The organism is Coleofasciculus sp. (assembly GCF_046539235.1).
In the GTDB taxonomy this organism is placed as follows: domain Bacteria; phylum Cyanobacteriota; class Cyanobacteriia; order Cyanobacteriales; family Coleofasciculaceae; genus Coleofasciculus.
Map to the genome: position 1 here is coordinate 1 of NZ_JBKHHI010000004.1, position 57,671 is coordinate 57,671.

Genomic DNA, 57,671 nt, shown 5'->3' on the forward strand with positions numbered 1-57,671 from the left:
AATTTCCCTTGGGCGATAAAATCATGATTGCCATTGGTGCTAATGACTTTGATTTTAATGAAATAGCTGACGTACACAATCCCTATCTAGAAAGTAGCGGCACAGGAGCCTTGAATCGCTTTTATCGCCGCAATCCTTTTGTCTTTCGGAATAATGCTGAACAAGGCGTGGGCGCTAATATTATGTTCAGTGATTCCCTGAGTTTAGATGTGGCGTATGTGACGGGTGAAAGTGAGAGTCCAGCCGATAAGGATGGGGTATTCAATGGTGATTTTACTGCCATTTCTCAGTTAAATCTAGCCTTAGCAGACACGTTAGATTTAGGCTTTGCTTTTGGCTATTCATACTATCCCGGTGAAGATGTTAACCTTTCTGGTAGCACAGGAAGTCCACGGGCAAAAGAACCCTTTGGCGAAATTGCGACTTCCGCTTTGCGCTTTGGCATCCAAGGAAGCTGGCGAGTTACGCCGAGGATTAACTTAGCGGGTTGGGGCGGTTACATTGATGCAGAAGCGGAAGCGGGTGCCAGAGAAGGAGATAATGCAGATTTATGGACTTGGATGGCAAGTGTATCTTTCCTTGACTTAGGGAAAGAGGGTGCTATTTTTTCAGTGGCTGGAGGAATGCCACCCAAGTTAACGGATGTTGATGGCGGTGATGAGGATGATGATACCTCTTTCTTAATCGAGGCACAGTACAAATATCCAATTACCGATAATATCCTAATTACACCGGGAGCTTATGTGATTTTGAATCCCAATCACGATGATGGAAATGATGACATTTGGGTAGGTACAATCCGGACGACGTTTAGTTTCTAATCACCTTTAATGAGATCCCCGACTTCTAATGAGATCCTCAACTTCTTGAAGCAGTCGGGGATCTGGTAGAGGTTGCTTAGGACGAATGACGAATGACAAATGACAAATGACAAATGACCTACCTGACCGCCATATCTTTAATAAACCATTGACCCTCTTGGCGCACCAACTCATACTGAACCCGCAAGTTCTCATCGTATGAGAGTCCCTGATTAATTTCACCATTTTGATAGAAACGGGCTTGTTCTTTAACCGCTGCTTCTACCTTCGCTTGGTCAGAATTAGCCGGATTCGTTTGCACAGATGTTACTTTAACCTGGTGATCATACTGGGCATAAATGTTCCGTTGCTGATTAGCTTGCGCCCGCCGCTGCCAAACCGACAAAGCTGGATCAACTAGAATTTGATCCAATCGATCAATTTGATAATCGGGTCCGAACACTTGCGATTTGGTCGAAAGCCAGGTTTGAATCACTTGCTGGGCTGTATCTTGGGTCAGCGGACCTCCGGGTGCGATTAACTGACTATCGGCTTCGGGAATCGGAATCGGAGGTTGAGCCAGTTCCACCATTGGTTGTTCACCTTCTAAGGCTGGCGCAGAGAGACTTTGTTGGATTTTTTGTATCCAAGCGATTAACAACCACCCGATTAATCCGATACCCACGACTCCAGCAATAACCAGCAAGATAGAGCGTCGGTTTTTAGCGATCTTGTGGCGTTCCGGTAGTCGTTGCAGGCGTCCTGGAGCTGAGTGATCCAGATGTCCGGGTTCAGCAGACGGAGTGGATACCCCAGACGCCGGACGAACTCGACTGGCTTCTGCTTCTGATCGGACTTTAGTGGAACGTCCTGGTGGCGCTGATTTAACCGCCATATTTGTTGGTGAATCCCCAGAAGAATTAATGGCTTGAGTTGTAGGTTCTGCCACCCGACTCGTTGCTGAAGCAACCCGTTGGCTTACGGGTAACGTCGAGACACCGGATACCGAGGCGCGATCGCTCCCCCCTGCCAAACTCGCCGTCTGAGCTGCCCGATCGCGCTTTGTGCTGCTATATGAACCCACAACTGCTGGTTCGCGATCGCCAGAATGACCGTTACTCCGACCTGCGGATGCGCCTGTTGTCGTATAGGCTTTCTTCTGAGCCGTCACTGACCATTGATTATTAGCCGTTGGCGTCGATTCCGGAAGCTGCTCTAAATAGGCTTGTACCTGCTCATCGGCAAAATAATCTTTCAACGAGGCGGTTTGTTCTGCCAAGTCTCGGAAATGGGGAAATACAGAATTTTGCAGCCAGCGTTCTCCATACAAACATAATCCCGGTAACAAATCCGGAGCGCCTTGAGACTGTTCCCGAATAAAGGCTAGCGGTTCGTATTCATGACTCAGTTCCAAAGCATGACTGGCTTCTTCCGTTTGACCCAACAGCAGCGCACAGACGGCTTGTTCTAAATGCACATCCTGACGCCGCCCCAACCGCATCAACATTTGTTTCGCCCGGGCAATTAAAGCCGGTTGACGCTGGGCAAACCCTCTCGCAATCAAGGCATAAACCGCCAGATAGGTGGCGACGGCTGAAGGGCGGCGGGCTTCTGCTTCAAACAGGGTTTGTTGTTGAGCCGCGGTTAAGTAACCCCGTAGCTGCTGAATAAAGCGCAAAAAGTCATCAATACTTAGCCCCGACTGGTCATCCCCACTGCCATCAATTCCTTGCCGCTCCTGTAGCATATCTTGCAACAGTTGTAAACCCTTACGCCGTTCGGCAATATTTTCATCGGGTAATGCCAGCAATTCCAGAATCCGGTAAGGACGCAGCTTATAGAGATCGGCTTGAATTTCGCCCCGCACCGTCGGAAATAAACCTTCACTCAGGAGTAATTCTTGACCCGTTTCCAGGGACAAGGCGGCATTTTCGTACCGACCTTGCTGCCATTGTTCCCGCCCCAGTTCCAAACACGCCAGCGCTAGGGTCAGGAAAATATCGGGTCGCACCAGTTGCGGGTCACCCAAGTGACCTTTATCCAAACTGATGCTGTCACGACTGTGCAAATAGGGCTGTCCCAACTGCAAGACGAGTTCATATTCCCCAAGTTCTTGCAGAATCAGCAAAGCGCCCACAAATTGTTCCTTGCTGATGTCTAGGCTGGGATTATTGGGATCAATCGTCTCCGTAGCTGTTGTTTCAGCCCCAGAGACAATTGATTCCAGGGGTAAAGAGGGGCTAGATTCTGGGTTGTAGGTTTTCTCCAGAAAGCTCTGATCATAACTTGATCGCTGTTCCGGGTCAGAGAGAACCGCATAGGCCTGATCCAGCAACTCCTTGCGAGAGGCAATCGCCACTTCCGAATATTCCCGACGCGGAAGTTGGAGAGTGCGATCGCGATAGGCGACTTGAAGCTGTTCTGGTGTTGCCTGGATCGGCAATCCTAATATTCGGTAGTAATCGAGCGGAATTCGCACGGTTCACTTCCCCAGCGCTGCAACAACTGAATTCATGTATGGTAACCTATAGCATCCCCAACATAGTAGTCATTCTAGCAATACTGCCTATCCTAACTGAAAAATAGCTTTGAGTTTTGATCACAAAATAACAGTATAGTAATTGCTGCAAGGATACTCGATTCGCCATGGTTCAGGAACGGACGTTACCTAAGTTTCAAGTTCAAGACGGTCAAATCACCAGAGACGAAGGATTACTGCTTTACGAAGATATGATTTTAGGGCGCTTGTTCGAGGACAAGTGTGCTGAGATGTATTACCGGGGCAAAATGTTTGGCTTTGTCCACCTCTACAACGGTCAAGAAGCCGTGTCTACGGGAGTAATTCGGGCAATGCGCCGGGATTATGATTATGTATGTAGCACCTATCGCGATCATGTCCATGCTTTGAGTGCAGGGGTTCCCCCACGGGAGGTGATGGCGGAGTTATTTGGCAAAGCCACGGGATGCTCTAAAGGACGCGGGGGTTCGATGCATATATTTTCACAACCCCATCATCTTTTGGGGGGGTTTGCCTTTGTCGCGGAGGGAATTCCCGTTGCTACAGGAGCAGCATTTACGTCAAAATATCACCGTGACGCCTTGGGTGATCCGAATGCTGATCAGGTTACGGCTTGCTTTTTTGGCGATGGTGCCTGCAATAACGGTCAGTTTTTTGAATGCTTAAATATGGCAGCCTTGTGGAAATTGCCGATTATTTATGTTGTGGAAAATAACAAATGGGCAATAGGTATGGCGCACGAACGGGCAACATCCCAGCCAGAAATCTATAAGAAAGCTAGTGTTTTTGGTATGCCGGGAATTGAAGTGGATGGGATGGATGTTCTGGCGGTACACTCCGTCGCCCAAGAAGCCGTCGCCCGGGCTCGGGCGGGTGAAGGTCCGACCTTAATTGAAGCCCTGACTTATCGCTTCCGAGGTCATTCCCTGGCTGATCCGGATGAACTTCGCACCTCCGAAGAGAAGGATTTTTGGCTAATTCGCGATCCGATTAAAAAGCTAGTTACTTACCTAACAGAGCAAAATCTCGCCGACACTGAAGAACTTAAGGCGATCGACCAACGCATTCAGGACGTTATCAATGATGCGGTACAATTTGCTCAAACCAGTCCGGAACCGGATAAAAGCGAGTTACATCGCTACATTTTTGCCGAAGATTAAGGTATAATACCCCAACCTGGCATCGGTAAACGCTAGAGGCAAGAGGGCGTTAAATTGCACCATCTCATTGAACCTCTCGCCTCGCGTTACCTGAAGTCTTACCTTAAGACAAGGAAACGGTGATGTTCCAAACAATCTGACTTTTAACCAATCACTTCAATGGATTCGCGCTCAGAGTTAATTGGCGATCGCGCTGAAGTATAACTAACCTCAGCAGACGGTTGAATTTGGTATTTGACCAGATCCGCTAAGTCCTGAAGTTGGCTAATCGCTTCAGCCCCTTCTAGCTTCATCAGTTCGCGATCGTCGCGCATTTCCGTCCAAGTGATCCCGTAATCGGAGACCAAAAAACGAATTAGGTGACTATCGCCCAGACTAACCATGAATGAGGCACTATTCATTTGATTGCCGCAGGTATAGCATGATGCCAAATAGCCTCGGTTTTCTAGCACGATCGCCAAAGCCTGAAGATTCATGACTAAATCTCGTACAAATTGACGATGTTGCTCTGCAAGTCTTATGAACACGTTAATCCTCCAAACACGTTTCCTACGAATATTAGATTTTATACTTTATTAAGGATTTAAGACTCTGTTTTGGGAGGGGTCAGTGCAAAACATGAACAAGCCTTGTCTTCGGCTGATTCCTCAAATTGACTAACAGAGTTAGGGATTTGAGCAATTCTAGCTTGATGATCTGGCTCCACGATTCTAGCCCACTTCAGGCGAGTTGCTCTCTAGGTAGCTCAAGTTATTGGGGACAATCCTCAAGTTATCTGATACAAATTCCTAATCAGTTGTATCAGACGTGACAATGGTGATCCTGAATCTGATACCATTGCCGCCTAGTCCATCGGTGGGAATTGGCTAATTGATTTGCCACCAACCGAATGTTGGTCCAACAAAGCGCACGGTTAGCCACCAGGCGACGAGAAAGCCGATGCCAATCCAAGCGCCCTTAGTCGTTAGTTTGACGAACTGCTCACCCTGACTTTTAGTAATTGGGAGCCAGGGGAAGAGTCTCGCCTCTTGACCGTACTTGTCTCCAAGTGCAGTTTTACGACGTTTTGCTTCACCCATTCCTTGCATTCCTCAACTAAATGAATTCGATCTTAGCGCTATTCCTGAGATTTGGTTGGCATAAGTTTACGAAATGACAAGTAATTCTGACAATTCTCCGGGGATCAGGGATCTTAGATTAGAAATCCTGAGCCAATCGGCAACTTGTCTTACCCTTACAGATAGTCCTGCTCCTCTAGAAAGACTATCGCCAGTCAAGTTATCGGACATCAACCGAACGCGATCGGTAAAACCTGTCCTTAATTAGGGGCGGCTGAATAAGTCTTATGGTGGGGTAGAGAGCAGGGGAAGCTTGTAGAGACGTGCCATGGCACGTCTGGAAGATGGGGAAGATGGGGAAGATGCTGCTTTTAGTTGTATCGCCAGATTTTTGACCGTCTAGACACCAAAACGAAAGCACTTGCTGGGTCAAAAAATGGCTGGGAACCCTTGTGTGGCATACCATCTACACCCATGCAGCAAGCCCTAATTACCTGAACATAAATTTTGTTAACTAGGTTAAGAATTGTCAAGTCCTCAATTCCTTTCCTTGTTCCTGTTTCCTGTTTCCTATTCCCCGTTCCTTTTCTTTTTCTCCAAAAGGAAACTTAGCTTTGATTAAGGAATAAAAGCGAATTGACAATTCTCTCTGATTTCTGGCTACAATCGAGGGCGAGTGTGGTTTTTGTGAGGAGTTATAAAACCATGACAATTTATAGAAGTTGGGGAAAAACGGCGTCATCAGCGTTAATGTTTGCCACATTAGGTTGCTGGATCACCAGCTTTTCGGCGGCGCAAGCGACCTCTGTGGAATCCTCAGCGTCGCAGCCGACCGATTTGGCGCTGACCCAAACTTCAGGGGTAGACCCAGGACTACCTTTACCCCTGGAAACAGAACAAGTGACTGCTGCGGTTGACATAGCATTCCCCGTAACAGAAGCAGACATCACGACTGAACCAGCCGCATCCGATATCGATGAAGTCGAAATGATGACGCCAAGGAATTCCCTGATTGAATCCGAGGAAGCCTTTGAGGACATCAAAGTTCAAGACTTAGCCCAAGCCTTACCAGAAGTGGAAGAGGCGAGTGATCCCACTGTTCCTGATCCGCTGTTCGTTGATCCTCTAGAGGCGGTAGAGGAATCTGACTCAATGGGTCAAGTGACCAATGTGTCTCAGTTAAGAGATGTTTCTCCCGGAGACTGGGCGTATGAGGCACTGCGGAGTCTGGTAGAACGCTATGGTTGTATTGCCGGATATCCAGATGGCACATTCCGTGGTAATCGGGCGATGACCCGGTATGAATTTGCCGCCGGGTTGAATGCTTGTATGCAGCAAATTGAGCGGTTGATTGCGGGTCGTTCCGAGTTTCCCACTGGGGAATTAGAGACCTTGCGGCGGTTGGTGCTGGAGTTTGAGGCAGAAATTGCCACCCTAGGGGCGCGGGTGGATAACTTGGAAGGTCGAACTGCCTTTTTGGAGGATAATCAGTTCTCGACGACGACTAAACTGTTTGGGCAGGCGATTTTTGGGGTTCAGGGACGTAGCGACGATAACGACTTTGAATTCCTTTTCAACACATTTGCTGAGAACGATGCCCTAGAAGACCCAGACACTAATGTCAATGTCATTAATAATGTGCAATTGAGTCTGTTTACTCAGTTGAGTCCTCGCAGTCTGCTGTTAACCAGTTTCCAAGCAGGCAATGGTAGCACGACTACGACTCCTTCTGGTGCAGAACCTTTCTTCTTAGATAACTATGTCGCCTTGGGATATGAAAATGACAACGATAACGATTTAGAATTGACTGACCTCAACTATCGTCAACTCATTGGCAGCAATTTTGCGGTAATCGTCGGACCAGAAGGCGTTAACCCAGTTAATGTCTTTCGGGGAGTCAACCGGATTGAAAGTGCGGGTTCTGGACCTCTGTCTCGCTTTGCCCAACGTAATCCGATTATTAATACTGGCAATGGTAGTGGTGGGATCGGCTTTGATTGGCAAATTGCCACCCGCATTAGTTTACAAGGTGTCTACTCCGCTAGTACGCCAGCAGATACAGATAATGGGGGTATCTTTGGCGGAGACAATGGGGAAACTTCTGTTGGGGCACAGCTAGTGGTCTCTCCCATAGATACACTTGATGTCTCTGTACAATACATCAATGCCTATTCTCCTTTTGGGCGATTAGGAACTGGAGTTGGCGATGACTTATTAGCGCTACCTGGTATCTCAGACAGAGCGCCCATAAACACGGATGCTTTTGGGGCTGGTTTGGAATGGCGAGTTACACCCCGGATAACCGTTGGCGGTTGGGCTGGTTACACCACCTCTGAGTTAAAGGGTGGGGGTTCAGGAGAGGTTGAGACGTTTAACTGGATGGCTTTTCTCAATCTCCCAGATTTATTTGGCGAAGGGAACATGTTTGGTTTGTATGTGGGACAACCGCCTCGAATTACGGACAGTGACCTAACTACAGGCAGGAATGTCCCTGACTTTACCAACTATGGCGGAACTTTGGCAGATTTCTTGAATCAGATAGACCAAGTTGGTGAACCGGGAGATCAACCGGATACGACAACTCATTTGGAGGCGTTCTATCGCTGGCAAGTGGCAGACAATATCAGCATTACGCCTGGGGTGATTGTGATTTTCAATCCCCTGCACAACGATGACAACGATACGATCACGATTGGTGCTATCCGCACGACCTTTACGTTCTAGATTCAGGGAAAGCCGGATAATCTTGGTTAGGATAGTCTGCTGGAATGTCGAAATAATCCCTCTTCACTTTGCCAAGGAGAGGGATAAAGCTGCCCTAATTTTATTGGTGGTTACGGAGCAATCCTAAGCAGCGTCTGCACTTGAGGTTTTTGATGAAGTTTGTGTAAAGATGCCCCCCTAGAGGAACTGCACTAAGTCGCAGGCGTCATAGTTGAGTAAGAGCTGGAGAAATTACCAATAACCTGTGTTGTCTCATCTGTGCATACACCAACTTGGCAAGCAGCTTTAGGGCATTTTATCCCCCTCTTCTTGATTAATACTTTGCGATCTGACTCTGTTCAGGATTAAATCAGGACATATCAATAGTGGCAGTTGGGTCTCGAAGTCAGTTAAAAATACCTCAGTTCTTTTAGTTCATTCACGGATGGAGTCTTAAAGATGATTATCAAATCACTACGCTACATTGTCGGTTTAGGTGTCGCTGGTGGCTTAGCCGTTTTACTCGCACCAGGAGCCAATGCTCAAATTGAAGTTACAGGTGGAGAAATAGCGGGTGAAGCCGCTTTCTTTGTGCCAGGAATGGATGCGGCGGGAAATGTAACGTTATTTGACGCGGCTGTGCAGAGGCTGGAAATAGAAACCCCCAATGGTATAACTACCACATCTGTATTTGTTCCCAGTGCTGCCAGCTTTACTGACAATGGGGATGGTATGCCCAGCAATGGTGATACAGGCGTATTAAAGGGACAACTGACGGGACTAGCTGCTATCGGCGGTAGCGCTTTTGCCTTTTCTGGTCGAGATACAGTCCTTGAGTTTACACTGAGTTCTTTTAGTCAAAATTTGGGTTTTGACGGAACCCTGATTAGTCCTGACGAAGTGGGTAGTGCGCCACTAATTTTCTTGCCAGTTCTCGGTGCTTCTGTGGAAACTGAAGGTTTTTCCGCCGCAGATGGTGAATTGCAGGTGGGTGACTTTGAGGCTGATCTCGATAGTGGTCTGATTGATTTACCTGCGAGTGTAAGTTTGGGAGACTTTGGCAGCGTAACGGTATCTCAAGAGGGTTCTTTGGCGCAAACTCTCAAGTTCAAGTTTGAGGGAGAAGACTTAGCTTTTGATGAGTATGGGTTGGCAATAAATGGTAGCCAAGTCAGTTTTGTTGGTGAAGCCAATAAAAAATTTGAGATTGAAACCGTTGGTGATGATGAAGCGAGTCAGTTCAAAATTAAGGGCGAACTTGGTGTTGTAGATATTGCGATCAGTGATGCTGAGTATGATGAACGTGATCAGTTGGAATTCACCGATGATCTAAAAAAATTCAAGATTGAAGGTGAAAGCCAGGGCTTTGCGACACTGTATGGTTTTAATACCGCCGCTTTTAGTAGCACGGGTGAAAGCGAGACGAAGTTCGAGTTTGAGCAAGAGGGCGGTGCGAAAATCAAAGGTGAAAGTACTGGCGATGTAGCCTTCAGGGCTATAGCAGGGTTCGGCGCTACCAATACAGGTGAAGTGGTGCAAGAAGATGGTAGCTTCACCATTGAATACACGAACAGTAACAACTTTGAATATGACTTCGATGATGACGATAACCTAATCGCCGTCTGTAACGTTTGTGCAAGTCCAAGACTAGTCTTCGATACCGACATTGATTTCGGTAACAACACGATCACTCTAGTCAGGAACACCGCCTCCAGCAGCACGTCCATCAACTTTGTTAACGCCAACAGTGGTAACACATTCGTCTTCACGGGTGACGGTTCCGGAGCAGCAGCCGTCTCAGAAACGTCGGGAGTTGCAGTTACTACAGGAACTTCAACAAGTGCTGGATCAGTAACCCGTACTACAGCCGCATCAGGTGCTAGCTCAGCGAATACTAACCTGATTGCTTTCTCTGGCACTTCCAGCAACGCTGAAAGCCAATATGAAATTTCTAACTCTATCCGTTTCACCAGCGCCAGTGCTGCTCAAGGACGGGTACGGGTTAACTATACAGAGCGTGGCGGTAATCGCTATCTTGTCGCCACTCGCACCAGTCGCGGTCGAGCGTTAGGTCGCCAAGGCTACAAGATGGTTGGTGCTAGCAGTCGCGTCTTCCCCGGTTTGGTGGGTTTGCGCCAGATTTCCGATGAGGAACTCGATACCGTTGTCGAAGATGATACCGCGATCGATACGGGTGACACCACGACTGTTGATGATGAAACCAATATCGATACGGGTGACACCAATACTGTCGATGATGAAACCAATATCGATACTGGAGACCAAACCGACATCGGTGACGATGATGACGATGATGACGATGACGATGACGATGACGATGATGACGATGACGATGATGACGATGACGATGACGATGACGATGACGATGACGATGACGATGATGATGATGACTAAGTTTGGAGTCAGATAAATCGTCACTACGGGGTTGGCAAGGATTCAGAAGGGTGAATCCCAGTAACTTCCAACCCCATGGAGATAACCATCTAGTCATCCAGTTAATCGTTCAGGGCGGTTAAAGAATAAGTGTCTTCTGAGATAGGTTTAGGGGTAGCAATACCCCTACCTATGTCGTTCAAATTCATCGCAAAGTCAAAAGTCATAAGTTATCGCAAAAAGCAGAAGACTCCAGGGTAGAAGGCAGAAGGGTTCTTACTGATATAGCAATAGACACATCGATTAGGACGTTCGGCACCATTGTAGAGACGCGCCGTGGCGCGTCTGGAACATAAATGATGTGTCCCAACAGCCATGGCGGTTGCTATACCTTCTCGTTTCAGCCGTTAAAGAAAGTTCTAACCTTTATGGCTACAGCTATAAAACCTAACGCTGATAGGTATTTCAGCCATGAACAGTACCTAATCAAGCCCTAATTATATTGTGGGAAGGAAGTAGTCCATTTTAATGGACTTAAGCTATTAGCCCGGAGTTTGAACTCCGGGCTCCGGGCGGCTGTCGGCGCTAAAAATGATGCCAACTATCAGTTTTAACCGACGCGGATCATATCTCTATGACTGCGCCCATTCGGTATGGAAAACCCCTTCCTTGTCGGTTCGCTCATAAGTATGAGCGCCAAAGTAGTCGCGCTGTGCCTGGGTCAAGTTTTGCGGTAAGCGATCGCGCCGATAGCTGTCGAAGTAATCCAATGACGCACTAAACGCTGGAACCGGGATTCCTAACTGATTAGAAGCCACCAGCACCTCCCGCCATGCATCTTGGCGATCCAGAATCGTTTGCTTAAACTCTGGCGCTAACAATAAATTCGGCAGTTTAGGATTCTCATTGAAAGCATTTTTAATCTTATCCAAAAATCCCGCCCGAATAATACAACCGCCTTTCCAAATCCGAGCCGTTTCTGCCAAATTCAGGTTGTAATTAAACTCCTCCGAAGCCTTACCCAACAATGCCATGCCTTGAGCATAGGAACACATTTTTGAGCAATAAAGCGCGTCCCGGACTTTATTGATAAAGGCTTGGCTATCTCCATCATATTTACCCGTCGTACTGATCAGCTCCTTCGCCGCCGCCACCCGTTCCTGTTTATACGAGGAAATTACCCGCGCATTCACCGCCGCGTACATGGTGGGAATCGGTACACCCAATTCCAGAGAACTAACCACCGTCCAGCGTCCAGTTCCCTTTTGTCCGGCAGAATCCAGAATCAAATCAACCAGAGGCTGATTCGTATCCGGGTCAATGTACTTAAAGATATCCGCCGTAATTTCAATTAAAAAGGAATTTAGCTCATCGGTAGTATTCCATTGGGAAAACACCTGATGAAGCTGCTGGTGATCCAGTCCTAAACCATTTTTGAGCAAATCATAAGCTTCGGCAATGAGCTGCATATCGCCATACTCAATCCCGTTATGCACCATCTTCACATAATGACCTGCACCCCCAGGACCAATGTAGGTGACACAGGGTCCATCATCCACCTGAGCGGCAATTTTGGTCAAAATCGGTTCTAACTCTTTATAGGCTGTATCCGTGCCTCCTGGCATCAAGCTAGGACCATGGAGCGCCCCTTCTTCGCCACCACTGACCCCCATCCCGACAAAACCGAGTCCCGTGGCTTCTAAGTCTTTAGTGCGGCGTTCGGTGTCTTGGTAGAGGGAGTTCCCGCCATCGATAATCATATCGCCCGGTTCGAGCAGGGGTTTGAGTTGATCAATGACAATATCAACGGGTTTCCCAGCTTTGACCATAACTAGGATTTTGCGGGGACGTGCCAAGGTTTTGACAAAATCTTCCAGGGAATAGGCGGCGGTGACGTTTTTATTCGAGGCACGCTTTGCCATAAAGTCTTCCGTTTTCGAGCTAGTCCGGTTATATACCGCCACCGGAAACCCGCGACTTTCCACATTTAGCGCCAGGTTTTCCCCCATCACAGCTAAACCGATGACTCCGAAGCTTGGTTGTGTCATATATCTCTCGTCAGAACGTAGTTGAACGTGTACTCGTGTTTATTTCCCCTACAGGGTAGCCTGTCCTTTGGTGAAATCTTGTAATATTTGCATTACGAGTATGCCCCAACTAGGATACATAAAACCTCAAACCGGATAATCTCGCTAGAGGTGGAAACAAGGCAGGAGGCTCTAGGGCAGAAGGCAGGATTTTTGTAGGGGCTGGCGCATTCTTGCCAAAAATTAAGTACGAAGCCCAGAAGCTTTATCTAAGAATGCTTCGCCCAGCGCTCAGCACCAAAGCGACAAAATCGGTTAATTCGAGGGTGAGTAGGGGCTTGGTAATCAAGCCCCTACTCATAATCAAATCCTTCTTCTTATCCTCGAATTGAATCTGACATTAGTTTGCCCGGACTTCAGTTTAGTCCAGATGGAGAATTATTAGTAGTCGTTGCGCCAACGACGAATATTTGGCGACATTAAACCTTTTACCCAATTCGAGTATGAATAAGTCCATCATTTTGATGATTAGTCTGTGCAGCGTTCTCTTTTTTGGATGCTCTCAAGCCGAGACAGTTTCTAGTCAAGGGGAAACAGTACCACCAAAAACCATAACTCAAGTTCCCGACGCTCAAACGGCTAAACCCCTAACACCCGCAGAAGCTGATGTGTTAATTGCTGCCACAATTGAGGCAATTAATCAGGAAAATGTTAACTTCTTTATGCCCTACTTGATGGAACGCGATCGCGCCCCTGAAAATGTGCAAGCGGCACTCAACCATTATCAGGCTTATTTTCAAGGGGAAGAGATAACTGATTTTGAGCGTCTGGGTGTTGAACAACTGGGTGAAACAGGCAATCAAACCCCGATTCAACGCTTTAATTACCGCATCGCTAACCATGGTGGGATTAGTAAACAGATTGCTGTTTATCAAGACAAAACCATTCGGTTGGATGATACATTTTTGCTCTATTCAGTTTACGCTAACCGTTTAGTAGAACGGTATATAGATGCCATTCAAAGCCAAGACATTGACAAGCTGAGCGGAGTTTTGAATATTGAGGAAACCTTGTTTAGTCAAGACGAGTTGAGGGGAATCATATCACAATACAAGGATTTATTCTCTTTAGACTCACTCAATTATCAGTTTATTGGTGTAGAGTCTGAGCGTCAGCAGTTTCTTTATACTATTTCTGGACAAAATGGACGTGAGCATGAAATCAAAGTTATCTATGGTGACGGGTTGGTCAGTCTCCATGATCAGTTTATTCCTCTAAATAGATAACCGATTACTTCTATTGACTGCCCTAGAACTCGGTTGACGGTTCTCAGGGACGGGAAGAGGGACAACCCTCAACCCTTACCCACTCTTCTTTTTCGGTGACGCTGAGGATGAACGAGACCCAGCGCCGCCAATCCCGTCTTTATCTTGCGGTTGTCCGGGTAGTACATCCTGGTAAAGTTGCTGACGCCCATTGCGAATTACCCTCAGCATGTCAGTAAGCTGTTGCTCGATACTATTGAGTACAGAATCAGCATAATCATCCGCACCGTTTTGAATGTCTTCGCATTCTTCGAGTGCCAGTTGGCGCAGTTGTGCCAATTCCTGCTGGGCTTGTCGGCGCATCTGTTCAATGTCAGTCCGGGTTTGTTCCTGTAGCGTTTCACACTCTTGCTGAACCCGTTGCCGGATTTGCTTGGCTTCCAGTTCGGCTTGTTGCACAATCCCCATGTCATCCAGAATCTGTTGAGCTTGTCGTTCAGCGGCTTCTAGGATTTCTTGGGCATAGTCTTCTGCTTGTAGGAGAATATCTTCCCCTTGCTGAACAATCTTTTGAGATTTTTCAAACGCCTCTGGTAGACTCGCCCGCACCACATCCAATTGGGTTAAGAACGCTTCTTCATCAATCAAAGTGTACTTGGTCAAGGGGATGTGTGGGCTATCAAACAGCATGTCCTCTAGCTTAGTGAGTTCTCGCTGGATATCTACATCGGGGGTTCCAGAGGAAAGGCATTTCTCTGGGGGGTTGGGTTCTGGGAGTTGGTTGGGTTCGATGCGGGATGACTCTGGGCGTAACATCGGCAAATATCTAGGGCAACCTGCGGGGGAACAAGATGGTTAACAGATCCGCCAAATTTGGCAATCTCTTTCACTACGCTACTACTTAAAAAACTGTACTCGTTAGACGTGGCGAGAAAAACGGTTTCTATTTCATCCCAGAGGGTTTGATTGGTATGCGCCATCTGGAGTTCCTTCTCAAAGTCTGAAAGCACCCGTAGTCCCCGCAGTAAGACTTGAGCATTCTTGAGTTTGGCATAGTCCACAGTCAAACCTGTGAAGCTATCGATTTCGACATTCGACAGATGTTGGGTACAGCCGCGAATCTGTTGTACTCGCTCTTGTATTGTAAACAATGGCGATTTACTCGGGTTGCGGAGTACGGCAACAATGACGGTATCAAAGAGCTTACAGCTACGCTCAATGATATCGAGGTGTCCTAGAGTGATCGGATCGAAGCTGCCTGGATAAATTGCAATCACGACAGAGACATCTGGAGGGGTACTGAGGAATTATAAGCTGTTATGTATTTAATTTGATCGTTGAGGCTTTATCGCAGGAGGCAGAAGACTCCAGGGCAGAGAGCAAAGGAGACAGAAGCCAGATGGCAGATTAAGTAGGTCGGTGGAAATAAAGCGAACTATGTTAAGTTCTGTGAATGTTCCTCAAACCCTTACTGTTCCCTGTTAAGAAGTTCCCTGTTCCCTAATCTCAACCGTTAACTTTAATTGTCCCCACCTACTTAAAGGTGACTAATACCCCTGCCCAAGTCTACTCCCATTCTTGCCATTGATCGATCCAATCTTGAAAAAGGTCAAGAATTGGCTCACGTCGCTTGAAAATGTTAGCGGTTAGGCTGATAAAAATAATGCCAGCAATTATGAGCATAATCCACTTAGAGAATGGGTAGCGAAAACCCAAATAGACTAACTGGTAGAATACTGTAAAAATAAATGTGACCGTTCCCACCATTAAAAATGCCCGGACTTGCAGTCCTAATCCAGCCACAATAGCAACCAGACTAATTGTTCCCGGAATGAGTCCAACGTCTTGATGAAACCCTAACGCCACCAAACAGATTATGCCGCTACCCAGTAAGCGGAGGTAGTGACGCCAATTCCGTTTTTGCGGTAATCTTAATTCTGGATCAACTTGGGCGATGTAGAGGAAAAAATAGCCAATCACGGCAGCATACGCTAAGGGTTCAGTAACCTGCTGGCTTTGCAAAACGCGCCAAATTGCCCAATCGATGAAAAATAAACTTAAGTATGTCCAACGTAAATTAGATTGGCGATTGGTGACCCAGGCATAAAAACCTGCAAGAACCAATAAATTAAAAGCAGAGAGGGTTTGAGGATTGATTAAAATGCTCAGAAGAGGCAATATCGTGGCGTATCTTTGCCAAGGCTGCTCATTCCATCCCCACCGCCACCAGGACGTTTGATAAACAGCGATCGCGAATAGACTTGCAATGATGGCTCGCCAGGGATCAAATAGGCTTAACGGTGTCCACATCAAACGCGCATAAATACCAATAGCGACAACCTCGGTTAATCCGGCGTATATCCAGATGTGAGACTCTGGCAAAGGTGGGAAAGATGAGGGAGATGGGGAAGAAAACTGGCGTTGTTGAACTTGGACATTTCCTTGAAAAAACCCATAACTAGCCAGTAGCAAACTGATGATAAGTCCCACGAATCCCATCAGGTTAGGTGGGGTTCCTACAGACATCCCAGTTGCTAGAACCATCAAGACAGTACCCATTGCCCAGTGAATGTGGGCAGTAATTTCGATTTGGGTGACGCTGATATTAAAAACTGTAGCCCGATCGCGCGATAGGTTCCTTCTGAACAGGCTTTGCCAACGCAAAAACCAGGCGAGTGAACGATAAATACAGCAAATCACAGCCGCGATCGCTGCTAATATAATAAAGCTATCCCCAGGATTTCCCCCATCGGTTCGCAGGATTTGATAAATCACCAGTTCATACACAGCCAGGGAAATACCTGCCAGGGAAAGATAGATGATACCTCTGGCTTGGGGACGGTAATAGGCTACGCTGATGCCGATTAAAGCCGCACCAAGGGTAATCAATCCGGTATAGGGGGTGAAATAAAAAAAGTGCAAACTAATACCAATCAGGGTATAAATAACCAGTTCGTACCAAGCCAGGGAAATACCTGCCAGGAAAAGATAGGTGATGCCTTTGCCGGGAAGACGGCGACGCCCGACAATAATGCCCGTTAAAGCAGCACCTAGGGTGAGTAAACTTGTATAGGGGGTGAAATAAGAAAAGCGCAAATTAATGCCAATCAGGGCATAAACTAAGGGTAAATATTCCAGTACATCCCGCCAATTTTCGTCCCGGATTCCAGACGCGCCATGGCACGTCTCTACATCTTCCCCGTCTCCCCCGCCTAAACGGGTAAGCCACCAACGATTGAGAATTAGTGTTATAAATGCCAGGATAATGTTCGCGGCACCGAGGATTAAGGATGAACCATTAAGCAGTACAATCGCATTAGCTATTGTCAATTCTATTGCCCAACTAATGCCATAAATACTGAATTTGGGAAAAGAATGCCAATATCGGTAAAGAATAGCACCACCAATGAGCATTGATGCACTCAGGTACTGCCAACTGGCTGGAATGAATTCTAGATACATATTGGCGCTTTGTAGCGTCAGCAGTCCGAGTTCCATAGTAGACAAAGCCATTGCCCAGCGATCGCAGGCTTGAGCGTACAATTGAGCTAGCCTGCTAGACTGGGGCGTTAAGCCAGCCCGTAGCAGCCATAATCCGAAAATTGCGATCGCGCCCACCCAATACCAATCGGCTGGAGAGAGGGGGGACAATCCTGGAATTCCTTGTCCCAGACGTGCTACAGCAAAACTTAGGCTAAATCCAATCGTGATCGCGGCGGCTAAGGGTTGCTTGAGATAGCAGCTATTGATAAACATCACGAAAGTGGCGACACCCAAACCGATGAGTCTGATATCCGGTTGGAATAGGGTTAGCCCTTGGACGAGAAATAAGGCGATTACACTCCACCAAAATACTTGGATTTGCCTTGAGTTTAGCTCCTGATTGGGAGTAGAATCTGAGTCTAACTCAGTGTTGTCTACCGATGACAACGGATTAATCAGGGAATCCCTGAGTGACGCTATGGGAAAGGAATTAGCCTCTTTGTTCCCTTGGCGCGATCGCGTACTTCGGCTGGCAATGTCGGTTAAGCTTAACGGGGTTAACAGCCATAAGAGTCCCCAGGGTGGCGTGGAAGCGGGAACAAAAAATAGGTGAATAAAGATCTCATCAGCTAGCAAGACATAACTAAGTCCGGCTAGCACAAAACCTAGATACCAGCAACTGCGATACCAAATTTGTTTGACGACAGGGAATAGGGGATTCGGCTCGACAGTTTGCCCTTTGCTCAGATTCCATTCTGCCACCATCAGCGCCAAGAATAGAGTCGCCCAGAGGGGTTCCCTGAGAGTCGGTATCCATCTGTGAATCAAGAAACAGATGGTCAACAATCCACCAACATGGGTGAGGTAGACGAGAACAACTCGCACAAAATTAATCCGTTGACCGGGTGGCTGATATTTTTTATTGTGACTTAACTCGTCACGCCAGACTACGATAACGGGTTTATCCTGCGCGAATACGTGGAGATAGCGACGGTTATCGAGTCGCACTGATCACGCAATCTTTTAAACCACCAACGGGCGATCATATTCCTAGTGCAAGAAGGCAGAAATAACGCCAGCAGCTAATATCTCCCCCCGCTTCCCCTGCTCCCTCTGCTCCCCCTGCTTCATCGTATCTACGAAGCTGCTCAAGTATTTTTATGCCCGCTGCACTAGGGACTAGGTGGATGTGATGGCGCGATCGCTCACTCAAATGACTCTCCTGACTCAATGGCATTCTGCACCATGGCTTTGTTCAAGGAAACCGATGGAGTTTCCTGAGTATCAGAATTCCTCCCCAAGAGCTTCTCTACCATCGCACTCAATAAGCCTGATCGGATTTGACGCCAAGCCATTAGCTGTGCAGCATGTCCCTCCTGCTTGCACCACTGGGCGATAGCGCATGATAAGTCTTCTATTTTATCGGGTAACGGTTGAATCAAAAAAGCCAATTCCGCTAAGTCTTGTGGGGAAAAAAGTGAGCGTTGATGATGTAACAGTTCAACAAAAGCCGCAACATTTTGCTTATGGAATAAGTGGGACGTCTGTTGGACAACGTCTACTGGCAAATCTTGCAACTGAGCGATTTGCTCCAAGCTTAACCCAAACTGGAGCATGCGCGGGATGGCGGTTAACTTGGCTTTGAGTTCACCTTCTTCTAACCCTTCCTGCCTGCCTTCATCTAACCCTTCTTGCTTAGCTTCCTGATACACTTTGGTTTGTTTGAGTTCACTTAACCCTAACATGGCTTCTATCTCCTGACGGCTTTTTTGTGGTAATTTGTAAACGATGATTGTTTCGATTAGGTTAATCAGTTCAAAGAAGATACTGGGGAACTCTTTAAACAGGCTATAGAAGATGGTATCAGTTTTCACGTTCTCCTTGGGTAAAGGTGACACCGTTGACAATGGGTAGTATGCCAACCTCTGTTACCCCAAATTTCTATTCAGATTATATTGACAAAATTAATAATATATGGATCGAGAGGAGAGCGATCACGCCCTTGGCGGAAATCGCGCCCGTTCGTTATGGATAAGAGAAACACCTGTTCCCTGGGCGCAAGGCGACCGAATCCCTGTAGGGGCGACCCGCTTGCACTAATTGACAAAGCGTCTACTTAATTGACTCGGGTCGCCCTCTCCTCAATAATCTTATTTAAATTAGTTTTACAGTGCGATCGCATTTTGTGCCAACGGGCGATTGCATTCCTAGGGACACGATACTATCTAAACCTACTGTCCCAGGTGGATGTGGTGGCGCGATCGCTCACTCAAAGCACGTTGGCGGAATTGTTAGATAGTGATTCGGGCAATGATCCATCGGTGTATTTTCCTTATCTGGGAGCAAATAGGGATGGGTTTGATCATATTCGTTCCCTTGGGGATAACGTGTTTGGATTTGAGGATTTACCCAATGGCGGTGATCGGGACTACAATGATATGTTGATTCAAGTTGAAATCGCGTGAACTGAGAGTTATTCAGCCGCACTGATCAAGCAATCCTTTAAACCATAAACCACCTGCTGCTGTTCGGAGAAGGACAATTCTGGAAATATAGGTAGAGACAAAACCTGGTTACACACTTGCTCAACAACTGGAAAATCACCCACTTGATACCCTAAGCTCTGATAAACCGACTGCAAGTGCAACGGTAGGGGGTAATAAACCATCGAAATAATGCCCATCTGTTGCAGATGTTGGCGGATGTAATCTCGATAGTCACTGCTGCGGCTGTCTTTAGTTAGACGAATCGTGTACTGATTCCAAACAGCCTGACTTCCTAGAGTTTCTTGAGGTAAGGCGATTCCGGGAACAGGTTGTAATAACTGATGATACTGATCAGCAATCTGAGAGCGTGCTTGATTCCACTGATCGAGATAACCTAATTTGATTTGTAAAATGGTTGCTTGTAGAGCATCTAAACGGCTATTGATCCCTGTCGCTTCGTGGTGGTAGCGATCGCGCATTCCATGTTCCCGCAACATTCGTATTGTAGCTGCCAGGGTTGGGTCATTGGTAATCACAGCCCCCCCATCCCCACAAGCCCCTAAATTCTTGGTAGGAAAGAAGCTAAAACAGCCAATATGCCCAATGCTACCCACCTTTTGTCCCGCCCATTCCGCGCCTGTGGCTTGAGCGCAGTCTTCAATGACGGCTAAATCATGCGCCTGAGCGATGTCCATAATCGCCGTCATATCCACAGGCTGTCCAAACAAATGAACGGGTAGAATCGCCTTCGTTTTCGGCGTAATCGCCGCTGCAATCTGATCAACGTCAAGATTAAAGGTTTGGGGATCAATGTCCACAAAAATAGGTGTCGCCCCCACCCGGGTAATCACTTCCGCCGTAGCGATAAACGTGAAGGGCGTGGTAATCACCTCATCCCCTGCTCCAATCTGTAAGGCTCGCAGTGCCAGATACAAGGCGTCTGTGCCAGAGTTACAGGCGACACATTCGCTGGTATTCATGTACGCCGCAAATTGCTCCTCAAAGCCTTGAACCGGAAGCCCACCAACGTAACGTCCGGAGGTGAGTATCTCCTGAACAGCCACACTAACTTGTTTTTCAATGCGCTGATACTGTCGTGCCAGATCAATAGGGGGAATGTGATTCACTCGCTTACACCTAGACGTTTTTATCCAATAAATCAAATTTTGCGGCAAAAGGGAATCCGGCTGATGTGTACTCTCCTCAATCCATCACTTTGAGGTTGGAAATGGGCAAGAGTGATAAGTCTTGAGACGCTCAATCATGCAGCTAAACCTAGTACAAGAAGGCAGAAATAACGCCAACAGCTCCCCCAGCTCCCCAGACGTAGCATGCTACGTCTCTACATGCTCCCCCAGCTTCCCTATTTCCCCCATCCCCCCATCCTTCACAAACTCTTCAAACCATCTTCATCATAGCTACACCTAAAACTGCTCTGGAACAGGCAGACTAAGAAAAGCAGATGCACCCTGCCAGCCACAGCAGATGCACCCTGCTGAACCCTGAGTAAAACCCACATTATCGCCTAAATTTAAAAATTAGGCGATATGTGGGTCTTGTATTTATTTCCCGCGATCGCAGTTACTCTATCCGGAGGGTTTGGGACTGACTGACGTTCACGGGATTTGGAGAACCTCTCTCCAAACCTCTCTCCTGAAGAGAGAGAAGGCTTTGAATTCTCCCCCTTTTCTAGTGAAGTGGAGTATCCTGAAGCTGGATTCATGGCTATAGTTCCATTTCAGGATAGTCCAATGAGCGCTACAGGAAAACGATTTAGGCAGTTCCTCAAGTATCTAGGCTTAGTCGGTTTGACTACGGTGTTGACGGTTGCATTGGCGTGGCAAGATTTCCCCAGCCGAATGGGAATCCTGGAGGTGAATGCGGCAATTCCCGATACTTCAGTGGTTCAGGTTTCTACCCCAAATGCGGCTGAATTAGTGCAAGTAGTTGACTTCTCCGCTAGCTAAGGTCAGGGAGTCACCTCCCTGCCTCGCTTACAAAACCGGACGTGAGAGTTTCCCCTCATCCGGCTCCTCAGTGACTTGGGTAGCTGTCAATACTACCTCCAACCGAACCATCCTCGGCTGTTTTGCATCGTGGCAGTGTTTGTGTAAAAGCTGGAGATTATTGTATTCATCCTTACCACCTTTTGAGCGGGGGATGCTATGGTCGATTTCCCATATATCTCCGTCTCTGAAAAACAATTCGCAGTGGTTACACTTACCCTTTTGTCTTTTCAGTAGAGTTGCCTCTCTTGTTGAGATTTCGGGGTGTTTTCCCATTCTTGAACTCCAGTAAACTAGGTTGGCGTCGTATGGTGACGCTTCGCCTTTGACTTTCACATGACGGACTATGGGAGTCTCGCTATGCGTTCGTAACCGCGTTAGGTTTTCACCTCCTGCACTGGTTGCGAATACCCAGTTATTGTCGCCAATGGTTTTCCAGTATCTCTTGATAATCCACTGGATAGACTTTTGTGGATGGCGGCGTTTTGCCCAAGCCTTAAGCTTTTGAAACATTAGATGGTCTTGGTGTGTGTAAGCTTCCTTGCTTACTTTTGTTGAGTAGTAGTTTGCCCACCCTCGAATGATTGGATTAAGCTTTCCAATTAACGCTTGTTGGGTCGCTGTCCTGTGGGCGTAAATGATGTTAGCTACTTGCTCGTAATGTATCTTTTGCTTTTCTTGGCTTGGGGTGATGATTGTCTTAAACCCCAGTAGTTTGCCATTGTTCTTCCCGGAGTGGTATTTTCCGACCCGGAATTGCCGTATATTGAACCCAAGGAAGTTGAAGCCAGGGGTTTCCCCCTCATGTTCCTCAAGGGTATGGGCTAGGCTAGTTTTACTAGGCTTTAGTTCCAAGCCCATGCCTTTTAACCATTCAGAGATTATCTCCCTGCACCTTTGGACAACGGTTATGTCTTCGTGGAGAATTACGAAGTCGTCGGCGTACCGAACAAAGTTGGGAGCTGTGAATAATCCAGCGTATTTCCCATTCTTGTAAATCTTCCTTGTTGGGAAGGCTTGTGTTATCCGGTTCTCCATCCCGTGGAGGGCAATGTTAGCTAGTAGCGGCGAAATAACGCCACCCTGTGGTGTACCCTCAGATGTTGGAAACAACTGCTTGTTATCCATCACTCCCGACTTCAACCATGCTCGAATTTGTCGGCGGATGGTGGGGAATGTATTTAGTTTGTTGAGCAGTGCTTCATGGTCGATGCGGTCGAAACACTTGGCAATGTCGGCATCAAGCACGTATTTGGCTTTCTGACTAATTACCGTGAATATTTGCTCAATCGCATCATGGCATGAGCGCCCTGGTCGGAACCCGTATGAGTTAGGTTCAAATCGCGCTTCCCATTCTGGCTCTAGTGCCAGTTTGACAAGTGCTTGCAAGGCTCGGTCTTTCATTGTCGGGATGCCCAGTGGTCGCTTCTCCTCCGTCCCCGGTTTGGGAATCCATACTCTCCGGGTTGGAGCGACTTTTGAGCTTAACTTGAGGTTGGCAACTAGGGCGAGACGTTGCTTTGGGGTCAGGCTTTTCAACCCATCCATTCCCGCCGTCTTCTTACCCTGGTTGTCTTGCGTGATCCGTCTGACCGCTAAACATCTTGCTGACCAGGACTTCATCAGCGTCTTCTGGAGTCTGCGAACTGCTTTCACATCACCACGTTGAGAGGCTCGATAAATTCGCTTTTGGAGCTTAAAGACACGCCGCTCCAGCTTGCGCCAGTTAATGTGTCTCCATTCCACCATCGGTTTGACCCGTGTTTTAGACATTTGTACTCCCTACTTGCAACTTTATCTTCCACTTCACCGCGAGTCTGTCTGCATATCCTTGCCATTACAGCAAGGCATTCGCTTCTGACTCAATCCCACCCGTTCGCAGCATCCGGTTAGCACCTGCTCAGGGAATCGACCACCTGAGAGCATACGAGGGGTTACTTCGTTCCTGATAGCCATTGATTGAACCTTTAGAGTTGATGCTGTCCACCGGGATTATTGGGAGTGCTTGCTGATAATATCGGGACTTATCAGCCCCTAATCCGTTGCCTTTTTGGCTCCAGCGCATAAAGCCTTATTTCGCTGGTTCGCTTTGACGATGGTTCAGATGCATCTTCGCTTACGCTACTCATAGATTCTTGCTAAAGGGATTGCCGACTTGGGCTGCCAGCTACCTTCTTTCGCCCCGCTTTACCAATTTGATGGCTAGTCTCCTCGGTAGGGGTCGTGCTTTCACCACTGCACCTGTGGGGAGGGATTTGTCTTTCTGTTATTGGGCATGAGACTCACCCTCATGGCTATCAAGTTGTCAAGGTTCAGTTAGGATTGCTCCCTTCTATGTCCCTTGCCTCTCATCCTTGAGTATTGCTACTCATTTCGAGAGAACGAATCGCAGCCCGGTTGAAACGCGGGGGCTTTCACCATCGCTATTCTGTAAAAAACGGTATCAGTTGGGTGAATTTGCCGCCGCTGTAACCGCTTGGCAACAGGCAGCCGATCTCTTTGCCAGTCAAGGGGATTCCCTGAATCAAGCCATGGTACTGAGCAATCTAGCACTCGCCTATCAGCAGTTGGGACAGTGGACGCCAGCGAATCAGGCAATTGAGAAGAGTTTACACCTTTTGCAAACTGAAACAGCTAGTCGCGATCGCACCAGGATTTTGGCGCAGGTGCTGAATACCCAGGGGAAGCTGCAATTGGCACAGGGACAACCGGAACAGGCGCTGAAAACCTGGGAAGCGGCGACAGCAACCTATCAGCAAGTTGGCGATGAAACTGGGGTGGTGCGTAGCTTGATGAATCAGGCGCAAGCCTTGCGAGTTCTGGGGTTTTATCCGCGAGTTAGGGCGACTTTAGAACAGGTGAACCAACTTTTGCAAAATCAGCCGGATTCGGCGATCAAGGCGGCGGGATTATTAAGTTTTGGCGATACGTTGCGCTTGGTGGGTGACTTGGAAGAATCTGAAACAGTGTTGCAGGAAAGTTTAGCGATTGCCCAAAAGTTAGACTTATCCTCAGGGATTACGGCGGCGTTTTTGAGCTTGGGGAATACGGCGTATAGTCAGGGAAAATTAAAGGCGGCGATTGATTTTTATCAGAACGCGATCGCGGCTTCTATTTCACCGACTACAACCCTACAGGCGCAGTTAAATCAACTGCGTTTATTTATAGAACTAGAAAATTGGGCAGAAGCGAAAGCATTAGCGCAGAGCATTCAGTCCCAATTTGCCAATTTACCGACAAATCGCAGCACGATTTATGCCCGAATTAATTTTAGCCAAAGCTTTCTAAAACTGTGGCGTCATGAATCAGTGGTTGTAGGGGCGGGTTTTACCAATACCCTTCCAGAGATAACCCCTAACGGAACTAAACCCGCCCTGAACCCACAAACAGTTGCTCAAATTCTGACAACCGGAATTGAGCAAGCAAAAGAGTTAGGAGACAAACGGGCGGAATCTTACAGCTTGGGTTATTTGGGTCAGATTTACGAGTATATTCAACAATGGTCTGAAGCGAAAACCCTAACAGAACAAGCGTTGCTGTTGGCGCAATCGGTCAATTCTCCTGATATTGCTTATTTGTGGCAATGGCAGTTAGGACGACTACTGAAAGCCCAGATAGACCGAGGAATTGCTGATGATTCCGCTTATCCTAGTGCCGTTGCTGCTTATCAAGAAGCGATTCATTCTCTCAATTCCCTACGGAATGATTTAGTGGCGACAAATTTAGAGTTACAGTTCTCATTTCGAGAAAGTGTAGAACCGATTTATCGCCAACTTGTTAGCTTATTGTTGCAACCGGGGAATAAAGCAGTTAGTCAGGAGAATTTAGTTCAAGCCCGTGAGGTGATTGAATCGCTACAATTGGCAGAATTAGATAACTTCTTTCGCGAGGCTTGTTTGACGGCGCAACCGGAACCTGTTGACCAAGTTGATGCGAATGCGGCGGTGATTTATCCGATTATTTTACCGGATCGAGTAGAGGTGATTGTCGCGATCGCCAATCAACCGCTACGACATTACGCGACTAATATATCTGAGACGGAAGTAGAAACGGTTCTGGCTCAAACCCGCCGTTCTCTGCGACGAGTGGCGAGCGATCGCGAACGATTACCCTTGTTTAAACAATTGTACAATTGGTTGGTGCAACCGATTGAGACAGAGTTAGTCGAATCTGAGATTAAAACCTTGGTGTTTGCCTTAGATGGTTCCCTCAAGAGTATACCCATGGCAGCATTATATGATGGTGAAAACTATCTGATTGAAAAATACAGTGTCGCCCTGACTCCCAGTCTACAAATCCTGGAACCCCAACCGTTAACCCGCACCCCGATTAAGGTGTTAGTGGGGGGATTGAGTGAGGCAAAACAGAATTTTCCCCCGTTACCCGGTGTGGAGTCGGAGGTGCAGCAGATTCAGGCGGAGATTCCGGCGCAGGTGCTGCTAAATCAGCAGTTTACTAGCGCGGCGATGCAAAAAGAGATAAGTGCTGCGTCATTTCCGGTGGTTCATTTAGCCACTCATGGTCAGTTTAGTTCTGATGCTGAAGATACCTTTATTTTGGCGTGGGATGATCGCGTCAATGTGAAACAATTGGGTGAAGTTCTCCAGGCGCGGGAGGAAAGGGAACGTCAACCCTTGGAATTGCTGGTATTGAGTGCCTGTCAAACCGCCGCAGGGGATCAGCGTGCGGCGTTGGGAATAGCGGGAGTTGCGGTGCGATCGGGAGCGCGGAGTACGTTGGCGACGTTATGGTCAGTGGATGATCAGTCTACAGCGATGTTAATGGTGAAATTTTATCAGGAATTGGCACAAGCCAATGTCACCAAGGCGGAAGCATTGCGTCAGGCTCAATTGGCGCTATTGCAGCAGTCGAGATTTAGACATCCTTATTATTGGTCACCGTTTGTTTTGCTGGGAAATTGGCTTTGAATGCTTTTGTCGTAAGGGAACCTTAGCTCTATATTCTTTTGGGTTTGTTTAGCTCAAGTTCAACTACAACCTATGTAATCTTTTGTAGCAAAACTCAATATCCATCGAAAAAACCTTTAAATAACTATGGGAATAATAGATAAGAGATACAGCTAGACATCATATAGAATATTTAAATGGAAAAAGCTTGACTGCCAAGTTTTTTTATATTAGGGTTTTAATAGACCAGGCTTCGCCCCCTAAACTGGGCGAATTGACCCCTCCTAGAGTACACCAATTTAACAATTTCTCAAAGCATTGGATTTGAGAGAAATATAGTCATACGGCTAGACGATACCGTAGGGACACTATTAACTATTCATTCCAAAAACAAGCTCAATCAAAGCGATACGTTTGTTGAGGAATTGTGACTAGGAAATCATTATGGTTTGGACTCAACTCCCTCGATACCTCGCACTTATTTCAGCCTCAGTGTTATTAGAACTGGGAATAGTTCCGAGTTTCTTCATTGCAACACAGGCACAGACCCAAACGCCCTCTCACGTTCAGTCAAAACGGATCATTTTTAAACCAAACCGAGACCAACCTGCACCCGATATTACCACAGGTGGAGGAAGGCGCAATGATGGACAATGTTCCCAGGATCAACCTGTTGCAGGAGAGGCTACCAATTCTCAATTACTAACGGTACTCGTACCCTCGGTTTTAGTTACCCCAGAGTTTAAGCAATCAGCTCCATCCCCGGTTCCGATTAATTTTCAGTTGACTGTATCAGAGAACCCAACGTTTCTGGTTTATGTTCCTGAAACCTCTGCTAATGTCCTAGAACTGAGAATAGAAGGTGAGGAAGGTCAGCAAGTTGGTGAAACTGCCCGGAGAGAGTTAACAGAAACTCCAGGAATTTATCGCATCAGTTTACCGGAAACTACGCTCCCATTGGATGTAGGAAAGGACTATAAATGGTTAGTGTCAATGACCTGTCAAGTCGGTGATCCCAATGATCCCTTTGTCGAGGGATTAATCCGCCGTGTCTCACCGGATTCAAGGCTGACACGTTCATTAGACCAAGTGAGTGGTTTGGATCAAGTTGCAGTATATGCTGAAGCTGGGATTTGGCAGGACGCGATCGTCAATCTGGCTGCACTTCGCCAAACTCAACCGAATAACCCAGAGGTGGTATCTGCGTGGGCAAACTTGTTGCAATATGTTGAGTTAGAAGATATTACTCACGCACCGTTGATATCAAATTTTGAAGATATACAGGTTAGTGAAAATAATGCCAACGAGTAACGTGGCAATCGAGTGGTGTGGCGCAGCTAATTTTATGAATTAGTCCCGTAGGGGCGCACCGACGTGCGCCCTGGACTGACCTGCGCCTAGACAAGGCTTTCACCCAGCCCACTGTGCCACGCTACCCCAAAAAACAACTGGTGGATTAAATTTTGTAACAGATTATATTCTCCAATGAGAAATAATCTAAGCTGCATTTAATTCCCCTCGTAGATTTTCTGTCAATCGACTAATTTTCAGGGTTTCGCATCGTACTAACAACGCTGGCGCTAAAACACAGCCAGCCGGATGTAGCTGCCACGATGAGGATTTAATCATGGGAAAGACAACAGGTTACGCTTCACTTTTGAGCAGTCTCTCGGTTACTATTTTGGCGAGTTTGAGTCCAGTTTCGGCTCAAATTGTGCCGGATAATACACTTCCGGTCAATTCCCAGGTGACAGGGTGTCCGGTTTGCCTAATTGAAGGGGGAACGGTGCGGGGAGTGAATCTATTTCATAGTTTTGAAGAATTTTCCGTGCAGACAGGGGGTGAGGCATTCTTTAATAATGCCTTGGATATTGAGAATATTTTCGGTAGGGTAACGGGTGCTAATATCTCGGATATTGATGGGTGGATTCGGGCAAATGGCACGACGAATCTGTTTTTAATTAATCCCAACGGCATTATTTTTGGTGAGAATGCGAGGTTGGATGTTGGCGGTTCATTTGTCGCCTCTACTGCCAATAGTTTTACCTTTCCCGATGGCAGTGAATTTAGTGCGACCAATCCCCAAGCACCGCCATTGTTGACGATTAATATCACACCGGGATTGCAGTATGGTGCAAATTCTCCTAGAGGAACGATTGCGAATCTACCATCGATACCATTATGGAAAAGTCATTCAGCACCTCTGCCGCTAGTACGGGAGGCAGAGCCTCTATAGCACTACGCAGACACGTTAGGACAAATTAAGGAAAATTCAAAATCGCTCAATTCCCTGATTTAGTAAGCTTTTTTCTTGACTATTGCCTATTGCCTATTGCCTGGCGCGTAGCGCTATACAAAGACATTCTTAGGCGGAGCCTGGGAACGAGGGTATCGGAAATTAATCTGAGGAAAACTGACGTAAATAATAAAGTACGGCGGCGATTTCTGGAGGAATACCTGTAAATCGAATACCAAAATGATTTGGACTATCTACCGATTTTTCCACGACTTTCGCATAAATATCTCCTAATCCTTTTGCTTTTTTTGTACCCATGACTAAATTAATCTTTAGATTACTGAACAACTCGATAGGCTGTTTACTGCAAATCTCAGCCCCATGAGCAGATAATTTGATAATTTTTCCCTGACAGACTATCTCCTCCAAATGCTTCCCCTTTAAAACCGTGTAGTATATTGGAATTTCCTGGATTAAAACGACAAAATCGTCCTCTGGCTTCGGTAAAAACAAATTAAACTTACTACCTATTCCACCAATTTCATAAATCGTGATTGGTTCAAAAAATCCCTTGGGGTGAACGTGAAGTTATCCATCAACTCGGAGAATTGAACCCATCTTTTTAAACAGCTCCTCGGAAATCAAAACTTGTCCACCCACCGTATAGGATTCAATTCGGGATGCCAAATTAACTGGACTACCAATTACAGAATACTTTGCCCGTTTTTGTGATCCAATATTTCCAGCTAATACCTCTCCCCCATGAATGCCAATTCCCATTTCTAAGGGGGGCAAATTTAGGGTTTCATTGTACTGATTAATCTCAGACATTGCCAATTGCATAGCAATCCCACAAGCGATCGCACGTTGGCAATCGTCTTCTCGCTCAATCGGCGCACCAAACATGACCAGAATCCCATCCCCCATGAACTCATTAATCACACCCTGATACTGATCAACCACATCCGTCATCACCTCCAAGTAATGGTTAATCACCCTCACCCCTGTCTCCGGTGACACTCGTTCGGACATGGCGGAAAATCCCCTTAAATCGGAAAACAGAATCGTAACCTGGTGGTTTTCTCCACCTAAGCGCAATCCCTGAGGCGTCTCCAGCAAATTCGCCACCACTGCATCAGTGACATAGCGACCAAATATCTGGCGCATCTGACCCGCACCGTAAGCTATATACCCAATAATCGCGATCGCAGACCCAGTTAACCCCAGAACAGGCGGAACCACAGGAATCCACCATCCCTGCAAAAATGCCCAGTAACAGCCACCAACCAAGCCACCGCCAACAAAAATAAGACTCACCACCTTAATAGGCGATCGCAGTGTCACACCCCCCTGATAGCGTTGTCCCCAGGTCAATATCGCCCCCACTACCGTCCAAGCTACAATCCACAGGATTTCCCAGGGTTCCGACCAAACCTGAATCAGGGGACGCCCCTCTAACGCCGCACTCAGCATCTGACTCACGACATCGGCATGAATTTCTACCCCGGCTGATCGACTCACCAATCCCCGACTATAAGGTGTGAAAAAGTTATCGGCGACACTTTCACCCGTGATTCCTATTAAAATGACGCGATCGCGTCCCCAATCTTTTGGTATTTTTCCCTCTAAAACATCCGTGAACGAAATCGACTGAAACCCTTGTCCAAGATTGCGAAAATTAGAGATAATCTGAAATCCACCTGCATCTGTCCGAACATAGCCCCCATCATGTTTATTGAAACGGGTAAAAATAGCTTGACCTAACCGATACTGAGTTCCTGCCTCATCTATTGGCTCCAGCGTAATCCCTTCCGCCTCTAAATAGGTCAAAGCCAACATCGTACTAAAACTAGGGATAATGTCCCCCGATGGAGTTCCCAGAGACAGTAAACTGCGACGAATCTTACCATCACTATCCACGACCAAATCATTCGCCCCAATCTGACCCAACTCGTTCAATACTGGTGGTGGATTAACGGCTGTTCCCGACCCATCTCCAGCTACTTTACGAATCCCAATTAAATTCGGCGTTGATTTAAACACCTCGACCAATTCCTGATGCCCAGGTTCTACAGGTAAATCCCGATACAGATCCAAACCAATGGCTCTGGGTTGTTGTTGTTTGAGTATGTTTAGTAATTGGGCAAGGGTTTGAGCAGAGGGGGGCCAGTTGCCGAGTTTTTGGATATCCTGTTCATTAATCTCAACAATCACAATCCGCGAGTCCACCGCTTCAGGGGGACGCCAGCGAAAAAATTGATCCAGGGCGGCGAGTTCCAGTTCTTGCAGCCATCCCGCCCAACGTAACCCAATAACGATTCCAGCTACAGTAGGAGCCGCAATGAACACACCCCGCCATTGCCAGAGTTGTTTTCTCAGCGTTGCCCACATACACTCAATCGACCCCCGGAAAGAGACAGGTTTAGCTGTTATCTTACCCTCTAAGCCGTCGGATAAAATTATGAGACGAGGGAACAGGGAATAGCGAACAGGGAATGGTTGTAGTGCGAGCGTCTCGCTCGCTATTGTGTATTTGTCTTCCTCGTGTGGGGTTACTCCACCTTTCGGGTTCTCCTCTAAAGTACGAGAAGGCTTCGTCTTAAACTGATAAGTAGATTGGTGAAAATAAATTCAACCATATTAAGTTATGTAAACCCAACTCAAATCCTTACATAAACGTAGCTTGCTTGGCGCTCCCTTGAGTAAGCTGTCATGCATTTAAATTGGGTATTAGTAGCGAGCAAGATGCAAAGCCTGCGGCATGGCTTCGCTAAAGCCTGCGGCATGGCTTCGCTAAACGCACTACAAGGATTGCGCCATTATTGATATTAAGGTTTAAATGCCGAACAGCTTATGACGAATGACGATTACCACCGTTAACTTTAACAGTCTCTACCTACTTAAAACTGATGCCAATCAGCCAACACGAAACCCAAATTCCCCTACACCTGTGGACCGTTGAAGACTATCACCGGATGGCAGAAGTGGGCATTTTATCACCTGATCAACCCGTCGAATTAATAGCCGGACAGATTATCCGAAAAATGAGTCCCCAAGGAACACCCCATGCGACAGCCATTACCCTAACCCGATTGCTGTTAGAAGATAACTTAAGACAACAAGTGCTAGTCAGGACGCAACTTCCCGTAACATTAAGCGATCGCTCAGAACCTGAACCCGATGTGGCGGTGGTTATGCCCGATGTCTTACGCTACCTGGATCATCATCCTCACCCCTCAGAAATCTATCTGATTATTGAAGTTGCCGATAGAACACTCAATACAGACTGCGGTATTAAGGCAAATGATTATGCCAACTCTGACATTCAAGAGTACTGGGTGCTAAATCTCAAGCAACGTCAACTGCACGTTTTTCGAGAACCGACTCCACAAGGGTATCAGCGAGAGATAATCCTGGCGGAAAATGATCGGATTTCTCCATTACAGTTTCCGAATTTGAGCATCGAAGTGACGCAGATGTTGCCACCTAGGTTCTAGGGTAGGGGTTTGGTTACCAAACTCCTAACGGTGATGATGTCTTGAATCTAACGTTTCACGGGAAGTCTATAAACCTGAGTCGGGGCGGGTTTAGTTACTTATGGGTGCAACTGAAAAGATAGTAGTGAAACCCGCCCCTACACACTTAACACTCACGTTGCACCACATACCGTGACAAGTCAGGTCAAGAATAGGGTTAAACTAGGAAAACTGGCAGCAACTCTGCTAGCCGTTTATCCGGCTAACACGCAACCCTTGTCCACGAAGCGCGATCGCATTATGCCCACATTCTTATTGGAAGTCGGTACAGAAGAATTACCCGCAAATTTCGTCGAGAGTGCGATTAAACAATGGCAGTCGCGCCTGTCACAAAGCCTTGATGAGCAACTACTGACTCCTGAGAGTATCCAGGTGTACGGCACACCTCGCCGTCTAGCCGTACTAATTCAGGGATTACCCCGTCAACAACCCGATCGCGAAGAGGAAGTCAAAGGTCCACCTGTCAAAGCCGCGTTTAAAGACGGGAAACCCACCAAAGCCGCCGAAGGGTTTGCCCGCAAACAGGGCGTTAGCCTTGATGATCTGGAAATCCGAGAGACACAGAAAGGGGAATTTGTCTTTGTTGTCAAGAAAATAATCGGTCGTTCGGCGATTGAAATTCTCCCCGAACTCATCCCCCAGTGGATTTTTGGCTTAGAAGGAAAGCGGTTTATGTGTTGGGGGGATGGAGACTTGAGATTTTCTCGCCCGATTCGCTGGTTGGTGGCGCTGCTGGATGATACGGTGTTGCCGATTGAATTAGTCAATGGTTCAGAAACGATAAACAGCGATCGCGTATCCCGTGGACATCGGATTTTACATCCCGAATCGGTAACAATTGCCAAGGCTGAGGACTATGTGAAATCCTTAGAATCAGCCTTTGTGATTGTAGAACGCGATCGGCGCCAACAAATTATCCAAGACCAAGTTCAGGCGGCGGCGCACAAACTAAATGGTCATACTATCCTCTATGAGGAATTATGGGATGAAGTCACGGATTTAGTCGAATATCCCACCGCCATTGTCGGTCAATTTGACGCCGAATACTTAGTCCTACCGCCAGAGGTGGTGAAAACCGTGATGGTAACCCATCAGCGCTATTTCCCAGTATTCAAGGATGAAACAGCGACTGAATTACTGCCTCATTTTATTACCTTGTCCAATGGTGATCCAGAAAAATCCGAGATTATCGCCGCCGGAAATGAACGAGTGATTCGCGCCCGTTTAGCGGATGGTGAGTATTTCTATAAAACAGATTTAGCTTCACCTCTAGAGAGTTATTTACCCAAATTAGACACCGTAACCTTCCAAGATGAATTAGGTTCGATGCGTCAGAAGGTAGGGCGCATCGAAAAAGCAGCCTCACGGATTGCAGAGCAATTGACGGTATCACAGACCCAATGGGATGATATTATTCGCGCCGCTGCCTTTTGTAAAGCTGACCTAGTAACTCAAATGGTCTATGAGTTCCCTGAATTACAGGGCGTAATCGGACAAAAGTATGCGGTGGCGAGTGGTGAATCTGAGGCGGTAGCTACGGCGATTTTTGAGCATTATTTACCCAGAGGGGCTGGGGACAAGTTACCGGAAACATTAACGGGTCAAGTAGTTGGATTAGCAGATCGCTTAGATACATTGGTGAGTATCTTTGGCTTAGGCATGATTCCCACTGGTTCCTCTGACCCCTTTGCCTTGCGCCGTGCAGCAAATGCGGTGGTTAATATTACCTGGGAAGGTAATTTAGGAATTAATTTAGATCAGCTATTGCAGGATGTTTCTGCTGATTTTGTCGGCACTTATTCTGAGAAATCATCGCCCGTTGAAGCCTTGCAAGAGTTTTTCATTCAACGGATTCGCACCTTACTGCAAGACGAACAAAAGATTGATTATGACTTGGTGAATGCGGTTTTGGGTGAGAATGATCAGGACTATACGCAACGGGCATTAAAAGACTTGTTAGATGTTCGCGATCGCGCTTTGTTCTTGCAAGGGATTCGGAATAACGGCAAACTGGATGAAATCTACGAAACGGTGAACCGTTCGGCGCGGTTATCGATGCAAGGAGACTTAGATTTCCAACAGTTAGATCCCAAAGCAGTTGTGCGTCCCGATTTGTTTGAAAAATCAAGTGAACCAGCTTTTTATGAAGCATTAGTTGAGTTAGTTCCCCGCACAAAAGCGGCACAACAAGAGCGCAATTACCAACAAATTGTTGATGCATTAGCAGATGTTACGCCAATTGTAAGTACATTCTTTGATGATAAGGAAGCCGGAGTAATGGTGATGGACGACAATCCAGAGATTCGGCGCAATCGGCTGAACCTATTGGGGTTACTGCGAAACCACGCCCGGGTACTGGCAGATTTTGGCGCGATTGTCAAGTAGAGACGTAGCATGCTACGTCTCTACTGTAGCGGTGAAGCCTGGGGAATTTATCTGATCGTAAATCTTAAATTTTAGACCCCAATGCTTCACCCAATCGGATCATAAAATTTAGGCAACCGTTAAATCAACCTCGAAGGTGATATCATCATGATCTAGGTCACCGCCACCATACATATCCTCAAAGCCAAACTGGTTATCACCCAGTAGACGGACATGATCTTTCCCATCAGGATTTGCGCCTAAATAGGCAAAGTAGGCAGTGGGATCTGCATAACCAAGGCGCTGATTATCTGGATTAGTTTCCAGCCATTCTTCTGTCGTGCCATTGGCGATAATGTAAGGCGCTAAAATCCTTCCTGGCTGGAATTCTGCTTCAAAGATTCCGGTATTTCGGTTCATGTCGCCCACAACTTGTTGAGATAAAGCCGCTTCAGCATAACCTACCTCATCGGGACTAATCAGTTCACCGGTTACCGCATCTTTAACATCTCCTTGCTCATTTTCAACGGCATAAAAACCGACGGAATTGTCAAAGCCAGCATTACTCTCAAGATTGAAAAACTTCGCGGATACCGAACTGGTTTGATCTTGCAAGTCGATCAGTTCGGGTTCCGCGTCAGTGATTAGGATGGGGTCATTTTGGGCAGGTGTAGTATCCTGATTATTGCCATCAAAACTCAAGGGTTCGTCTACGTCAGTCGTTTGATCAGCAACTGCTGCGACTAACTGGAGTTCATTATTGCTCAAACTATTGCCGCCTAATGTCGGAGCCAGTGTAGCACCCCCTGTCACCTCTGGATTGCCTGGTATTGGGGCGGTTTGTACGGCACCTCCATTATCGGTAAAGTCTCCCAATTGCGGGTCGAGCAGCTTGACTTTAGCTGTTATTTTCGTATCGTTAGGATTGGGATCTTCTGACTGAAAATTACCGCCCCCATCACTAAATACCGTACCGGTGTGATGGTGAATATTCCATTTGTTGCCACCATTGTTCGCTAAGTTATCAGCAACTAGAGAATTTTTGAGGGTAACATTACTGCCACCGCCCCAGAATCCTCCACCTTGCCATCCAGCATAATTATTGGCAATCGTGGTGCTAGTAATCTTTGTTGGATTAGAACCGTTCCCTAAGAGAATTGCTCCTCCTAAACCGCTCTTGCCATCGGTTGACTTCGCTTCGTTGCCGTAGAAAATACTGTTGTCAATCGTGACAGGTGATTTCTCTCCTGTCCACAAACCACCGCCTTGCACCAGCGCCCGATTATCAGCAAAGGTGGTGTTACGCACTGTCAATTTACTATTCCCGTGCCGCACTCCACCGCCAAGAGCATCACCTTTGGAATCTTTGATCACCTGATTATCGATGATTGTGCTATCTTCAATAATCACCTCGTCGCCGGGATAGGCGTATAAAAATAGTCCTCCTCCTTGTCCGGCTCCTTTATTACCCTCAAACCGACTATTGCTAATCTCAATTTTGCCCTTGGTACTGTTATTACTGGTTGCTGAAGCACCATCGGTAAAAATTGCTCCACCATAGCCCTTTGTATGGGGACCCAAGGGACCACCGGGAGTGGAGTCATTATCGGTGAAGGTGGAGTTTTCGACGGTTAATCCCCCTAAAACGGTGTTAATCGCCCCACCATTGGTTCCGGTATTTTCCGTAAACTCACTATCTTTGACGGTGAGAGAACTTTCACTACCAACTGCGATCGCACCACCACCTCGTTCACCTTTACCTGTCTGACTATTTCCCGATGTGCTATTATTCTCAAACTCAGAGTTAATTACAGTAGTGTTACTGCGCCAACCGGCAAAGATGGCACCACCTCCTTCACCATTAGCATGATTATTCCGAAATTCGCTATCTTCTACCGTTAGTTTGGTGTGACTTTCTGTCCGAATTCCCGCCCCTGCACCGTCTTCACCTTTTTTCGTCGTTTTGCCATTGGCGATGATCAGATTCTTTAGGGTAACCTCTACAGCTCCCCCTGTTGGATCATCTTGAATAAAAAAAACACGAGAGGCGTTATTCCCACTAATGGTTAAACCTGATGCCTTAGACCCATCAATGGTTAGGTCTTTATCAACTTCGAGTTGACCACTGGTCAGCTTAATGGTCTTATTTTTTAGACCAGAGGCAAATTTAATTGTATCTCCTGACTGGGCTTGCGCGATCGCATCTCTTAAGGAACCTTGTCCGTTGTCTTTCCGGTTTTGCACCGTGAACACTTGTGACATTATTTGTTCTCCAAGACTATTTGACTAAAGTGCTATTTTGGAGCATTTTATTCTTCTGCGAAATGGTTAGCAAACCCCTGATTCAGTAATCGTTGAATTTGCTGTATTTTTTTCTGACAGCATTGCTTCAACTTAACATCGTGCTGTCTCTTTGAATAGATTTTAATCACGATGTTTATCTACCTTGTTCCATTAATAGAGCCTCATTAGTGAATTAGCCAAGCTAATTAATAATATTTAACATTTATTTTTGTTTTGTTGGATTGGTGAAACAATACTATTTATTTTGGGTTTTTTAGGATACAAAAAAAATAGTTTTCTCAGATTTGTAAAACTGAGTTATTTCCTCTAAAAAAATAAATGTAAATAGTAAAATAAGTTCCCTAGAAAAATATAATAATTGTTTCCAGGGAACCTAATTCAATTTATTTTGCGACTAAATACAGCTGTTACAAGTCATCTAGCTCCAACGGTTCTCGTATTTGTCGCTGGAATAACTGCTGTTGTAGCGATGGCGGCTGTTGCAAGATTTGTCGAATTTCTTGTTCGGCTTTCTGTTGCAAATTTTCAGTTTGAGCCGATTCTAATTGTAAAAATAAATACAAAAAGGGCTGTTCTCGCTGAAGACGTTGTTGAAATTGCCGCAGTTGTGCTGGGTTGGTGAGTTGATCAATACTGGAGGGAAGTTGTTGCTCCGATAAGGGTTGTGCCTTCGTGGGTAGCGTCCAACTCAGTAGGGTTAAACCCATTGCTGCTGCCAGACTAAGAGAAATGTTTGTAGTCAGCGCTTTAGCGCTTCTGGCACTAAAGTGCCTACTACGAACCCAGCCACTCATTTTAAGAGTCATGATGCAAAACCTTGTTTGATGTCAACGAACATTATTCGATGACCTTTGACATTATATAGGTAGAGAGGTTTTAGGGGAACGTCCCTACGAAGTTTGTAGAGACGTAGCCGATTTCTAATTCATCGACGGCAATAAATCCCGATTTTCAGGCAGTGTTCCTGTTCGTAACCATTCATCCAATCCTTTGGGTGGCTGCATCTGCTCTAACTTTTCCAGAAGGGCTTGGGCTTCTAATACTTCTTCTTCGAGCAACACTTGGGCTGTTTGTGCCAAAATCTCTCGATTATGGTCAAGAATCTGGAGTGCCATTTGGTGGGCACCATCCACAATCGCTTTCACTTCCTGGTCAATCGCTTCGGCGACTTGGGGACTGACTGAACGACGCGGACTACCGATTCCAGCTAGGAACTGAGATTGGGGCTTATCAAAGGCGATGGGACCAAGTTTATCACTCATGCCATAGATGGTGACAAACCGTTCTGCCATATCTGTCGCCTTCTGGATGTCATCACTCGCACCCGTCGAGACTTTGCCAAATATTAACTCTTCGGCTGAACGTCCCGCCAGCATAATCGCAATGCGACCGCGAATTTCATCTTCACCGACTAGAAAGCGGTCTTCTTCTGGTAGTTGCAAGGTGTAGCCTAAAGCACCAACACCACGGGGTACTATCGATATTTTCTCGACAATACCTGCTCCCGGTATCAGGGAACCGACTAAAGCATGACCGGTTTCGTGATAAGCCACTGTCTTTTTCTCTGTATCCGTCAGCACACGGGATTTTTTCTTCAATCCAGCGATGACTCGCTCAATCGCTTCATTAAAATCTGCCATGGTCACGGTATCTTGGTCTTGGCGTGCTGCGAGTAGCGCCGCTTCATTAACTAAGTTGGCTAAATCAGCCCCAGCAAAACCGGGAGTCCGAATCGCCAGCTTATCTAAGTCCACATCGTCGGCGAGTTTCACATTGGCAACATGCACCTCTAAAATTGCCTTACGTCCAATCTTATCCGGACGGTCTACGACAACCTGTCGGTCAAAACGCCCCGGACGTTGAAGCGCTGGGTCAAGGACTTCGGGACGGTTGGTGGCGGCAATCAGAATGATACCGATATTTGGCTCAAACCCATCCATCTCATTTAAGAGTTGGTTCAGGGTTTGTTCCCGTTCATCATTGGTACCGCCAATCATGGAATTACCACCCCCACGGGATTTTCCTAAGGCGTCTAATTCGTCAATAAAGACAATACAAGGGGCATTTTCTTTTGCCTGTTTAAACAAGTCGCGCACACGAGACGCACCAACTCCCACGAATAATTCAATAAACTCCGAACCCGAGAGACTGAAAAAGGGAACATTGGCTTGACCAGCAACGGCTCTTGCTAATAAGGTTTTTCCTGTACCTGGAGGACCAATGAGTAAAATCCCTTTGGGAAACTTGGCACCTAAACGGGTGTATTTTTGGGAATTTTTGAGAAAGTCGATGACTTCTTGCAGTTCGGCTTTGGCTTCATCAACTCCGGCTACATCGTCAAACTTGACACCTGTCCGACCTTCAGAATAAATACGGGCTTTACTTTTGCCCACATTGAAAGCGGCTGGTCCTCCAGCACCTCCTCCCGCCGCTGCACGGCGCAATAGCCATATCCAAAAGCCGAAGAAGAGAAGCAGCATGAACAGCCAACCCAGGACGCCCCCTCCACCATCGGTTTCAGCCAGTGAGCCGGTAAACTCTACATTATGCTGTCGCAGAATTTCGACTAATTTCTGATCCTGGGGAACGGCTATTGTCTCGAAACTACGAGACTCTTCGGATTCAGATGTTGCACCTTCTTTAAGTTGATAGCGAATTTGCTCTCGACCAATGGTCGCTTGCTCAACTTTATCAGCTTGGACTTGTTCCAGAAATTGACTGTAAGGAACCTGTCGGCGGTTAGCACCGAGATTGGGGAGCAGACCAAAGTTGATGAGTAAGACAGTGGCGACGAGGAGAAATAAGCTCGTACCATACTTTTTCACCCAAGAGCTTTTTGGCTCAGACGGTTTGTTGGTGTTGTCGTTGGAGTTGTTATTGTCAACGGGCATAAGAATTCGCTAAAACAGAAATTGTCATCAATGATAGGATTTAAACTACAACCCGGACATGATTAAGAAAGTCAGGAAAATAGGTCACGATAACCTGTAATTCCCGATTTATGAGGGCGGATGTCTCTTTCAATCTCGCACTTCATCCGGAATCTGACAGCTATCTTCTGGTAGAATTATTAGTCTGTGGACTGTAGAGACGTTCCATGGAACGTCTCTACATGGTAATTAGATTTAAGAACAAACCATCATCAGGTTATGCCCAACGCTCACGTCATTGGTCTGGGACGCTCCGGAATGGCAGCCGCACGACTCCTGAAACAGGAAGGGTGGACGGTAACTGTCAGTGATAGCAAAACCTCTGAATCTCTGCAACAGCAACAACAAGCGCTGACGGGTCAGGGAATTACGGTGAAACTGGGGTATTCGCTCACTCTTGGCGATGGGGATTTACTTGAATTGATTGTGGTGAGTCCTGGTGTTACTTGGGATATCCCGATTTTAATTGAAGCCAGGAATCGCGGGATTGATACGATTGGCGAGATGGAATTGGCTTGGCGTTATCTCAAGTCTTCTCCTTGGGTGGGGATTACGGGGACGAATGGTAAAACTACGACAACGGCTTTGATTGCGGCTATTTTTCAAGCGGCTGGTTTCCATGCGCCTGCTTGCGGTAATATTGGCTATGCGGCTTGTGAATTGGCTCTGGCTCAGTCCTTAGAGACGCGCCATGGGCCCGTAGAGACGCGCCATGGCGCGTCTCTACTACCCCAATCCAAAATTGATTGGGTGATTGCAGAAATTAGTAGTTATCAAATTGAGTCGTCACGGGAGTTAGCGCCGAGGATTGGGGTTTGGACAACGTTTACGCCGGATCACTTGAATCGCCACAAGACGCTGGAAAATTACTACAATATCAAAGCTGAGTTACTGTCGCGATCGCACGATCAAGTCTTTAACGGTGATGACCCCTATTTGCGTCAGTTGGGGACAACCCATTGGTCAAAGGCTTACTGGACGAGTGTTAAGGGGCGTGACGCGACGCCTCGTCCCTGGGTGTATATTGAGAATGGCTGGGTGATGGTGGAATCGGAACCAATTGTGCCTGTGGATTCCTTGCGGATGGTGGGAAGTCACAATCAGCAGAATTTACTTATGGCAGTCGCCGCCGCCCGGTTAGCTGGAATTGAGAAACAGGCAATTGTTGAGGCAATTACCAATTTTCCTGGTGTTCCTCACCGCCTCGAACATATTATCACCTGGCAGGGGATTGACTTTATTAATGATAGTAAAGCCACTAATTATGATGCGGCGCAAGTGGGATTAGCGGCGGTTGATAGTCCGGCTATTTTAATTGCTGGGGGTGAAGCGAAAGCGGGTGATGATACGCAATGGTTGAACACTATTCTATCTAAAGCGGCGGCTGTTTTACTGATTGGGGAGGCGGCGCCTGCGTTTGCCCAACGGTTACAGGAATTGGGTTATTATCGTTATGAAATTGTGGAAACCATGGCAAGAGCCGTTCCTAGAGCAGCCGAATTAGCCCAACAGGATCATGCGCCTGTGGTTTTACTGTCACCCGCTTGCGCGAGTTTTGACCAATATCAAAGTTTTGAACATCGGGGGGATGATTTCCGCCAGCTCTGTTTACAAAATTTTAGTCCTTAGTCAGGGTGTATGTCAACTTTGTAGTGGCGTGGCACACTTAATTTTATGAATTAACCATTAGCCGCGAAACCGTAGGGGCGCAAAGACTTGCGCCCGATTCAATGGTTACATGCTGCCATTAATCATGGGTCATTTTTCATTGGGTGCATTTCAGCCGGATTTTGAGCGTAGTTGAGATAGGCTTTTTTTAACTCATTTTCTAGGTCATTAGCCAGCCATTCGGGTTCGATGACTCTAGCATTGACACCGTAGCGCAGAATCCGCTGACTAAACCAAAATGGGTGATCTTCTTCGGTTAAGATATCCACAAATTTTGCCTCGGTATCTCGATGCAGCACTTGCTCGTGGGGGCGGCGGGGTTTATAGTTGGCGAGAGCACCACTCAGGCGGTAGCGAATTTTTAGGGTGGGAAAGGTAAAGACCCAAGCTGTATTAGAAGCAGCACCGATATTGATAATTTTGTCTACGCGAAAAAGGTAGTTTTGTTCGGCATTGGGTCGTTTGCTGATGTGGCGTGAAGGCGCATCGGGTGCTAAGGCAAATAAGTATAGAGTACCATCGTGCAGCCGCAATTCCGAGCGGTCTAAATCCCAGGTTTGCTCATGTCCTGGACGCTTGCGATAGCGGATGGTGTAGCGGCATTGTTGTTTAAATCGCTCTTGAAGTTGGTGAATGATCAGGTTAAGGTTGTTCTCACTGTAGTTAACAGGAGGACTAAAGTCTACTTTGACATCATCCGGTTGCTCCGCCTGGGTTAGTTTGCCAATGCGGATAATTTGGCTGGCTTGAGCAGAAAATCCCATACTGTCTAAAAAGTAGGCTGCCATTGCTAAGGCTTGGCGTTGTTCGGGGGAGAGGATGAGGGGAAAGTTTGAGTCCATCAGTTCGTAGGGATGATGGGGAGCGCTTTTGATGTCAAAGCCGCAGTCTCTCAATTGGCTGATGGTGCGGGTGAGTTTTTGCAGGATATCTCCGGGGGGTTTGCCGTGCTGTTCTAAGAATTCGGAGAGGATATCTGCTAAATCTTGGCGCTTTCTGGGTTGTTCGGCTAGGAGTTTGAGGATTTCTAGGGCGAAGGCGATTTGGTTGTATGGGGAAGACATAGGTGAGGGGGAGCTGGGGAAGCTTGTAGAGACGTGCCATGGCACGTCTGGGAGCTGGGGGAGATTGAGGAAAAAGAAAGTTAATTAGGAATGGGTAGCGAGCAAGATGCAAAGCCTGCGGCATGGCTTCGCTAAACGCACTACAAGGGGAAATTATTTGGTTGTCTGTGTTGTGTACCTGACTATTCAGTGTTCTATCTGTGCCATTCCTTATGTGTCATCTGTGTTTTTGTCAATACTTAGTCATAATTTTTATCATAAGTTTAACAAAATACTTATGTCCAAGGGTACATTGGCAGTGAGACGAAAACCAGCAATTATACAAAGTTTTACGAAAAGTCAATGGGTTTAGCTGGGTCAAGATTATTTTTACTGACAAGAAACCCACCATAAAGAGTATAGCTGAAAATCGCACAATCTCCTCACAATCGCCGCAACCCCTGAAAATTCGTAGCTTTTTCCCAGGACGAGGTAAAAAACAAGCAATTATGACGTTTTGTTGAGACGGGAGTCTGATTGGAAAATTTAAACCTTTCTGGGGGAAAGAATGGTTTAAATTATCATAACTTGACAAGTTGAGCCGAAATCCGAATTTATCACCCCCTTTTGAGGAGGCGATTGAGGAGGCGATTGAAATCGCTGCTACACAAACAAAGTCCGCCTGCGCGGACTAGATGATAATGGGGGTAGCGTTCCCCAGATTTGGTATGAATCGTCGTTATCGCCAGGAGTGCGATCGCTCGCTGTGCCAGATCGGATGAGACACACGTAGGGGTTTGGTTCCCAAACCCTTACTCTGGTGTTTTTTTAGCGCTGATTTGTTTCAATCCCGTTGCCGGGATTCATTATAAGGAAACGTAGTAGAATCCGACTTCATCGAGAATCTGTTAAAGTTTCAATCCCGTTACCGGGATTCATTATAAGGAAACGGCTTAGACATCCGCCCCATTGATATCGCCACACAAGTTTCAATCCCGTTACCGGGATTCATTATAAGGAAACCTTGACGGCATCGCCCAGACTGGTGTTGGCATCGTTGCCGGTTTCAATCCCGTTACCGGGATTCATTATAAGGAAACCTATGTCATCTTGATTTTGTGCTGTCAATCCGACCCAAAGTTTCAATCCCGTTACCGGGATTCATTATAAGGAAACTTCAATCATCCTGCTTGACCCCTTCATTTTTAGTAGTTTCAATCCCGTTACCGGGATTCATTATAAGGAAACCATCATGCAGATTAGAAACAAATTCCCGATCCGAATTAATGTTTCAATCCCGTTACCGGGATTCATTATAAGGAAACGTAGACACAAGCCGACAAACGCTACAATCATGGCAGGTTTCAATCCCGTTACCGGGATTCATTATAAGGAAACCCTAGTTTCGTAGCGGGTCGGAGCATTGTCTTTAAGGTTTCAATCCCGTTACCGGGATTCATTATAAGGAAACCGCTTGGGCTATTCGGGCAATGGAAGCGGGATTAAATGTTTCAATCCCGTTACCGGGATTCATTATAAGGAAACCTATTAAAGAAGTTGTTAAGGCTTTTGAGAACGATGTTTCAATCCCGTTACCGGGATTCATTATAAGGAAACTATAGAAATCCTAGTAATTAAGAAAGACAAATGGTAGTTTCAATCCCGTTACCGGGATTCATTATAAGGAAACTACTAGTATCCCATTTGGGAGACAGGCTACAGCGGAGTTTCAATCCCGTTACCGGGATTCATTATAAGGAAACCTGTGTATTTTCGTACTTGATCCGTAAAAATTCGTTGTTTCAATCCCGTTACCGGGATTCATTATAAGGAAACCCCGCCCTCTGAAACCCTTTCTAGCCGGGATTCCCACAGCCAATTTTGACGGCTGACGAAATCCAGGGGCTGAAATGGACTTTTTGCTTTTTTTGCCCTTTTCCAAAAAAGGCTGAAATCTTTAATTGTCAAGGTTCCTAGCGTTTTGACGGCTGACCGGGGTTTTCGCCCCCGCTTTCGCCCGTCAAAAATCGGCTTATTCACATCATAGAATGAGACTCTCATCTTGTCCAGGTTAGCCAGTAGATTGGCTAGAGCGATCGCGACACGCAACTCCCCAGAAGATTTGCTGGAGTAGGGAGTTGTCCACTGAGATGCGATCGCGTTTGCCAAACATCAAGCTAATTCCTATAAACCCTGCTGTTCTAGATATTTTCAAAGGAGATGCCCTAAATCCCGGCGCTTTCTCGGTGGTTTGGCTAGGAATTTGAGGATTTCTAGGGCAAAGGCGATTTGTTGTAGTTGGAAGACATAAGTGAGAGGGAGAGAGCGAGACTCTAGCCTACGGAAATACATTAGGTTTCAATCCCGCTTAGCAGGATTCATTGAGGCAATCTGATTTATTACGTCTAGCCTCTCCCTCAAGTCATTATCGCACAAGCTGGGTGACGTATATATATTATCACCCAAAATTTGGTACTAATATATTTACCTAGACTAAACAAGGTCAAATTTATGCTAACCTACAGAATAAGGAGCGCTCCTGAACTTCCCTTCAGGTAACGCTCCTATTGGATAAAAACAAAGTGTCAATTGCATTTTGTTGAGAGTACGGCTCTAGCTGAGTAAGCTCTCACCCCCACTCAGCTAGCTACCTACTCAACTTAGTAAACACAAATCGCCCAGCCTGGAGCTGGATAGATTGGTATGTCTAATTTTAACACCGAATCGCAGCCACCACTGTTCACGCCGGGAAAACAGGGATGGACAACGCCGAAACCTAAGCAGTTTCAGCTTTCTCAAGCGTCCACCAAACAGAACAACTTAACAACGAAGCAATTGCAAAAACACTTGGGTGTTTCCCAAGATGTTCTTCGTACCTGTCCAATGGGAACTGTTCTATCTTTGAATACCTATTTAATTTGGCATCAAGGGCGTGACAGTTGGAAGCTGTACGAAGAAAAGCTGGTTGAGTAAATCCAATAACTCTCTAGGCAACTGAGTCCTCAGAAAATCTAACGTCTGAGGACTCATTACTCCCTTATTTGAGATGTTATCAAAATTTGACTACGACTTTAGAGAAGGGAGTATTAAGTTGGGAATATCGAACAAAACGATTCAGAATGAAAATTCATCTACGCCCCTTGTATTCCCAGCTTAATCCTGGGGTGGGGAATTGTCCACTGGGATGCGATCGCGCTTGTCGAGTTGTCGAATCGCAAACCTCCGCCTCTGTGTTGCAGCCACGCCATGGTCAAACTTGTCCTCTATTCTGGCATCAAGCCCAGACTTATGCCCAGTTACTCTGTGATCAAGTCGATATTATCTTTAATAAAAGTGCAACAGGAGGCGGAAAATCCCTCGCCGCTTACTTACTCGGCTTGCTGAATCCCCAATTTCGTATGGTTGCATTATACCCAACCATTGAACTGATTGCCGATCAAGAGAATCAGATTAAAACGAACTATCTGCGCTGGTTTACGTCCGCTCATAACAAACGGATTGATAGCCTGTATGGGAAAGAATTAGCCAAGCGAGTCGAACAAGCACAGAAGGGAAATAAATTTAAGGAACTCTTGCGATCGCTCAAACGCTCTCATTTTATCCTGACGAATCCAGATATCTTTCACTTAATCCTACATTTTCGGTATTATAACCCCGCAACTGAGCCAGGATTGCTTCCTTATGCCTTAGCCCAGTATCCCCATCTTTATCTGTGTGATGAGTTTCACATTTTCCGAGAACATCAGGAAACGGCTATCCTGAATAGTTTAATCTTAATTCGCCAGACTCGGCAAAGGAATAGTCCACTTAAGGTTCTATTTACCTCAGCTACGCCGAAACCTAACTTTATTACCCAGCTTAAGCAGGCGGGTTTCCGGGTTCAGGAACTATCGGGACATTACAGGAGTGAAAATTGTCAGGGATATTGCCAAATTGCTCAACCTGTGGAACTGGAATTTGTTGAACTCAAAGATACCGATGCTTTGAAGTGGTTAACCGAGCAAATCCAGGTGATTAAAAGCCTTCTTCAAGGTGAAACGCGAGGACGAGGGTTAATTATTCTCAATTCAGTCGCATTGGTGAATCAGGTGGTGCGTCAACTCCAGAACTTATTCGGGGATGAAGTTGTTGTTAAAGAAATTAGTGGTCGAGTTGACCAACCGGAACGGGAAATCACACGCCAGGAATTAGAACATTCGGAACAACCCGTCTTAATTGTGGCAACATCCGCCGTTGATGTGGGCGTCGATTTTGATATTCACCTGCTGATTTTTGAAGCCAGTGATTCGGCGACATTTATTCAACGCTTAGGTCGTTTGGGTCGTCACAAAGGATTTACTTATTATAAAGCCTTTGCCTTAATTCCGGGGTGGATGCGTTGGATTGTTCCTCAGTTGCAAAATATTTTAGTTTCAGGAGAAACCGTTGATCGGACTCAGTTTCGAGAAGAAATCATTGAGCAAGTCTTTAATCCTCCCCAGGAGTATGAACAGTATCGCCGCTATTGGGGGGCGTTACAAGCACAGGGAATGCTATTTAGTATTAGTGGGGCAAAAATCGCCAATAAACGAGAACGAGGGGAACGGCTAGCGGTAACTCAAGCATGGCGCGATCGCATTATTCAGGATCTGCGTCAGGTGTATGGTGAACAACTGGATAAAAAGCGGGGTCATTGGTGTGGTTTAGGGAAGGATAAAACAGGTCAAGCGATTCAGGAGGAATTACTCCGGTTTCGTGGGAGTTCTGATTTACAAGCGGCGGTTTGGGAACCGGAATATTCGCGGTTTTATACCTATGATTTGCTGCTACTGCTTCCTTATGCAGCGGTTGAAGTGATGAAACGCCAAGCTTTTCTAGAGGAAGCGGCGAAACGCGATCGCGCGGAAACGGAATTTCCTGAACGCTATATTCAAGTTTACCTAAAAATCCAATCTTGGTCAGACCAAAGATATGATATTGAATTAGATTGTGAGTGGGGTACAGATGAGCTAACTTTATGTACTTTAACCCGGATTGATGGGGTGAGTATCGAAGGACATCCCCAACGTTCGCCCCTGAATCAACAAATTAGTCGCCAGAAACTCTTAGCATTTTTGGTTCCTTTGTCTCGCCAACATCCGACGATTTGGGATGTGAGAAATCGTCTCTACCTCAGTCCTAATTTTGGCTTGTATCAACTGACTGATGCTGATGATGAGTCTTACGCCTGTGCGTTTAATCAGGATGCTTTGCTGTTAGAAGCGTTGAAGTGGAAACTGAAGCGGTGTCAACGGACTAAACCTTATATTTTTGGTTGAGTTTGGGATGGTGTCGTCGCACCCTACATTTTAAATCTCGGTGGGTTTCGATTTCGCTAACACACCCTACAACTACAATTTAAATTTTGGTGCGTTACGCTTCGCTAACACACCCTACAACTTAAATTTTGCACCCGACAAAGGACAAATGACCAATGACTAATGACCAATGACTAATGACAAAGGACAAATGACCAATGACTACCTTATTACAACGATTGCTCATTGAAACCCTTTCCGAGGAAGAGGAAGCGTCAATAGTACGAGAGTTTATTGACACCATTTTACCTGCATTAGAACAACAATTTGCCCTGCTTCCCGCCTTGGGTGGAGTAGAACCTCAGTTTGCCAATAAAGCGGATCAGAGTTTACTGGTTCATGTGCTCAATGGTTTACTGGTGGCGTGGAATCTCAGCAAAGAATTACCGGATTCGTTATCAGATATAGAACAGCGTTTACTGTGCTTAGGTTTTACCTTACATGACTATGATAAGTATTATCATCATCGCGGTGAAGCCTCTCCTGGCGCCCATCAAACCACAGAAATTGTCCAGAAATGCCATAATTTGGGAAACTTGCTCAACTTTTCCGCCTTCTGGGAGGAGTGGAAAGACTATCAGGTAGATATCTGTTTCCTCGCCCAAAATACCCAACGGAAGCGGGGAAGTAACCGGATTGCGTCGAACTGGGAAAATCAGGAACAGCGTCTGAGATTAGCGGCTATCGAACGCGATCGCTTGTGTGATTTACTGGCTTTTGGAGATATAGCCGTTCACCTCAATGATCCTGGAGATATTGTAACCCAACGAGGAGGCGATCGCTTAAAGGAACTTTTGGCAGATTTGGGATTGGATTTCGACTATAAGCTGGTTTACCATCGCCTGCGAGATTGTCGGGGATTGCTGACAAATCGAATTCATCAGGCTGTTGATCAGTTTGCTCAACAACAGGGTTGGAAACCGATTCTCTATTTTGCTCAAGGAACCGTTTACCTCGCCCCTCAAGCGTCGGACTCTCCCACTCTAGAGGACATTCAAAGCATTGTGTGGGAAATGATTCTCCAAGGTGATGAAAGCAGCAATGTCAGAGGATTAGAGGAACTGTTTAGTCAGGGGGATGTGGGATTTATTCGTGATGGTAAAGGGCTGAAAATTGCTCCCCTGACACGAGAGTTATTGCGTCCAGATAAACTGATTAATTTGCTTCCCGATGTGATTATTCAGACGGTTAAAAACATCAAGAAACCCGCCACCCCAAAACGATTGGATAAACTCTCTCTTCCGGAAGGAGAACGAGCCTTTTTAGAGAGGGGTGCTGATGTATGGGCAGATCGACTGGCAGAATTAATTATTCTTATTCAAAGAGAGTTTTTTGCGGGTTCAGAAGTGTACATTAATTGGGTATTAACTCAATTAACCCTATCGAATCTATCGCCAGAACAAACTAAAATCCAAAAAGGAGGCGTCAATTATGGATGGTATCAGGTTGCAGCTAATTATATAGCGAAAACCGAGTTCAATCGCCATCCGAATTCACCAGAATTGACCGCGTTTTTACAGGAATTTGGCACAAGTTTAGCAAATTGGGCGCAGGAGAATCATTTACTCCCTGACCATGACAGTGTAACCTACCAAGTCTTTCAGGATTACCTGAAACAATACTTTGAACTGTCGGGTTGGGATAAAACGTTAGTACCCTTTGAACAGGAACTGACTGCTTATGTCGAAGCTAAGGTCAAGAATCAAGCCATTTGCTCCTTAAGTTCTGGTGAATTTGCTGCCGAGGATCAGTTTGATTCTGTGGTTTTATTTAAACCCCAGCAGTATAGCAATAAAAATGCCTTAGGCGGACGACGAATTAAGCGCGGCATTTCTAAGATTTGGTCGTTGGAGATGATTTTGCGACAAGCGTATTGGGCGGTTCCCGCCGGAAAGTTAGAGGAAAAAAAGCCAATCTTTCTCTATATTTTCCCCGCTTATGTCTATTCTCCCCAAATCGCCAGAGCCATGGGTCGATTAGTGAAACGGCTGAAAAAGGTGAACCTTTGGGACGTGCGGAAACAATGGCGAGAAGCGGAAATGGATTTCCGTGTTCTACAAGATTTACTCACCGAAGACAAGGAACCTAAAGCCGGACGTTATGGGAGTCACTACTCAACCCAAGACCTACCCTTTATGGCAATGACGTATACAAAAACCATGGGGAAAACCTATACGGAGGCTTGGATTGAACCTGCTTTTTTAGCCTTACTTTTACCCGTGGTTCTGGGTGTAAAAGTGGTAGCCACACCTAGTTCTGATCCCATTTATGTTAGCGATAAGGAGTTTCTAGAGTCTGTTCGATTAGATGGAATGGCAGAATTTTGGACGCTTTTAGGCTTAAACACGGATTTACGCTTACAGGAATTAGAACAGGCGTTAAATCGCTTATTAATTGCCTACAGTTTACATTTAGAGACTCGCAGTCATAAACCAGATGCGCGTTGGCAAGCTTTTAATGGCACCGTTAGGGAGGTGATGACCAATGTTTTAAATATATTTGCCTTGGCAAATGAACAGTTACGCCGACAGAAACGAGACGCGACGACAGAAGAGGTTGAACGATATTGGAGTTATGCCCAGATTTGGTCAGTTGGAGATAAATATATGAGTCTAATCGAAAAAATGGTACGTGAATATCGCAGGTTTTACCGAGTGGGTGAAGATGAATCGGGTAAAGTTTACACAAAGGAATCCAGTCATTCAATTCTCAAACCTATTTCTATTGCTTTAGAGGTAATTCTGAATAGTCCTCATTGGATAGATGCAGAGTATCTCATCGAAACAGGCGCTGGACAAATTGCCGATGCTCTCAAACGTTGCGAACGATATAACCGTCCACTACGCAAGGATGAGATCAGTGAATTAATTGCAGTTCGTACCTTTATGAGTACCTGTGTAACCGAATTACTCGGTGATTGTTACAAGAATGATCGCGCCTTGCTGCAAGAAAACCGCAATCGGATTAAATCTGGGGCTGAATTTGCCTATCGTTGGTTAGCTTTGCAAGAGAAATCTGCCCCAAACGAGAACTAACGCCAAGCCTTTATTCGTAGGGTGTGTTAGCGCAGCGTAACGCACCGTTCCTCTCACAACTCAGGAGACATTATGAGCATTTTAGATAGCTTAAAATCGCAATTTCAACCCGCTTTCCCTCGTTTAGCCTCTGGGAAATATGTTCACTTTATTCTCTTGCGTCACAGCCAATCCTTTCCGGTATTTCAAACCGATGGGATTCTGAATACAGCCCGAACCCAAGCGGGATTGGTAAACCGTGACTATATCAGTCGTTTGGTTATGTTTAAGCGGAAACAAACCACGCCAGAACGATTAACCGGACGAGAATTACTGCGCTCATTAGACTTAACCAGTGCTGATAGTGACGAAAAGCAAAAGCACTGTGAATATAATGGTGAAGGTTCCTGTAAGAAATGCCCCGATTGTATTATTTATGGGTTTGCCATTGGCGATAGTGGTTCGGAACGCTCTAAAGTGTATTCAGATTCAACCTTCTCCCTCTCCTCTTATGAACAATCCCATCGCAGTTTTACGTTTAATGCGCCCTTTGAAGGGGGAACCATGAGTGAGGGGGGTGAGATGCGGAGTGCAATTAATGAACTGGATCATGTTTTGCCAGAAGTGACATTTCCCTCGGTGGAAACTTTGCGTGATCCCACATATCAAGGATTTATTTATGTGCTGGGAAATCTACTGCGAACGCGGCGTTATGGCGCCCAGGAATCGCGCACGGGGACGATGAAAAATTACCTGGTTGGGGTTGTGCTGTGTGATGGGGAAATTTTCAGCAATTTGCATTTTACGCAGGCACTTTATGATAGCTTAAAGGAGAATATTAATGCGCCGATTTCTGAGATGCAGGTTAAAGCGAGGGAGGTTATGTCTACTTTACTCAATGATGAACCGGTGCGAAAAAGTCAGGTGATTTTGGGGGCTGAGTTAGCAGAGTTACTCAATGAAGTGGGTTCTCTCTATCAAGATGAGGCTCAGTTGTTGTCGATGATGACAACACTTTATCAGCAAACACAAACCTACGCTGAAACTTATGGGGCGTTGAAAAAAAAGGGTAAGAAATAGCTTGTAGTAAGCGCTTTAGCGCTTCTACGAACCTAATGGCGGATAATCAGGTGAACCTGAGTCGGGGCGGGTTTAGTTACATCAGGTTGCAACCGAAAAGATAGTGGTGAAACCCGCCCCTACAGAATTCACACTCACTTGCGCTACATACGGTGAACATTCAGATAGCCCTAGGGTGGGCATTACCTATTAGCTAACATACTAACACACCCTACCCATATTTCAAGGACATGATTAATGACGCTCTATCACTGTACCCTGACACTACACGACAACCTATTTTTTGCCACGCGGGAGATGGGAATTCTCTATGAAACGGAAAAGTATTTGCATAATTGGGCAATCAGTTATGCTCTATTTAAGGTAGACTATATTCCCCAACCCTATCGCCTTCATGGACAAGCCGCCCAAAAACCCGGATATTTAGATACTAATGCGGAGCAAAATCTCTTGTATCTCAATCAAGCGGGAATTTATGTTTTTCCCGCCCAGCCGCTAAATTGGTCTTATCAAGTGAATACATTTAAAGCCGCACAAACCACCTATTATGGCAAGTCAAAACAGTTTGGCGATAAAGGTGCAGACCGAAATTACCCGATTAATTATGGGCGGGCGAAGGAATTAGCAGTTGGGAGTGAATATCGCACCTATATTATTGCCCCAGACAGGGTAAAAATTCCCCGCTGGATACGGCTGGGTAAATGGGCGGCAAAAGTGCGAGTTGATGTGATCAAGATTCCGGATTCGGTGCTTTCAGTTCAGTCGGGAACCTATCGTTGCCAACATCCGTTAAATCCATTGGATTTAACAGCTGATACTAGACTACTACTGTATAACCGCATTGTTATGCCGCCCGTTAGTTTAATCAGTCAGGCACAATTAACAGGGGATTATTGGCAATCGAAGCCGGAAGATTGGACATCACTGCGCGGACAGTTTCCTCATCTACCGGAGTCTATTTGTTTACCTAGGGGTGCTTATTATGGAGCCAGCTATGTTGCTACCGCCTGATAAACCGGAAACCCTTTATTCTGTGGTTGTGGAATTAGCGGCGGCGGATAAGGGATATATCTCGGCTACGTTGTCGCGGGCGCTGCATTCGATGGTGATGAATTGGTTAAAACTGGGAAATCCTCAAATCGCTGATCAGATTCATGTTAGCCAAGCCTCCCCGTTGAGTTTATCGGGTTTACTGGGAAATCGTCGTCGCGGCGGGGTAAAACCGGGGGATACTTTTTACTGTCGTATTGGTTTGCTGGATGGCAGTTTATTACCTGTTTTGTTATCGGGTATTGAAGCCTGGGGAACCGAACCGTTGGTGTTGGCAAAGTTTCCGTTTGTACTGCGGACGATTTATACATTACCGGGAACCCATCGGTTAGTTAGTGCGGCGGATTATCGGCTTTTGGTAACTACGCCACAAATGAGTAAAGACATTGAGTTAAGGTTTCTGTCGCCGACGAGTTTTAAGCAGAGTCAGGGTATCCAAACCTTTCCGTTACCGGAACTGGTGTTTGGCAGTTTGTGGCGACGTTGGAATAGTTTTGCACCGGAGGAGTTGAGGTTTCCTGAGGTGGAATGGCAAGGGTTAGTTGCGGCGTATGAGTTGAAAACTTATGCCCTGAAGATGGAGGGGGGAGCGGAAATTGGCGCTCAAGGTTGGGTGCGGTATCGCTTTCGGGAACCGGAACAAATTAAGGTGGCAACAATATTATCTCATTTTGCCTTTTTTTCCGGGGTGGGTCGGAAAACATCGATGGGAATGGGACAAATTCAGTAGGGTGGGCATTGCCCACCCACCTTAACTGGGTAAGGGCATGGCAATGCCATGCACCTATATAATCATGAATAATAATAATAATGATGATGAATGAACAAGATTATCTACCGTTGGCATATTTGAATGCTTGGGAATATTGTCCGCGTCGCTTTTTTCTGGAGTATCAGTTGGGGGAAATGGCGGATAATGAGCATATTATTTTGGGGCGTCATTTGCATCGAAATATTGATCGGGAGGGTGAGAGTCAGGAGGGCGATACTATAGTGTATCGTCAACAATGGGTGTGGAGCGATCGCCTGTTGATTAATGGTGTGATTGATGCGGTGGAAGAACGGGAGGGTGAGCTGATTCCCTTGGAGTATAAGAAGGGGCGCATGGCTCGACATTTGAATGACCATTTTCAGTTGTGTGGGGCGGCGTTGTGTTTGGAAGAACGCACGGGGAGAACGATTGCTTTGGGGGAAATTTTTTACTACGCGAACCGTCGCCGGGAAAGGGTGCTGTTTACGCCGGAATTGCGTCAAGCGACAGAAGAGGGAATTAAAGCAGCACAGGCGGCGATTTTGGGGGCGATACCTGCACCGATTGACCATCGGAAAAAATGCCGAGATTGTAGTTTGCGGGGTATTTGTTTGCCCGTGGAAATGAAACAGTTACGGCGCTAAGTCGTTTGTAGTAAGCGCTTTAGCGCTTATGGCACGCTTCGTGCCAACTACCGTTTGTAGTAAGCGCTTTAGCGCTTATGGCACGCTTCGTGCCGACTACGAACTTGTAATAATCAAGGTGCGTTACGCTGCGCTAACACACCCTACCGATAGAGGTTTTGGGTAATAGCATACGAATGACGAATGACAAATGACAAATGACAAATGACCAATGACAAATGACAAATAAGGAGGAATTATGTCTGTTGTTTATGTGACTCAACCGGATGCAGTTTTGAGTAAAACCTATGAGGCGTTTAAGGTGGCGTTGAAACAGCCCCAGGGTGCCTGGAAAAAACAATCCATACCCGCTCAAACGGTGGAGCAGGTGGTGTTGATGGGGAATCCGCAAATTACGGGAGATGCGCTGACGTATGCCTTGGAATTGGGAATTCCGGTGCATTATTTGTCCTGTTTTGGCAAGTATTTAGGATCAGCGCTTCCCGGTTATTCTCATAATGGTCAACTGAGATTGGCGCAATATGATGTTCATCGCGATGATGCACGTCGGCTGGCATTAGTCAAGGCGATTATTACGACGAAAATTCATAATCAGCATAATGTTTTGTATCGATATGGGCAGAAAAATAGTCCCCTGAAGCAGCGTAAGTTGTTGGTTCAGGAACAAACAACCCTTGACCAAGTGCGGGGGGTTGAAGGGTTAGCGGCGCGGGAGTATTTTAGTTATTGGTCGGAGATTTTAGGAGACGAATGGACGTTTACGGGGCGAAATCGCCGTCCGCCGACTGATCCGGTGAATGCGTTGTTGAGTTTTGCCTATGGATTGTTGCGGGTACAGGTGACAGCGGCGGTACATATTGCCGGGTTAGATCCTTATATTGGCTATCTCCATGAAACGACTCGCGGTCAACCGGCGCTGGTGTTGGATTTAATGGAGGAATTTCGCCCGTTAATTGCGGATAGTTTGGTGTTGTCGGTGATGAGTCGGCGTCAGTTAAAGCCCAAGGATTTTACCGAGAGTTTGGGGGCGTATCGGCTTTCGGATACGGGACGAAAATCCTTTTTAGAGGCGTTTGAACGAAAGATGACCTCGGAGTTTAAGCATCCGGTGTTTGGGTATCAATGTACTTATCGCCGTGGGGTGGAGTTACAGGCGCGTCTATTGAGTCGTCATTTACAGGAGGGGGTGGTGTATCCACCGTTGAGTCTTCGATGAAGAACCAGACGTTATTTTATTTGATTGTCTATGATTTGCCGGATAATAAGGCGGCGAATAAGCGGCGCAAGCGGTTGCATGATCTGCTTTGTGGCTATGGCACGCGCACGCAGTACAGTGTGTTTGAGTGTTTTCTGACGGGGATGCAGTTTGCTAAACTCAAGGTGAGGGTGGAAGGGTTGATTAAGCCGGCGGAGGATTCGGTACGCATTTATGTGCTGGATGCGGGTGCGGTACGGAAAACGATCACCTACGGCTCAGAAAAACCTCGACAAGAACAGACTCTCATTCTATGATGTGAATAAGCGGATTTTTGACGGGACGAAGCGGGGGCGAAAAACCCGGTTTGCCGTCAAAACGCTAGGAACCTTGACAATTAAAGATTTCAGCCGTTTTTTGGAAAGGGCGAAAAAAGCAAAAAGTCCATTTCAGCTCCTGGATTCCGTCTGCCGTCAAAATTGGCTGTGGGAGTCCCGGCTAGAAAGGGTTTCAGAGGGCGGGGTTTCCTATTAATGAATCCCGGCAACGGGATTGAAACAACACCACCCGGTTCTAGTGCGAAGTTGGTGAAATGTTTCCTATTAATGAATCCCGGCAACGGGATTGAAACATCTAGCACAACAACAGAATTAGCAGTTTTAGCCAGAAGTTTCCTATTAATGAATCCCGGCAACGGGATTGAAACATGAATCGAATATGACGACAGAGTTGTCAATCGGCGTTTCCTATTAATGAATCCCGGCAACGGGATTGAAACTACTCACTGAAAGCTTCATTCACCACATCATAAGCGTTTCCTATTAATGAATCCCGGCAACGGGATTGAAACGTTCTGTAGGCGGTAAAATTAGCCAAAGTCGAATAGTTTCCTATTAATGAATCCCGGCAACGGGATTGAAACATACCACTTATCCATTAAACGTCGTGAAGCTTCATGTTTCCTATTAATGAATCCCGGCAACGGGATTGAAACATTAATAATGGCTATCCCGCCCAACTTTAGCCCAGTTGTTTCCTATTAATGAATCCCGGCAACGGGATTGAAACTTTATTAAGAGAAAAGGGGGAAGGTGGCAGACCCTCTGTTTCCTATTAATGAATCCCGGCAACGGGATTGAAACAATCATTCCGTCTTGACCACCACTAACAATCATTGGTTTCCTATTAATGAATCCCGGCAACGGGATTGAAACAAAAATATGACTGATTTAGAAGCAATTGCACTTATGTTTCCTATTAATGAATCCCGGCAACGGGATTGAAACAAAATAATAATAAAACTGGCGAGGAAGAAAGGAAGGAGAAGTTTCCTATTAATGAATCCCGGCAACGGGATTGAAACCGATCGATTCTGGGAGCCTTGCAACGAGCTTTGCTGAGGTTTCCTATTAATGAATCCCGGCAACGGGATTCAATCTGACATAATACTATGAGTTAAGCGATCGAGGCGTTCTGAATAACTTTTCATCACATTCAAGGCAAACATGGGTGTTTCCTGAACCGCAAACAGGAATCGCTGCTGATCCAGAAATGCCAAAGTACAATCTGTTTTCGCGATCGCGCTATAGGTTCTACCGTCTACTCCAATCAATGTCCCTGTACCAAACACCTCACCCTTGCCAATGGTTTCCACAATATTACCATTGACCGAGATGTTGACTTCTCCATCCAAGATGCCATACATGTAGTTCG

39 protein-coding genes, 1 pseudogene and 2 CRISPR repeat arrays (1 of these 42 running past the window's edge) are annotated in these 57,671 nt (G+C 46.3%); of the genes and pseudogenes, 22 read left to right on the top strand and 18 right to left on the bottom strand.

Going from position 1 to position 57,671, the window contains the following annotated elements; translation table 11 throughout:
- Window positions 1-821, top strand: an 821-nt coding sequence (locus ACLFWI_RS00965; RefSeq protein WP_446411338.1) for an iron uptake porin, incomplete at its 5' end; no start/stop codon positions are given.
- A 118-nt stretch (window positions 822-939) separates the two neighbouring features.
- On the opposite strand, the gene ACLFWI_RS00970 is transcribed toward ACLFWI_RS00965, so the two are convergent.
- Window positions 940-3,279 carry an IMS domain-containing protein gene (locus tag ACLFWI_RS00970; protein ID WP_446411339.1) on the bottom strand — a complete coding sequence of 780 codons (2,340 nt, stop codon included), beginning with the start codon at window positions 3,277-3,279 and terminating at the stop codon, window positions 940-942.
- Window positions 3,280-3,446: 167 nt separating this feature from the next.
- Between ACLFWI_RS00970 and pdhA the strand changes: the two genes are divergently transcribed.
- Window positions 3,447-4,478: a pyruvate dehydrogenase (acetyl-transferring) E1 component subunit alpha gene (gene pdhA, locus ACLFWI_RS00975; protein ID WP_446411340.1), complete on the top strand. Its 1,032-nt coding sequence runs from the start codon at window positions 3,447-3,449 to the stop codon at window positions 4,476-4,478.
- Window positions 4,479-4,621: 143 nt separating this feature from the next.
- Here pdhA and ACLFWI_RS00980 read toward each other — a convergent pair whose 3' ends face one another.
- Together ACLFWI_RS00980 and ACLFWI_RS00985 are read right to left on the bottom strand one after the other, a co-directional pair.
- Window positions 4,622-5,005: a DUF1815 family protein gene (locus ACLFWI_RS00980; protein ID WP_446408893.1), complete on the bottom strand. Its 384-nt coding sequence runs from the start codon at window positions 5,003-5,005 to the stop codon at window positions 4,622-4,624.
- A 339-nt stretch (window positions 5,006-5,344) separates the two neighbouring features.
- Window positions 5,345-5,557 carry a DUF2839 domain-containing protein gene (locus tag ACLFWI_RS00985; protein WP_446411341.1) on the bottom strand — a complete coding sequence of 71 codons (213 nt, stop codon included), beginning with the start codon at window positions 5,555-5,557 and terminating at the stop codon, window positions 5,345-5,347.
- Between the two features lie 684 nt (window positions 5,558-6,241).
- Between ACLFWI_RS00985 and ACLFWI_RS00990 the strand changes: the two genes are divergently transcribed.
- Both ACLFWI_RS00990 and ACLFWI_RS00995 read left to right on the top strand, forming a co-directional pair.
- On the top strand, window positions 6,242-8,260 hold the full coding sequence (locus ACLFWI_RS00990; protein WP_446411342.1) for an iron uptake porin: 2,019 nt from the start codon (window positions 6,242-6,244) through the stop codon (window positions 8,258-8,260).
- A gap of 438 nt (window positions 8,261-8,698) precedes the next feature.
- Window positions 8,699-10,654: a hypothetical protein gene (locus ACLFWI_RS00995; protein WP_446411343.1), complete on the top strand. Its 1,956-nt coding sequence runs from the start codon at window positions 8,699-8,701 to the stop codon at window positions 10,652-10,654.
- Window positions 10,655-11,265: 611 nt separating this feature from the next.
- On the opposite strand, the gene gndA is transcribed toward ACLFWI_RS00995, so the two are convergent.
- Window positions 11,266-12,681, bottom strand: a complete 1,416-nt coding sequence (gndA, locus tag ACLFWI_RS01000) for an NADP-dependent phosphogluconate dehydrogenase (protein WP_446411344.1) — start codon at window positions 12,679-12,681, stop codon at window positions 11,266-11,268.
- Window positions 12,682-13,163: 482 nt separating this feature from the next.
- On the opposite strand from gndA, the gene ACLFWI_RS01005 reads away from it, so the two are divergent.
- Window positions 13,164-13,946 carry a hypothetical protein gene (locus ACLFWI_RS01005; RefSeq protein WP_446411345.1) on the top strand — a complete coding sequence of 261 codons (783 nt, stop codon included), beginning with the start codon at window positions 13,164-13,166 and terminating at the stop codon, window positions 13,944-13,946.
- 75 nt (window positions 13,947-14,021) lie between these two features.
- Here the strand turns inward: ACLFWI_RS01005 and ACLFWI_RS01010 are convergent, their stop codons facing one another.
- From ACLFWI_RS01010 to ACLFWI_RS01025, 4 genes are all read right to left on the bottom strand, one after another.
- The gene (locus ACLFWI_RS01010; RefSeq protein WP_446411346.1) at window positions 14,022-14,741 is read right to left on the bottom strand and encodes an ATP synthase F0 subunit B; all 720 of its coding nucleotides are present in this window, start codon (window positions 14,739-14,741) and stop codon (window positions 14,022-14,024) included.
- Window positions 14,648-15,202 carry a pantetheine-phosphate adenylyltransferase gene (coaD, locus tag ACLFWI_RS01015; protein ID WP_446409777.1) on the bottom strand — a complete coding sequence of 185 codons (555 nt, stop codon included), beginning with the start codon at window positions 15,200-15,202 and terminating at the stop codon, window positions 14,648-14,650. The genes ACLFWI_RS01010 and coaD overlap by 94 nt, the downstream gene beginning before the upstream one ends.
- A gap of 289 nt (window positions 15,203-15,491) precedes the next feature.
- Window positions 15,492-18,416, bottom strand: coding sequence for a hypothetical protein (locus ACLFWI_RS01020; RefSeq protein ID WP_446411347.1), 2,925 nt, complete (start codon window positions 18,414-18,416; stop codon window positions 15,492-15,494).
- A 197-nt stretch (window positions 18,417-18,613) separates the two neighbouring features.
- Entirely contained in the window at window positions 18,614-19,330 is a 717-nt protein-coding gene (locus ACLFWI_RS01025) for an Rpn family recombination-promoting nuclease/putative transposase (protein ID WP_446411348.1), read from the bottom strand.
- 198 nt (window positions 19,331-19,528) lie between these two features.
- Here ACLFWI_RS01025 and ACLFWI_RS01030 point away from each other — a divergent pair, with 198 nt between their 5' ends.
- Entirely contained in the window at window positions 19,529-19,873 is a 345-nt protein-coding gene (locus ACLFWI_RS01030) for a DUF4114 domain-containing protein (protein WP_446409774.1), read from the top strand.
- Window positions 19,874-19,881: 8 nt separating this feature from the next.
- Here the strand turns inward: ACLFWI_RS01030 and ACLFWI_RS01035 are convergent, their stop codons facing one another.
- Complete coding sequence (locus ACLFWI_RS01035; protein ID WP_446411349.1) at window positions 19,882-21,021, bottom strand: DegT/DnrJ/EryC1/StrS family aminotransferase; 1,140 nt, start codon at window positions 21,019-21,021, stop codon at window positions 19,882-19,884.
- Between the two features lie 594 nt (window positions 21,022-21,615).
- Between ACLFWI_RS01035 and ACLFWI_RS01040 the strand changes: the two genes are divergently transcribed.
- A complete protein-coding gene (locus ACLFWI_RS01040) occupies window positions 21,616-21,861 on the top strand; it encodes a hypothetical protein (RefSeq protein ID WP_446411350.1) in 246 nt (81 codons plus the stop codon).
- A gap of 27 nt (window positions 21,862-21,888) precedes the next feature.
- Here ACLFWI_RS01040 and ltrA read toward each other — a convergent pair whose 3' ends face one another.
- Window positions 21,889-23,673: a group II intron reverse transcriptase/maturase gene (gene ltrA, locus ACLFWI_RS01045; protein ID WP_446411351.1), complete on the bottom strand. Its 1,785-nt coding sequence runs from the start codon at window positions 23,671-23,673 to the stop codon at window positions 21,889-21,891.
- Window positions 23,674-24,254: 581 nt separating this feature from the next.
- Between ltrA and ACLFWI_RS01050 the strand changes: the two genes are divergently transcribed.
- From ACLFWI_RS01050 to ACLFWI_RS01060, 3 genes are all read left to right on the top strand, one after another.
- Window positions 24,255-26,828, top strand: a complete 2,574-nt coding sequence (locus tag ACLFWI_RS01050; RefSeq protein WP_446411352.1) for a CHAT domain-containing protein — start codon at window positions 24,255-24,257, stop codon at window positions 26,826-26,828.
- A 423-nt stretch (window positions 26,829-27,251) separates the two neighbouring features.
- Entirely contained in the window at window positions 27,252-28,118 is an 867-nt protein-coding gene (locus ACLFWI_RS01055) for a DUF928 domain-containing protein (protein ID WP_446411353.1), read from the top strand.
- 316 nt (window positions 28,119-28,434) lie between these two features.
- On the top strand, window positions 28,435-29,043 hold the full coding sequence (locus tag ACLFWI_RS01060) for a filamentous hemagglutinin N-terminal domain-containing protein (RefSeq protein ID WP_446410845.1): 609 nt from the start codon (window positions 28,435-28,437) through the stop codon (window positions 29,041-29,043).
- A gap of 162 nt (window positions 29,044-29,205) precedes the next feature.
- On the opposite strand, the gene ACLFWI_RS01065 is transcribed toward ACLFWI_RS01060, so the two are convergent.
- Window positions 29,206-29,556 (bottom strand): PilZ domain-containing protein, encoded by a 351-nt coding sequence (locus tag ACLFWI_RS01065; RefSeq protein WP_446411354.1) that lies wholly within the window; start codon window positions 29,554-29,556, stop codon window positions 29,206-29,208.
- Window positions 29,557-29,631: 75 nt separating this feature from the next.
- The gene (locus tag ACLFWI_RS01070) at window positions 29,632-31,434 is read right to left on the bottom strand and encodes a CHASE2 domain-containing protein (RefSeq protein WP_446411355.1); all 1,803 of its coding nucleotides are present in this window, start codon (window positions 31,432-31,434) and stop codon (window positions 29,632-29,634) included.
- Window positions 31,435-31,952: 518 nt separating this feature from the next.
- On the opposite strand from ACLFWI_RS01070, the gene ACLFWI_RS01075 reads away from it, so the two are divergent.
- Complete coding sequence (locus ACLFWI_RS01075; protein WP_446411146.1) at window positions 31,953-32,540, top strand: Uma2 family endonuclease; 588 nt, start codon at window positions 31,953-31,955, stop codon at window positions 32,538-32,540.
- 279 nt (window positions 32,541-32,819) lie between these two features.
- Entirely contained in the window at window positions 32,820-34,964 is a 2,145-nt protein-coding gene (gene glyS, locus ACLFWI_RS01080; protein WP_446411370.1) for a glycine--tRNA ligase subunit beta, read from the top strand.
- 108 nt (window positions 34,965-35,072) lie between these two features.
- Here glyS and ACLFWI_RS01085 read toward each other — a convergent pair whose 3' ends face one another.
- The 3 genes from ACLFWI_RS01085 to ftsH form a co-directional block, all read right to left on the bottom strand.
- Window positions 35,073-37,205 (bottom strand): right-handed parallel beta-helix repeat-containing protein, encoded by a 2,133-nt coding sequence (locus ACLFWI_RS01085; RefSeq protein ID WP_446411356.1) that lies wholly within the window; start codon window positions 37,203-37,205, stop codon window positions 35,073-35,075.
- A 449-nt stretch (window positions 37,206-37,654) separates the two neighbouring features.
- Window positions 37,655-38,053, bottom strand: coding sequence for a hypothetical protein (locus ACLFWI_RS01090; RefSeq protein ID WP_446411357.1), 399 nt, complete (start codon window positions 38,051-38,053; stop codon window positions 37,655-37,657).
- 114 nt (window positions 38,054-38,167) lie between these two features.
- Window positions 38,168-40,138 (bottom strand): ATP-dependent zinc metalloprotease FtsH, encoded by a 1,971-nt coding sequence (gene ftsH / locus ACLFWI_RS01095; protein ID WP_446411358.1) that lies wholly within the window; start codon window positions 40,136-40,138, stop codon window positions 38,168-38,170.
- A gap of 258 nt (window positions 40,139-40,396) precedes the next feature.
- On the opposite strand from ftsH, the gene murD reads away from it, so the two are divergent.
- Window positions 40,397-41,806, top strand: a complete 1,410-nt coding sequence (gene murD, locus ACLFWI_RS01100; RefSeq protein ID WP_446411359.1) for a UDP-N-acetylmuramoyl-L-alanine--D-glutamate ligase — start codon at window positions 40,397-40,399, stop codon at window positions 41,804-41,806.
- A 122-nt stretch (window positions 41,807-41,928) separates the two neighbouring features.
- On the opposite strand, the gene ACLFWI_RS01105 is transcribed toward murD, so the two are convergent.
- Together ACLFWI_RS01105 and ACLFWI_RS01110 are read right to left on the bottom strand one after the other, a co-directional pair.
- Window positions 41,929-42,909 carry a helix-turn-helix transcriptional regulator gene (locus tag ACLFWI_RS01105; RefSeq protein ID WP_446411360.1) on the bottom strand — a complete coding sequence of 327 codons (981 nt, stop codon included), beginning with the start codon at window positions 42,907-42,909 and terminating at the stop codon, window positions 41,929-41,931.
- Between the two features lie 820 nt (window positions 42,910-43,729).
- Window positions 43,730-44,724: a CRISPR direct-repeat array (repeat unit 37 nt; unit sequence GTTTCAATCCCGTTACCGGGATTCATTATAAGGAAAC).
- Window positions 44,725-44,959: 235 nt separating this feature from the next.
- Window positions 44,960-45,103 (bottom strand): hypothetical protein, encoded by a 144-nt coding sequence (locus ACLFWI_RS01110; protein ID WP_446411361.1) that lies wholly within the window; start codon window positions 45,101-45,103, stop codon window positions 44,960-44,962.
- 488 nt (window positions 45,104-45,591) lie between these two features.
- Between ACLFWI_RS01110 and ACLFWI_RS01115 the strand changes: the two genes are divergently transcribed.
- The 9 genes from ACLFWI_RS01115 to cas2 all read left to right on the top strand — a co-directional run bounded on the left by ACLFWI_RS01115 (window position 45,592) and on the right by cas2 (window position 56,275).
- Window positions 45,592-45,861: a hypothetical protein gene (locus ACLFWI_RS01115; protein WP_446411362.1), complete on the top strand. Its 270-nt coding sequence runs from the start codon at window positions 45,592-45,594 to the stop codon at window positions 45,859-45,861.
- Window positions 45,862-46,007: 146 nt separating this feature from the next.
- Complete coding sequence (gene cas3 / locus ACLFWI_RS01120) at window positions 46,008-48,185, top strand: type I-D CRISPR-associated helicase Cas3' (protein ID WP_446411363.1); 2,178 nt, start codon at window positions 46,008-46,010, stop codon at window positions 48,183-48,185.
- A gap of 197 nt (window positions 48,186-48,382) precedes the next feature.
- On the top strand, window positions 48,383-51,259 hold the full coding sequence (gene cas10d / locus ACLFWI_RS01125; protein ID WP_446411364.1) for a type I-D CRISPR-associated protein Cas10d/Csc3: 2,877 nt from the start codon (window positions 48,383-48,385) through the stop codon (window positions 51,257-51,259).
- A gap of 72 nt (window positions 51,260-51,331) precedes the next feature.
- Entirely contained in the window at window positions 51,332-52,318 is a 987-nt protein-coding gene (gene cas7d / locus ACLFWI_RS01130) for a type I-D CRISPR-associated protein Cas7/Csc2 (protein WP_446411365.1), read from the top strand.
- 237 nt (window positions 52,319-52,555) lie between these two features.
- On the top strand, window positions 52,556-53,329 hold the full coding sequence (gene cas5d / locus ACLFWI_RS01135; RefSeq protein WP_446411366.1) for a type I-D CRISPR-associated protein Cas5/Csc1: 774 nt from the start codon (window positions 52,556-52,558) through the stop codon (window positions 53,327-53,329).
- Window positions 53,301-54,098, top strand: a complete 798-nt coding sequence (cas6, locus tag ACLFWI_RS01140; protein ID WP_446411367.1) for a CRISPR system precrRNA processing endoribonuclease RAMP protein Cas6 — start codon at window positions 53,301-53,303, stop codon at window positions 54,096-54,098. Before cas5d ends, cas6 begins: the two co-directional genes overlap by 29 nt.
- 86 nt (window positions 54,099-54,184) lie before the next feature.
- Window positions 54,185-54,763, top strand: a complete 579-nt coding sequence (cas4, locus tag ACLFWI_RS01145) for a CRISPR-associated protein Cas4 (RefSeq protein WP_446411371.1) — start codon at window positions 54,185-54,187, stop codon at window positions 54,761-54,763.
- Between the two features lie 238 nt (window positions 54,764-55,001).
- A complete protein-coding gene (gene cas1d, locus ACLFWI_RS01150) occupies window positions 55,002-55,979 on the top strand; it encodes a type I-D CRISPR-associated endonuclease Cas1d (protein WP_446411368.1) in 978 nt (325 codons plus the stop codon).
- Entirely contained in the window at window positions 55,976-56,275 is a 300-nt protein-coding gene (gene cas2, locus ACLFWI_RS01155; RefSeq protein WP_446411369.1) for a CRISPR-associated endonuclease Cas2, read from the top strand. The genes cas1d and cas2 overlap by 4 nt, the downstream gene beginning before the upstream one ends.
- 205 nt (window positions 56,276-56,480) lie before the next feature.
- Window positions 56,481-57,396: a CRISPR direct-repeat array (repeat unit 37 nt; unit sequence GTTTCCTATTAATGAATCCCGGCAACGGGATTGAAAC).
- A gap of 90 nt (window positions 57,397-57,486) precedes the next feature.
- Here the strand turns inward: cas2 and ACLFWI_RS01160 are convergent.
- A pseudogene (locus ACLFWI_RS01160) lies at window positions 57,487-57,671 on the bottom strand (cyclic nucleotide-binding domain-containing protein) (its annotated part continues 97 nt past the right edge of the window); the annotation flags it as partial.

Excerpts from the sequence above, each read along its gene's own strand:
- murD (WP_446411359.1), top strand. The coding sequence starts at position 40,397 with ATGCCCAACGCTCACGTCATTGGTCTGGGACGCTCCGGAATGGCAGCC.
- ACLFWI_RS01010 (WP_446411346.1), bottom strand. The coding sequence starts at position 14,741 with ATGTTACGCCCAGAGTCATCCCGCATCGAACCCAACCAACTCCCAGAA.
- ACLFWI_RS00990 (WP_446411342.1), top strand. The coding sequence starts at position 6,242 with ATGACAATTTATAGAAGTTGGGGAAAAACGGCGTCATCAGCGTTAATG.
- glyS (WP_446411370.1), top strand. The coding sequence starts at position 32,820 with ATGCCCACATTCTTATTGGAAGTCGGTACAGAAGAATTACCCGCAAAT.
- ACLFWI_RS01090 (WP_446411357.1), bottom strand. The coding sequence starts at position 38,053 with ATGACTCTTAAAATGAGTGGCTGGGTTCGTAGTAGGCACTTTAGTGCC.
- ACLFWI_RS01005 (WP_446411345.1), top strand. The coding sequence starts at position 13,164 with ATGAATAAGTCCATCATTTTGATGATTAGTCTGTGCAGCGTTCTCTTT.
- cas5d (WP_446411366.1), top strand. The coding sequence starts at position 52,556 with ATGACGCTCTATCACTGTACCCTGACACTACACGACAACCTATTTTTT.
- ftsH (WP_446411358.1), bottom strand. The coding sequence starts at position 40,138 with ATGCCCGTTGACAATAACAACTCCAACGACAACACCAACAAACCGTCT.
- pdhA (WP_446411340.1), top strand. The coding sequence starts at position 3,447 with ATGGTTCAGGAACGGACGTTACCTAAGTTTCAAGTTCAAGACGGTCAA.
- ACLFWI_RS00995 (WP_446411343.1), top strand. The coding sequence starts at position 8,699 with ATGATTATCAAATCACTACGCTACATTGTCGGTTTAGGTGTCGCTGGT.
- ACLFWI_RS01070 (WP_446411355.1), bottom strand. The coding sequence starts at position 31,434 with ATGTGGGCAACGCTGAGAAAACAACTCTGGCAATGGCGGGGTGTGTTC.
- ACLFWI_RS01040 (WP_446411350.1), top strand. The coding sequence starts at position 21,616 with ATGGCTATAGTTCCATTTCAGGATAGTCCAATGAGCGCTACAGGAAAA.
- ltrA (WP_446411351.1), bottom strand. The coding sequence starts at position 23,673 with ATGTCTAAAACACGGGTCAAACCGATGGTGGAATGGAGACACATTAAC.
- ACLFWI_RS01075 (WP_446411146.1), top strand. The coding sequence starts at position 31,953 with ATGCCAATCAGCCAACACGAAACCCAAATTCCCCTACACCTGTGGACC.
- cas3 (WP_446411363.1), top strand. The coding sequence starts at position 46,008 with ATGAAAATTCATCTACGCCCCTTGTATTCCCAGCTTAATCCTGGGGTG.
- cas2 (WP_446411369.1), top strand. The coding sequence starts at position 55,976 with ATGAAGAACCAGACGTTATTTTATTTGATTGTCTATGATTTGCCGGAT.
- ACLFWI_RS01085 (WP_446411356.1), bottom strand. The coding sequence starts at position 37,205 with ATGTCACAAGTGTTCACGGTGCAAAACCGGAAAGACAACGGACAAGGT.
- cas6 (WP_446411367.1), top strand. The coding sequence starts at position 53,301 with ATGGAGCCAGCTATGTTGCTACCGCCTGATAAACCGGAAACCCTTTAT.
- ACLFWI_RS01055 (WP_446411353.1), top strand. The coding sequence starts at position 27,252 with ATGGTTTGGACTCAACTCCCTCGATACCTCGCACTTATTTCAGCCTCA.
- cas4 (WP_446411371.1), top strand. The coding sequence starts at position 54,185 with ATGAATGAACAAGATTATCTACCGTTGGCATATTTGAATGCTTGGGAA.
- ACLFWI_RS01115 (WP_446411362.1), top strand. The coding sequence starts at position 45,592 with ATGTCTAATTTTAACACCGAATCGCAGCCACCACTGTTCACGCCGGGA.
- ACLFWI_RS00985 (WP_446411341.1), bottom strand. The coding sequence starts at position 5,557 with ATGGGTGAAGCAAAACGTCGTAAAACTGCACTTGGAGACAAGTACGGT.
- cas1d (WP_446411368.1), top strand. The coding sequence starts at position 55,002 with ATGTCTGTTGTTTATGTGACTCAACCGGATGCAGTTTTGAGTAAAACC.
- gndA (WP_446411344.1), bottom strand. The coding sequence starts at position 12,681 with ATGACACAACCAAGCTTCGGAGTCATCGGTTTAGCTGTGATGGGGGAA.
- cas10d (WP_446411364.1), top strand. The coding sequence starts at position 48,383 with ATGACTACCTTATTACAACGATTGCTCATTGAAACCCTTTCCGAGGAA.
- ACLFWI_RS01105 (WP_446411360.1), bottom strand. The coding sequence starts at position 42,909 with ATGTCTTCCCCATACAACCAAATCGCCTTCGCCCTAGAAATCCTCAAA.
- cas7d (WP_446411365.1), top strand. The coding sequence starts at position 51,332 with ATGAGCATTTTAGATAGCTTAAAATCGCAATTTCAACCCGCTTTCCCT.
- ACLFWI_RS01060 (WP_446410845.1), top strand. The coding sequence starts at position 28,435 with ATGGGAAAGACAACAGGTTACGCTTCACTTTTGAGCAGTCTCTCGGTT.